Origin of the sequence: Pseudomonas sp. KK4, assembly GCF_001984065.1 — a bacterium.
GTDB lineage: Bacteria > Pseudomonadota > Gammaproteobacteria > Pseudomonadales > Pseudomonadaceae > Aquipseudomonas.
Window position 1 is genome coordinate 57,229 of the sequence record NZ_LYVP01000010.1, and the last position, 41,051, is coordinate 98,279.

The 41,051-nt window shown below is 59.8% G+C and carries 33 protein-coding genes and 1 pseudogene (1 of these 34 running past the window's edge); 20 read left to right on the forward strand and 14 right to left on the reverse strand.

What is annotated here, in order from left to right:
- The 8 genes from B0W55_RS06210 to B0W55_RS06245 form a co-directional block, all read left to right on the forward strand.
- Window positions 1-791 carry the 3' portion of a nucleotidyltransferase family protein gene (locus B0W55_RS06210; RefSeq protein WP_077045131.1) on the forward strand. Its footprint begins 40 nt before the window's first position, so only the last 791 of its 831 coding nucleotides appear in the window; its start codon lies off the left edge, out of view; it ends in the stop codon at window positions 789-791.
- Window positions 792-863: 72 nt separating this feature from the next.
- The gene (gene lptF / locus B0W55_RS06215) at window positions 864-1,934 is read left to right on the forward strand and encodes an LPS export ABC transporter permease LptF (protein ID WP_077045132.1); all 1,071 of its coding nucleotides are present in this window, start codon (window positions 864-866) and stop codon (window positions 1,932-1,934) included.
- The gene (gene lptG / locus B0W55_RS06220; protein ID WP_077045133.1) at window positions 1,934-3,016 is read left to right on the forward strand and encodes an LPS export ABC transporter permease LptG; all 1,083 of its coding nucleotides are present in this window, start codon (window positions 1,934-1,936) and stop codon (window positions 3,014-3,016) included. The genes lptF and lptG overlap by 1 nt, the downstream gene beginning before the upstream one ends.
- Window positions 3,017-3,092: 76 nt before the next feature.
- Complete coding sequence (locus tag B0W55_RS06225; RefSeq protein ID WP_077045134.1) at window positions 3,093-4,277, forward strand: CDP-alcohol phosphatidyltransferase family protein; 1,185 nt, start codon at window positions 3,093-3,095, stop codon at window positions 4,275-4,277.
- Between the two features lie 31 nt (window positions 4,278-4,308).
- A complete protein-coding gene (locus B0W55_RS06230) occupies window positions 4,309-5,238 on the forward strand; it encodes a diacylglycerol kinase family protein (protein ID WP_256576207.1) in 930 nt (309 codons plus the stop codon).
- A gap of 87 nt (window positions 5,239-5,325) precedes the next feature.
- Window positions 5,326-6,219, forward strand: coding sequence for a hypothetical protein (locus tag B0W55_RS06235; protein ID WP_256576208.1), 894 nt, complete (start codon window positions 5,326-5,328; stop codon window positions 6,217-6,219).
- 38 nt (window positions 6,220-6,257) lie between these two features.
- Window positions 6,258-7,019: an aspartyl/asparaginyl beta-hydroxylase domain-containing protein gene (locus tag B0W55_RS06240; protein WP_077045137.1), complete on the forward strand. Its 762-nt coding sequence runs from the start codon at window positions 6,258-6,260 to the stop codon at window positions 7,017-7,019.
- A 63-nt stretch (window positions 7,020-7,082) separates the two neighbouring features.
- Window positions 7,083-7,916 (forward strand): metallophosphoesterase, encoded by an 834-nt coding sequence (locus tag B0W55_RS06245; protein ID WP_077045138.1) that lies wholly within the window; start codon window positions 7,083-7,085, stop codon window positions 7,914-7,916.
- Window positions 7,917-7,934: 18 nt separating this feature from the next.
- On the opposite strand, the gene B0W55_RS06250 is transcribed toward B0W55_RS06245, so the two are convergent.
- Window positions 7,935-8,744, reverse strand: coding sequence for an NTP transferase domain-containing protein (locus tag B0W55_RS06250; RefSeq protein WP_175645473.1), 810 nt, complete (start codon window positions 8,742-8,744; stop codon window positions 7,935-7,937).
- A 211-nt stretch (window positions 8,745-8,955) separates the two neighbouring features.
- Here B0W55_RS06250 and B0W55_RS06255 point away from each other — a divergent pair, with 211 nt between their 5' ends.
- Window positions 8,956-11,310, forward strand: coding sequence for an ELM1/GtrOC1 family putative glycosyltransferase (locus B0W55_RS06255; protein ID WP_077045139.1), 2,355 nt, complete (start codon window positions 8,956-8,958; stop codon window positions 11,308-11,310).
- 91 nt (window positions 11,311-11,401) lie between these two features.
- Here B0W55_RS06255 and B0W55_RS06260 read toward each other — a convergent pair whose 3' ends face one another.
- The 5 genes from B0W55_RS06260 to B0W55_RS06280 all read right to left on the reverse strand — a co-directional run bounded on the left by B0W55_RS06260 (window position 11,402) and on the right by B0W55_RS06280 (window position 18,374).
- Window positions 11,402-13,339 carry an LTA synthase family protein gene (locus tag B0W55_RS06260; RefSeq protein WP_077045140.1) on the reverse strand — a complete coding sequence of 646 codons (1,938 nt, stop codon included), beginning with the start codon at window positions 13,337-13,339 and terminating at the stop codon, window positions 11,402-11,404.
- Window positions 13,340-13,525: 186 nt separating this feature from the next.
- Entirely contained in the window at window positions 13,526-13,831 is a 306-nt protein-coding gene (locus B0W55_RS06265) for a hypothetical protein (RefSeq protein ID WP_077045141.1), read from the reverse strand.
- A gap of 323 nt (window positions 13,832-14,154) precedes the next feature.
- Complete coding sequence (locus B0W55_RS06270) at window positions 14,155-16,260, reverse strand: bifunctional diguanylate cyclase/phosphodiesterase (protein WP_077045142.1); 2,106 nt, start codon at window positions 16,258-16,260, stop codon at window positions 14,155-14,157.
- A gap of 9 nt (window positions 16,261-16,269) precedes the next feature.
- Complete coding sequence (locus tag B0W55_RS06275; protein WP_077045143.1) at window positions 16,270-16,659, reverse strand: response regulator; 390 nt, start codon at window positions 16,657-16,659, stop codon at window positions 16,270-16,272.
- Window positions 16,644-18,374, reverse strand: coding sequence for a PAS domain-containing sensor histidine kinase (locus B0W55_RS06280; protein WP_077045144.1), 1,731 nt, complete (start codon window positions 18,372-18,374; stop codon window positions 16,644-16,646). Before B0W55_RS06280 ends, B0W55_RS06275 begins: the two co-directional genes overlap by 16 nt.
- A 220-nt stretch (window positions 18,375-18,594) precedes the next feature.
- Between B0W55_RS06280 and B0W55_RS06285 the strand changes: the two genes are divergently transcribed.
- The 4 genes from B0W55_RS06285 (at window position 18,595) to B0W55_RS06300 (ending at window position 23,462) form a co-directional block, all read left to right on the forward strand.
- Window positions 18,595-19,413, forward strand: coding sequence for a DUF1206 domain-containing protein (locus tag B0W55_RS06285; RefSeq protein WP_077045145.1), 819 nt, complete (start codon window positions 18,595-18,597; stop codon window positions 19,411-19,413).
- 115 nt (window positions 19,414-19,528) lie between these two features.
- On the forward strand, window positions 19,529-21,703 hold the full coding sequence (gene glgX, locus B0W55_RS06290; RefSeq protein WP_077045146.1) for a glycogen debranching protein GlgX: 2,175 nt from the start codon (window positions 19,529-19,531) through the stop codon (window positions 21,701-21,703).
- A gap of 75 nt (window positions 21,704-21,778) precedes the next feature.
- On the forward strand, window positions 21,779-21,916 hold the full coding sequence (locus B0W55_RS30730) for a hypothetical protein (protein ID WP_175645474.1): 138 nt from the start codon (window positions 21,779-21,781) through the stop codon (window positions 21,914-21,916).
- Between the two features lie 529 nt (window positions 21,917-22,445).
- Window positions 22,446-23,462 (forward strand): GlxA family transcriptional regulator, encoded by a 1,017-nt coding sequence (locus B0W55_RS06300; protein ID WP_077045148.1) that lies wholly within the window; start codon window positions 22,446-22,448, stop codon window positions 23,460-23,462.
- Between the two features lie 178 nt (window positions 23,463-23,640).
- On the opposite strand, the gene B0W55_RS06305 is transcribed toward B0W55_RS06300, so the two are convergent.
- Together B0W55_RS06305 and B0W55_RS06310 are read right to left on the reverse strand one after the other, a co-directional pair.
- Entirely contained in the window at window positions 23,641-24,981 is a 1,341-nt protein-coding gene (locus B0W55_RS06305) for an MFS transporter (protein WP_077045149.1), read from the reverse strand.
- Window positions 24,982-25,173: 192 nt separating this feature from the next.
- On the reverse strand, window positions 25,174-26,385 hold the full coding sequence (locus B0W55_RS06310; RefSeq protein WP_077045150.1) for a M24 family metallopeptidase: 1,212 nt from the start codon (window positions 26,383-26,385) through the stop codon (window positions 25,174-25,176).
- A gap of 559 nt (window positions 26,386-26,944) precedes the next feature.
- Between B0W55_RS06310 and B0W55_RS06315 the strand changes: the two genes are divergently transcribed.
- The 6 genes from B0W55_RS06315 (at window position 26,945) to B0W55_RS06340 (ending at window position 33,608) form a co-directional block, all read left to right on the forward strand.
- On the forward strand, window positions 26,945-27,355 hold the full coding sequence (locus B0W55_RS06315) for a cupin domain-containing protein (protein ID WP_077045151.1): 411 nt from the start codon (window positions 26,945-26,947) through the stop codon (window positions 27,353-27,355).
- Window positions 27,356-27,458: 103 nt separating this feature from the next.
- Complete coding sequence (gene pcaQ, locus B0W55_RS06320; RefSeq protein WP_077045152.1) at window positions 27,459-28,388, forward strand: pca operon transcription factor PcaQ; 930 nt, start codon at window positions 27,459-27,461, stop codon at window positions 28,386-28,388.
- Window positions 28,389-28,514: 126 nt separating this feature from the next.
- Window positions 28,515-29,234, forward strand: coding sequence for a protocatechuate 3,4-dioxygenase subunit beta (gene pcaH, locus B0W55_RS06325; protein WP_077045153.1), 720 nt, complete (start codon window positions 28,515-28,517; stop codon window positions 29,232-29,234).
- Window positions 29,235-29,246: 12 nt separating this feature from the next.
- Window positions 29,247-29,849: a protocatechuate 3,4-dioxygenase subunit alpha gene (pcaG, locus tag B0W55_RS06330; protein WP_077045154.1), complete on the forward strand. Its 603-nt coding sequence runs from the start codon at window positions 29,247-29,249 to the stop codon at window positions 29,847-29,849.
- A 185-nt stretch (window positions 29,850-30,034) separates the two neighbouring features.
- A complete protein-coding gene (locus B0W55_RS06335; protein WP_083743163.1) occupies window positions 30,035-31,318 on the forward strand; it encodes an OprD family porin in 1,284 nt (427 codons plus the stop codon).
- Window positions 31,319-31,445: 127 nt separating this feature from the next.
- A complete protein-coding gene (locus tag B0W55_RS06340; RefSeq protein WP_077045156.1) occupies window positions 31,446-33,608 on the forward strand; it encodes a hybrid sensor histidine kinase/response regulator in 2,163 nt (720 codons plus the stop codon).
- 75 nt (window positions 33,609-33,683) lie between these two features.
- On the opposite strand, the gene B0W55_RS31510 is transcribed toward B0W55_RS06340, so the two are convergent.
- Together B0W55_RS31510 and B0W55_RS31070 are read right to left on the reverse strand one after the other, a co-directional pair.
- On the reverse strand, window positions 33,684-33,932 hold the full coding sequence (locus tag B0W55_RS31510; protein ID WP_371807260.1) for a KGG domain-containing protein: 249 nt from the start codon (window positions 33,930-33,932) through the stop codon (window positions 33,684-33,686).
- A 24-nt stretch (window positions 33,933-33,956) separates the two neighbouring features.
- Window positions 33,957-34,118, reverse strand: a pseudogene (locus B0W55_RS31070) (general stress protein); the annotation flags it as partial.
- A gap of 262 nt (window positions 34,119-34,380) precedes the next feature.
- On the opposite strand from B0W55_RS31070, the gene B0W55_RS06350 reads away from it, so the two are divergent.
- Window positions 34,381-34,938, forward strand: coding sequence for an ATP-dependent Clp protease proteolytic subunit (locus tag B0W55_RS06350; RefSeq protein WP_077045158.1), 558 nt, complete (start codon window positions 34,381-34,383; stop codon window positions 34,936-34,938).
- Here B0W55_RS06350 and B0W55_RS06355 read toward each other — a convergent pair whose 3' ends face one another.
- The 4 genes from B0W55_RS06355 to B0W55_RS06370 form a co-directional block, all read right to left on the reverse strand.
- On the reverse strand, window positions 34,939-35,475 hold the full coding sequence (locus B0W55_RS06355) for a hypothetical protein (protein WP_077045159.1): 537 nt from the start codon (window positions 35,473-35,475) through the stop codon (window positions 34,939-34,941).
- A 207-nt stretch (window positions 35,476-35,682) separates the two neighbouring features.
- On the reverse strand, window positions 35,683-38,577 hold the full coding sequence (locus tag B0W55_RS06360; RefSeq protein WP_077045160.1) for an EAL domain-containing protein: 2,895 nt from the start codon (window positions 38,575-38,577) through the stop codon (window positions 35,683-35,685).
- A gap of 374 nt (window positions 38,578-38,951) precedes the next feature.
- Window positions 38,952-39,191, reverse strand: coding sequence for a DUF2790 domain-containing protein (locus B0W55_RS06365; protein ID WP_077045161.1), 240 nt, complete (start codon window positions 39,189-39,191; stop codon window positions 38,952-38,954).
- Window positions 39,192-39,458: 267 nt separating this feature from the next.
- Window positions 39,459-40,904 (reverse strand): mechanosensitive ion channel family protein, encoded by a 1,446-nt coding sequence (locus B0W55_RS06370; protein WP_077045162.1) that lies wholly within the window; start codon window positions 40,902-40,904, stop codon window positions 39,459-39,461.
- Window positions 40,905-41,051: the final 147 nt, after the last annotated feature.

The following is a 41,051-nucleotide window of genomic DNA, read 5'->3' on the forward strand; positions in this document are numbered from 1 at the left end:
TGCTGGCTGCAGACCGGGCCACGGACGATCCCGTTGCCGCGCTTGCCGGGACAGGCTGCAAGGCCCTGGTGCCGGTGGCCGGGGTTGCGATGGTCCGTCGCGTGGTCGAGGCGCTGGAGGCCAGTGAGCGGATCGAGCGAATCGTACTGGTGGGCCCTGCACGGCATTTACTGGAGCAGGATGCCTCGATGTCGCCATTGCTCGACACCGGCAGAATCAGTTGGCTGCCACCGGCCAACTCCCCCAGCGCCAGCGCGGCCCAGGCATTGGCGCATCAACCCGCCGACAGACCCGTGCTGGTCACCACGGCGGACCATGCGCTGCTGTGCCCGGAGATGGTCGACTATTTTCTTGAGCAAGCGACATCGGGCGGCCATGACTTCGTGGTGGCGGTGACACCACTGGAGACGGTGCTGGCCCGTTTTCCGGGGACCCGCCGCACCGGTATCCGGCTTCGCGGCGGCCCTTATTGCGGCAGCAATCTGTTCGCCTTCATGAACGAGGATGCGCGACGCCTGGCCAGCTTCTGGCAACGGGTCGAACAGGATCGCAAGCATCCCCGGCGAGTGATTGCCGGTGCGCTGGGCATCCCGGGAATACTGCGATACCTGTTGGGTCGATTAACCCTGGAACAGGCACTGCAACAGCTTTCCGCCAGGCTGCACGTGAGGATCGGCGCGGTGATCATGCCTTTCGCACAGGCCGCTATCGATGTCGATTCACCGCTGGATTATGAGATGGTGGAGAGGTTCCATGCCCAGAAAAATCAATCGATACCGAGCGATGCCTGATGGCGTTGGGGGGGGTCACTGCGCACGTCCAGGGGGCTTGTGCGGATGCGTGCGACGGTCAGGGGCCAGTACATGTTTCTGATCGAACGCTATGTGATTGCAGAAATCCGGCGCCCCGTGGTGGTCATGGTCAGCATCCTGGTCTTCATCTTTGCCAGCTACTCCGCCGAGCGCTACCTCGCTGACGCGGTCGAGGGCACGCTTGCTTTGCAGGCAGTGCTGGAAATGGTGTTCTACAAGGTTCTGATCGCGCTGGAAATGCTGGTGCCTGTGGCGCTGTATGCCTCGGTGACCCTGGCGGTCGGACGCCTGTGCCACGACTCCGAAATCATCGCGATCTCGGCTTCGGGTGCAAGCCCGCTGCGCCTCTATCGGGCTGTCCTGCTGCTGGCGATACCCATCTCGCTGGCGGTGGCCCTGCTCTCACTCTACGGGCGCCCCTGGGCTTATACCCAGGCCTATGTACTGGAGCAGCAATCGCGCACGGACCTGGACGTCAATCATCTTCAGGCGCAACGGTTCAACCTGAACAATGAAAACGGCAGGATGATCCTGGCCGATCGGATCGACCGCACTGATGGCCGGCTCCACGATGTACTGATCTATGATCCGGGCGACTCGAAAACCCGCGTGTTTCGCTCCGAGCAAGCCCGCATCCTGGATCCTGATCCAGACGATCCGATCGTGGAGTTGACCCAGGGCCGTTCGTATCTACTCAAGCACAGCTCATCAAAGGATATTTCGGAGCAGTTCGTGCACATGAGGTTGCATTTGCCCCCCGTCGAAAGGGCCGCCGAAGGTAAGCGCAAGGCGGCTCCCAACGACGTGTTGCAGGCCTCCGGCGCACCGTTGGACAAGGCCGAGCTGCAGTGGCGCCAGACGCGGGGTGTGAGTGCCACAGTCCTGGCATTGCTCGCCATCCCGTTGAGTCGCAGCCGGCCCAGGCAGGGACGGTTCGCCACCCTGCTGCCGGTGACCGCAGCCTTCGCCTTGATCTATTACGCAGCGGACATCTGCAAGACGATGGTGGGCAACGGCACCCTGCCCTTGTATCCGGGGCTGTGGACCGTGCCGCTGCTGATGAGCCTGGCGCTGCTGGTTCTGCTGGCGCGGGACCTGGCACTCTTTCGGTTCGGCAACTGATGAAAATCCTCGACCGCTACATTGTCCGTCATGTGTTCTTCGGTTTCGTGGCAGCCGCAGCGCTGCTGCTGCCGCTATTCACCACGCTCGACCTGGTGGGTGAACTGGATGATGTGACGCCTGGCGGGTACCGCTTGAGTCAGGCCATCGAGGTCGTATTCATGACGCTGCCACGCCGTGTCGTCGAGCTCGGCCCCTTTATCGCCCTGCTCGGTGGCATTGCCGCGCTGGGCCAGTTGGCGGCCACCCGGGAACTGACGGTCATGCGCGCTACCGGGCTGTCGATTGCCCGCATCGGGTTTACGGCGACGCTGGCCGGGCTGGCGCTGGCGCTGGCATGGGCGGCGCTGGATGAGTGGGTGGCCTCCCCCCTGCAGCAAGATGGCCTGGAGCTGCGCAACGAAGCCATGGCTGCCGGTGCGCAGGCCAGCAACGATCAAGGCAGCGTATGGGCCAGGCAGGACGATCAAATCGTGCGCGTTGGCAATCTTCAGCACAAACGGCTGCCGGTTAATATCGAGATTTTCAGGTTCGACAAGGACCGCTCACTGGTTTCCTACATCTTTGCCGAATCGGCAGACATACAGGACGCAGGCCAATGGCGCTTGAACAACGTCCAGGTCAAACAGTGGGACCAGGGCAAGGAAGCTACGCAGCAACTGGACCATATGCCCTGGCAATCGATTTTTGGCGGCGCGCGACTGGGCGACATTACCTTGCCGACCGACAGCCTGTCCGCTCGCCAACTCTATCGGTACATCGCCTACCTCAAAGGCTCGGGCCAGCCCTCGGCGCAATACGAAATGGCGATGTGGCAAAAAGTCGGGCGACCGATCCTGACCCTGGCAATGATCCTGTTCGCCATCCCGTTTGCCTTTGCCCAACCGCGTTCGCCCAATCTGGGTGCGCGGCTGGCTTTGGGTGCGCTCGTCGGGTTAATGGTCTATGTAAGTAATCAAATCATCGTAAATCTCGGTCTTCTGCTAAAGATGAACACACTGATCACGACGCTGGGGCCGGCACTGATCCTGCTCGCAGTGGCCATTGTGACGGTGGGTTACATGGACCGGGGCAATCGTTGAAACAGCCCAGGCTTTTCATTGGATGGGGTTGCGCCCCGTGTTCCTTCAATCAACCCGAATCGGTGCAGGCGGAACAATGAAGACTCCCGTATACCTGATCAGCAGCAGCCCGGTACGTCTGTGGGGCCTCACTTCCAGAGAGCGACTGGGTCGCATGCTCGCGAAGTTACCCGACGCCCAACTCTGCGATGCCGGCGATCCATTGCCGGCACAAGGCGAGGTCGTCCTGCTGCGCGAAGACTACCTCTACGATGAACGCGTACTGCGGGGGCTGTTGAAAACGCCTGAAGTCGCACTGCAGGACCCGCGAACCGGCGCCGTCGTCGCCGCCCATGCCAGTGTCGAGCGGCTCGCCCACTTGCCCAGCCTGGACACTGTCGCCGTAGCCGGATTGCGCCAAGTGGTTCCCGATACCGTGGCCACCGCCATGCAGACTCAACTGCGCAAATTCGATCCTCCGTGGGTCGCTCAAATCACTGACACCAATCAGGCGCATCTTGAAAAGTCATTGTTCAACGGCTCCTACAAAGGTGTCACCGACTTCATTACGCGAGCGATCTGGCCTGTCCCGGCTCGATGGGCCACCGTCTGGTGCGTGCGGCTGGGGCTGAGCCCCAATCAGGTAACGGCAGCCAGCTATGTCCTGGCCATCCTGGCGGGCGTTCTGTTCTGGCATGGGCATTTTGGCGCAGGGCTGATCGCCGGCTGGCTGATGACGTTTCTGGACACGGTCGATGGCAAACTGGCCCGTGTGACCGTGACTTCCACCCGCTTCGGCAACATTTTCGACCATGGCCTGGACCTGATTCACCCGCCGCTCTGGTATATCGCCTGGGGCATGGGCTATGAGGCGACGTGGGACTCTGACATACCGCTCACTCCGGTACTGTGGGCCATTTGCCTGGGCTACGTCGCGGGTCGGCTGTGCGAAGGCGCGTTCAAGTTCGCCGCGCCCTTTTCAATGTTTCTGTGGCGTCCGTTCGACTCTCTCAACAGACTGATTACCGCGCGGCGCAACCCCAACCTGCTCATACTGACTTGCCTGTGGGCATTGGATGCCCATGACACGGGATTGATCTGGGTGGCCGTCTGGACCTGCGTGTCGACACTGGTCCTGGGGGTTCGCACCGTATCGGCCCTTGTCTTGAAGCACCGAGGCCGCCCGCCACAGCCCTGGCTCAGCCGGATCGACATGGCCGCCGAACGTGATCGATTGATCGTGCGAATGTTTGCGCCCCGCTCGGGCCTCAACGATGCATGACGTTTGCCCGCGCCCACAAAAAGTCGGGGTCGTGCTCAACCCTTGCAGTGGCACGGTGCGACGCGCCCTGCCCAGGTTCCGTCGGCTTGCAGGCGACGTCCCCGGCGCCTCGGTGCTCGAAGCGACCACGGCCCGGGAGATCGCCCATGCCGTGCATGACTTGCAGCTCAACGAAAGCGACCTGCTGGTCGTTCTGGGCGGTGACGGGACCCTGCAGGCCGTGATTTCCATCCTGCTCAGCCATGAGCCTTGCAGGCTGCCTGCCGTGATGGTGATTCCGGGCGGCACCACCAATATGAGCGCTGTTGACCTGGGCGCACGGCTGAGCGTCGAAAAGGCGCTCACGCGCTTGTCCGCCTGGCTGTCCGGGAAGGCCGTCGCGCCAAAAGTGGTGTCCCGTGCGGCGCTTCGGGTAGACAGCCCGCTGCACCACGTGCCTCGATTTGGAATGTTCTTCGGCATCGGTGCCGTGGTCAACGGCGTGCGCTACTACCATCAGACGCTGCGGCCCAAGCGCGTACCCGGGGCGCTGGGGCCCGTGCTGGCGTTGGGCCGAATGCTGTTTGGCGCGCTGCATGACTTGCCACACGACCTGTTCCGCGCATTACCCGCTCGCCTGGGGACCCATCGTGGTGTCTGGGAACGTGACTGGCTGGTGGTGTATGCCACGACGCTGGACCGGTTGCTGGCTGGCAGCAGGCCCTATTGGGGCACCGAACAGCAGCCCATTCACCTCACCGCCATCGCGCACCGTCCCAGGCGGCTGGCCTTCATCCTGCCGCTTTTGCTTTGGGGGCGGGCTGTCTCGATGCTCAAGGAGCAGGACGGCTACTTCAGCCACAACTTCACCCGGATGGACCTGGGTGGCGCCGATGAATATGTGCTGGACGGGGAAATTTATGCGGCACAGGGCACCCTCACGCTCGCTGCCACAGACCCGATCCGCTTCATGACTTTCTAGGACCTGTGAGAGCCGATGCAAGCCGCAGACTCCATACCGCCTCCCTCGGACTTGCTTGAACGGGTCAGGGAGCAATGTACGCAGCCGATGTCCGGCGACCTAGACGGGATTGTCCGTGCAGTGCATGCGCGCCTGGGTGATGCACTGGTAGCGTTGCTGGTCTACGGCTCCTGCCTGCGCAATGGCGATCTGAGTGATGGCATGGTCGATCTCTATGCACTGGTCGATAGCTACGCGCACGCTCATCGCACGCGCGTGCAGCAGCTCGCCAACGCATGGCTTCCGCCCACCGTGATCGTCATCAGCGCTGCGACGCCCGATGGGCGCACACTCCACGCAAAATGCGCCATCCTCTCACTGCAGGACTTCGAGACGGGTACCCGTTCCTGGTTCCAAAGCTACCTCTGGGCCCGTTTTGCCCAACCGTGCCGGCTGGTCTATTCCAAGGACGAGCAGACGCAAGGGCGCGTCCATTTGGCGCTGGCTCAAGCGGTGATGACCCTGATGGGGCGCTGTATCGCCAGCCTGCCGGACCGATTCGACAGTTTTACGCTCTGGGAACAATCACTGTCGCTGACCTACCGGACGGAGCTGCGCCCGGAGGCAACCGATCGGCCCAGGCAATTGGCCAGGCATGACCTGGCCTATTATTCGCGCATCACTCAAGCCGCGGCGCCGTCATTCAAGCAAATGGCAGCCTGTGCAGGCGAAACCGACAGCTATCGCAACCTGTGCCCGCCGGCAACGCGCCGAGGCAATGAACGGCTGTGGAAACTGAGGCGGGTCCAGGGAAGGACCTTGAACGTGGCACGTCTGGTCAAATCGTTCTTCACCTTCGAAAACGGTGTCGACTACGTTATCTGGAAGCTGGAGCGCCACCTGGGTGAACCCATCGTCGTGACTCACCGGTTGCGTCGCTTTCCGCTGGTATTCGGCTGGCCCCTGCTCTGGCGCCTGCTGAAAAACCGCCGACTACGCTGAAGGGGCTCCCTGTCATCGCGAACAACAGAGGCAAACCCATGGATAGCGACGAACAACGCGTCTGCACCGCACCCATCAAGCGTAAGCATCGCCCCAGCGTGGCGCTCGGTTTGTGGGTCATCAAGCGCCTGGAAAAGATCATCCGGCGAAACTCCACGGTGGGCGACAGCCCTTTCTTCGAGCCTCGACAATTTGCGTGGGCTGCGGAGCTGGAAGCGAACTGGCGCAGCATTCTCAAGGAGCTTGAGGTCGTGCTCAACGACCGCGACCGACTGCCCAACTTTCAAGACATCTCCAAAGATCAGCGCAACATCACCCAGGACGACAAGTGGAAGACTTTTTTCCTCTACGGCTACGGTTACAAAATGGACAAGAACTGTGCCCGCTGCCCGGACACCACGAGAATCGTGGAAGCCATACCGGGCATGTTCACCGCATTCTTTTCGATCCTGGCCCCAGGCAAGCATATTCCCCTGCACCGAGGTCCCTACAACGGGCTGCTGCGCGTGCACCTGGGGCTTGTGGTGCCCGAGCCCCGGGAGAAGTGTCGCATCCAGGTCGCCGATCAAATCCGCCATTGGGAACGCGGCCAATGCCTGATATTCGACGACACCTACCGGCATCAAGTGTGGAACGATACGAGCGGCACCCGCGTGGTTCTGTTCCTTGATGTCGAACGACCGCTCAATGCGCGGGGCACGCTGCTCAATCGCCTGGTGCTGCGCCTGATTCGCTGGTCGCCGTTCATTCAGGACGCGCGCCGCAACCATCGTGCCTGGGAGCGTGGTCTTGAACCCTAGCGCCATCCACGGGCACGCCAGCAAGCACCGGGCACAGTCAGGCAACGAGGATTTCCAGCAACGATGACCAATCTTCTGCATATCTCCGATACGCATTTCGGCACCGAACAACCCCTTGTTCTGCAAGCCTTTGAAGCGCACGTCAAACGTCACGGCGCCGACCTGGTGATTTTTTCAGGGGACATCACGCAACGCGCCAGGCGAGCGCAGTTCGCTTCGGCCCAGGCGTTCATCCAGCGCATCAGGGACTACGGGGTAGCGCAGGTTCTGACGATACCGGGCAACCACGATATCCCCCTCTACAACCTGCTTGCGCGCCTGTTTTCGCCCTATGGGAATTATCACCGGTACATCGACAGCGACCTGGCCCCCATTTTCGAAAACGACGATGCCTTGATCATCGGCTTGAACACCACGCACCCTGCACGTCGCAAGGCAGGCAGGGTCACGGCTCGACAGGTCGAGGAAGTGGCCAAGCGGTTACAGCAATGCGATCCGCAAAAACTGCGCATCGTCGTCGCGCATCAACCGTTCGGCGCCATCGTCGCGTCCGACCGACGCAATCTTCAGATCGGTGCAGGGGCTGCGCTGCAGCGTTGGGCCGCAGCAGGGCTCGACCTGGTGATGGGGGGCCACATACATTTGCCCTACGTGCTGGCACTGAGCACGCAATATGCCGGGCTGGCCAAGGAAATCTGGGGCGTGCAGGCGGGAACAACTTTCTCGTCGCGGGTGCGTGGCAATGCCCCCAACTCATTCAATCGAATCTACCTGGACAAACGAGCAAGGCAGGTCAGCGTCGAGCGCTGGGAATACTCCCACGCGCGCAGCACGTTCGAGAGCAGCGTCGACATTCTCTGTGACTGCCTGTCATCAGCGGTGGCAAACCCGAGTTGAAGGGTTTGCCCCACCGGGTCACGAGCTCTCTTTCTCATCCTCGGCAAAGGCGATGGCCGTGCCGTTTTTGCGGCATGCCCAAAACTTGACCAGTGCCTGCGCTGCCTTGAGGTCGGCAGGAAAGTCCAGCTCATTCCAGTCCAGCCCTTCAATCGACTGTGCGAACACCTGCCCGGTTGTCGATGCCAGGTGATTGATTATGCTCAAGTACCAATTTTGCAGGGCTTCGGGACGGCGCATGCTGTCCTCCAGCGCACTGCGAAACAGCGGTCCGCCGCCTGCCTGAAAGTGCATCATGCCGATGGATTCACCGTCGACGCTATCCAGCGCAATCTGCTTGCTGACGGCGCTGATCCGATCACCGACGAGGCTGACTTTCATGTCGTCGCTGTCGTAAGCCGGTTTCTTGTCGATCGCCAGTGTGATGGCCCTGGCAGGCGCGTCCAGCAGCCTCTCCAATACCGGCGGTTCGAACAGCGTATCGCCATTGAGCAGGATGAAATCGTCATGCATGACATGGCGGGCCATCCAGCAACTGGCCAGGTTGTCGGCCACCTCGAAGAACGGGTTGTAGATTGTCGAGATCACGCCCGGCCCATAGCGATCGTGCAAAACTTTTTCAACCTGGTCTGCGCCGTAGCCGATCACTGCTGTGATCCGGGTTATTCCGGCAGCCATCAACGCATCGATCTGCCATTCAATAACCCGCAGCCCGCCGACATCGATCAGGCATTTGGGAGAGTTGGCCGTATAGGGAAGTAGCCGTCGACCTTGCCCGGCGCTCAATATGATTGCGGTAGTTCGGGTGCGTTGTTCAAAAAACCCCATATTTCCCGGCTCCCAAGTCAAGGATCTGAACCAGCGGCGCCCTGCATGAAGTGAGGGCGTAGTTGGTAGACTAGATCAATCACTACACTCGGCTAATATTTCGACGCCCGCCCATCGCCTCGATTGATTCGATATCGCGGGCAAATTTTATTCTCGACGCCTCGCATATTCGCTCTATGCTTTTGAAAATCATTTTCTGGAGGAAATGCTCATGCGCTTGGAGGACTCAATACAGTCATCCTCAAGCATTGATACCCGTGGCCCCGTCGCCGAAGCGAGCGTCGGGGAACAGGTAGCGATTCCCCGCATCGAGCCGATAGTCCTGCCAGCGCGGGCCGGTGCACCCCAGGCACCTGCGGTGCGCATATTCCTGGGTACCGAGCCTGCGCAGTATCGAGCCGAACGAATTTTTGTCTTTGCGCTGGAGCAAGTGCGAAACCCGGATCGCCGGTACGAGATTTACCGGATGACAGGCTTGCCCGGATTCGACCAGACCGGCTGGCGTACCGGTTTCACCAATTATCGCTTCGCTATCCCGGACCTCGCCGGGCGCCACGGTCGCGCGCTGTATAACGACGTCGATCAACTCTACACAGCCGACCCGGCCGAGCTGTTCGACCAACCGATGGGAGAGCATGGCTATCTGGCCCTTGCGCCCAGAGAAACGGCCGTCATGCTCATCGACTGCGAGCGGATGCAGCGCTGCTGGAACATGAAAGCCGCGACCACGACCAGTAAGAAAAAACTGCATGCGCTGGCGGCAGACATCCCGGGCAACTTCGGAATACTCGATGCCATCTGGCACGCCCGAGACCTGGAATACAAACACGGCGAGTCCCGGTTGCTGCACTACACGACACTGCATCTGCAGCCCTGGAGACCGTTGCCGGCCCAGTACAGCTATCAGATCCATCCCTTCGCGGAAATTTTTCTCAGCCTTGAGCAAGCGGCAGACGCCAGCGGATATGAGCTCTACACGGCCGCCCGGCCCAGCCCGGGGTTTGCCCACTGCAAAAGTGAAGTCAGCCCGCCGCCGGCGCTGATCCCGCAGGACGTCATGTTGCGCAGCCGTGACCTGCAATGTGCGCAGTTCGGCTTGATCGGGCCATGGCAGCAAACCCAGGCACTTGGCCCCACCGTCAGGCAGTTGGATGTCGAACAACTGCGCCAGGTGGATTTACCGCCGCAGGATGCCATTGCAGCCCATGGCCTGGAAAAGCTGCCTCTGGAAGATTTGCCCTGGGTCATCGATCGGCTGTTCAGTCTGGCGACCCGATTGCTTTACATCAAGGCAAGGCTCAGTGCCGATGGTTCAATGATCAGCACTGTTACGGGATGGCGCCGGCTGCTGCGACGCATCGCACGGCGTTATCCGGACCGTTGCTGGCAACTCGATTGCGTGGATGAAAAGGGTCGGACCCAGCGCTTCGTCGCGGACTATGCGCTGCGGCTCAAGTCAGCCCAAACCCCCAAAGTATGGGTGCTGTTGAGCAAGCATGCAGGTGACAACGCGCAGTTGATCGCCATGGCTGATGCGTTGGGCTGGCCTTACGAGTGCAAACGCATCACCACCCCGCCACGTCCTTATTTGCTCGACGCCTTGCTCGGAACTCTATGGCCCAGACGACCAATACCTGGCCTGGAGGCACCCTGGCCAGACCTGGTGTTCAGTTCGGGACGACGCAGCGCCCAGATCGCCCACTGGATCAAGCATCGCTCCAGAGGCGCGACACAACTGGTCCACGTAGGGCGTGCCCAACTCCCCCTGAGGCGATTCGACCTGGTCTTGTCCACGCCGCAATACGGGCTTGCCCTGGCGGACAATGTTGTGGACCTCCCTGCCCCGTACATGGCCCCGCGCACGCTGGATCAGGCGCAACTGGAACAATGGCGGCAGCGCTTCGCGTCACTGCCGCGGCCCTGGATCGCCGTGCTGGTGGGGGCAAGCGCCTCACCCTATTGCATGGACGCCGATGCACAGGCTCGGCTCGGCCGTGAAGCGAATGCCGCGGTAAAAGCCCTGGGTGGCTCGATTCTGTTATCGACCAGTCCGCGCTCATCTGCGACGACCACCGATACGTTACTGGCTGGCGTAGACATTCCATGCTGGTCATATCGATTCGGTGAGACGCAGGACAATCCTTATCCTGCATTTCTCGCCCTGGCCGATGGTTTTATCGTCACCGGCGACAGCCTTTCAATGCTCACAGAGGCCTGCATGACCGGACGACCGGTGGCAGTGTTTACGCTGCCCATCCAGCGCAACGGCAAAGCCCGACTGCGCCATGCACTGGAACAGCGGCTGGGGGTCATCGATCGGACAACGGGGGTGCGTGGCACGCCCAAGCAGCAGGAGGGTTTCAGCCGGTTCTATTTCAAACTCGTGTCTGGGGGGTTGATAAGGCGCGAACGGCAATTCGAGCAGGCGCATATCGCACTGGGCGTGATGCCCTTGGCAGAGGGCCCCCTGCAGCCGCCGATGCTGTCTCCAGCCATGCTGCAAAGCGCCCGCGAACGCGCCATCAACGCCATTCGCGACTTGATAATCGGTGAGCGCCCGGCATGATTCTGATTGAGCGTGATCGAGTGTACTGAGAAGTCTGCGCATCAACCCCCGCGCCCATTGATGGGGCGGCGGGGGTGATCGGTGCCCCGAGCTATTGGCCGGTAACGCCTTTACTTGCAGGCCAATTCAACAGGTGGTGGGTGAAACCATAACTCGCTGCCTGATAGTAGGTAATGGCTCGTGTAACCAGCGGGTCGTCAAGCTTGACTGTCACCTCATGGCTGGCCCCCAGCGCATCATCATGACGTCGCAACATCCCTCGGGGGCTGAGAATCGCCAGGTCCTTGCCATCGAACAGGCCCAGGTGCTGGTAATTGCCGACCACCACCCGCGGCGGCAGGCCGGACGGCTCAAGCATATTGCGACCGAAGAACGTCGATTCATAATTGAGATTCAACAACCCAAGCAGGGTTGGAGCCAGGTCGATCTGGCTCGCAAGCTGGCCGTCCTCGCGCGCAGGAATGAGCTTGGGCGCATAGATGAACAAAGGGATCTGATAGTTACGAATCGGAAGATCTTCTTTACCCGCGCTGCCGGCGGTGTGATCAGCGACAAAGACGAAAATGGTGTCGTCGAACCATGCTTTCTTGCGGGCGGCTTCAAGAAATTTGCCGATGGCATAGTCCGTGTACTTCACGGCACCGTCGCGTCCGTCACCGGATGCAATGTCGATCCTGCCTTCAGGATAGGTGTAGGGGCGATGATTGGAGGTCGTCATCAGTTGCAGCAGGAAGGGTTTTTGATTGGCAAAGTTCGCGTCTGCCAGCTTCAGCGTTTGCTGGTAGAGGTCTTCATCAGCCATGCCCCAGGCATTTTTGAAGTGGATCTCGGCTTCGTCGACACTGCTCTGATCCACGACCCGATAACCGTTGCCGCTGAAGAATGCATTCATGTTGTCAAAGTAGCCACGGCCGCCGTACACAAACACGCTGTCGTAACCGACGTGGCTCAGCTGTTGGCCCAGGCTGGCGAAACCACTTTCACGGCCAATCCGTTTGACAATGGAGCGTCCCGGCGTCGGCGGGATAGACAGCGTAATGGCTTCCAGGCCACGGTCCGTGCGGGTACCGGTGGCATAGAAATTGTTGAAATACAGACTCTCCTTGCGCAACTGATCGAGGTTGGGCGTCAGGTTGTCGGGGTTGCCATTGCTGCCCATGTACTTGGCGCTGAAGCTTTCGATAGTCACCAGAATAATGTTGTGACGCCGGGTCTGGTCACGCTGGGTCACGGTGCGGCGGACATCGAGCGAATCCTTTTGGATAAATTGCACGTCCCTTTCTGCCAGCTCCTGGTGGATGTGCCGGGCAACCACATCATTGGGCAACGTGCCGTAGAACTGGTCGTAGTCCAGCTCGTTATTGCGAAAGGCGGCGAAGAACTGATAGGGACCATTACTGGCCAGCTCATGTTGATAGGTATTGCCGCCCTTGCCCCGCGGAGTGTCCTGGTCAACAACCAACAGAACACCCAGGCTCAGCCCAACAATCACCCCGATACTCAGCAAGCGCTGGCGCCAGGACGGTAACGGGGCGCCGATCACCCGCTGCAGCGGTTTGTGCAGAGCGATGCACATGACAATGGCGATCGCCGCCAGTGCCCCCAGCAATTTACCGATGGGGTATGACTCCAGGATGTTGTTCAACACCTCGTCGGAATACACCAGGTAGTCCACGGCAATGAAGTTGAAGCGCACGCCGAATTCGTCCCAGAACAGCCATTCGGCAACGGCTGTGAACAACATGACGAAAACGCTGAGCGTCAGGAGCCCCTGCAAAAACCAGCGGTGCCCACGCGAACGCCATAGCGCCGGGGGGCACAACAGCACATACAGGCTCATCGGCAATGCGGCGTACAGCAAAAAGCTCAGGTCGTATAAGAGGCCCACCCCAAAGATCGACGCAAAAGCAGTACCCGACTCTGAAAGATGAGTGACCAGCAACACCAGGCGGGTGAGGAAAAAAATCACCAGCCACAGGCCTGTGATCATCAATAGGAAACGCAGAGGGGCTGAAGCGGGCAAACGCATTGATAACTCCTTGTTGTGCTCCCCTTCCGATTGGGAATTGCAGTGCCGATCAGGGCGACGAGTCATCAGCATTCGGACATTCCTGTCTTCAAATGCACGGCGTTATGACTCTCTTTGGAGGGGACGGTAAATCTACCGGATGATTTGGCAAAATTTCGTCAAAACGATAGGACGCGCGGGTGATCGTCAGGATCGGTCGTCGACGTAACGCTGAACCAGTTGCATGCCGGCAATCGGCAACCCTATCCCCGTGACGCACAGGGTCAGGATCAGGCTGTCAATGCCAAACGCAATCAACGCTCCACCCACGAATGTGACAGGCAGCAGGGGGAAAAACACAATGCAGATGACCAGCGCGTGGGCACCCAGGATACGTTTCAATCGGCCCTTGGCGTTGAAAATGCAGACCATCCAAAACAACGCCCAGAATGCAATGGTCATCAAGTAAAGGGCCAAGTGGAACAGATCCCCTATCATTCCATAACCGTGCATGTGCATAAATCCTTGTTGTTTCTATTATTTTTGCTCTCACCCACTAGCGTAGCGGATTATGCGCAGTGTCGCTTCGCCAGCTATCGCAACCGCTGAAAAGCCCCCGGCAATCGTTCCAATGTCGGTGCGCTGGGCGATGACGACATCGCCAGCGCCAATGCGTACCTTGGGCCGAAGTTGTCGTTTTGAATGGATTGCCTCTGTCACGCGTACTGATGACCTTATTGCCCAGACGTCCCGACAACAGGTTTCGCCCGTCAAACATGTTCCTGGCAAAGGGTGTCCCGCGGCAGCCGGCGTCGTCAGCTTCGTGGTACTGACCGCTAACGTCGCTGGCGCAGAAACTCCTCCAGCTCTCTGATGGGCAGCGGCCGACTGAACAGGTAGCCCTGCGCTTGATCGCAGCCGTTTGCCGTGAGGAATGCCAGTTGTTCAGGTGTCTCCACGCCTTCGGCTATCACCTGCAGGTTGAGGCTGTGTGCCAATTCAATGATGGTTTTGGCGATGGCCGCGTCCTGAGGGTTGCTGGTCACTTCGCGAATGAAGGCGATATCAATTTTGAGCTTGTCGATCGCAAATCGTCGCAGGTACGCAAGGCTCGAATAACCGGTGCCGAAGTCGTCGATGGACACCTTGACCCCCATTTGTCGCAGGGTTTTCAAGCTGGCAATGGTGTGCGCAGTGTTCTCCATCAGCGAGCCTTCGGTCAGTTCAATCTCCAGCCAGTGCGGATCGATCTGATGCTCGATCAGCGCCTGCTGCATCGTGGCAATCAGATCGCCCTCGATGATCTGCTCTCCAGCGACGTTGACCGCTACCTGGCAGAGTTGCTGCCCTGAGCGCTGCCATTCGGCGATTTGCCGGCACACTTGGGTGATCACCCATTCGCCGACAAGAGTGATCAGCCCCAGGCTTTCCAGCATTGGGACGAAGACAGTGGGAGAGACGTTGGCCTGACCGGGCCGAGGCCAGCGCAACAGGGCTTCGAGTCCACACACTCGACCGTCCGCCAGGCTGATCTTGGGCTGGTAGAACAACTCGAATGCCTGCTGTTTCACGGCATCGCGCAAGGCGGTTTCCATGGCTTGACGCGCCGACACCTCCTCATTCATTTGCGCCGTGTAAAAACAATAGGTATCCCGGCCTTTCTTTTTCGCCCGGTGCATGGCGGTGTTCGCGTGTTTGATCAATGCGTGTGCATCGCTGCCGTCACTGGGGTACAGAGCAATGCCGATACTGGCGGTCATCGCGGTTGAGTGAGCACCCAGTTCAAAAGGCTCGCGCAGCTTTTCACGTATGCGCTCCACGGTTTGCAGAGGATTGGCCTGCCCCTGGCGAATCATCAGGATCAGTGCAAATTCATCACCGTCCATGCGCCCCAATGTGTCACTGACGTTGAGGCAGCCAGCCAATCGCAGGCCCAGTTCGGTCAGCATCTGATCGCCCATCAGATGCCCCCATGTCTCATTGACGTTATTGAAACCATCCAGATCAACGGTCACCACCGCCAGTTGCCAGTGACTGAGCAATGCCTGGGTCAGCCCCATTTGCAGTGTCGTGAAAAACAGATTGCGATTGGGCAGGCCGGTCAACGTGTCGTAATGGGCCATCTTCAGCAGGCGCTGATCGGTTTCCTTGCGAAGGGAAATGTCCCGCGCGATGCCGACGATAATCCACTCGTCACCGGCCTTGTACGCCTCGCGGTGCACTTCGACCGGGATGTAACTGCCATCCTTGCAATGGATGCGTGTTTCCGTCGGGTCGCTTGGGCCGCTGCCGGCGATGATCTGGTCATACATGAGTTCCAACTGCTCGATGGACTCGTCGCTGAGCTCGGCGGGGGATTTGTTCATCAGTTCTTCGGCGGTATAGCCCATCACCTGGCTGGCGCGCCGGTTGAACTCGATCAGTCGCATGCTTTTGCGGTTTACCAGAAATATCGCATCGCTGGAGGCATCCATGGCCAAGCGAAATCGCTCGAGGTCAATGGTGCGTTGTTGCAGTTGCTCTTCCAGCACCAGGCTGTGGCTTTTCAGATAATCGCCAAAGGCCTTGAGCCTCAGCAGATTGCGCACGCGCAACCACAATTCGGCGCTTTCCACCGGTTTGTTGAGGAAATCCTCGGCACCCGCCTCCAGCCCCGAAATGCGGGCGCTGTGCTCACCCAGGGCGGAAAGCATGATGATCGGGATGTTCGCCAGGCTTTTGTCGGACTTGAGCAGACGGGCAACTTCATACCCGTCCATGCCGGGCATCATGATGTCGAGCAGAATCAAGTCTGGCGGTTGTTGCTCGACGATTTCGAGCGCCTCCTCTCCCGAACTCGCAGTCAACGTGCGATACCCCTGATCTTCCAGGAGCACTGTCAACAGTTTGCGCACGAGGGGATCGTCGTCGACTATCAGCAGCATTGCGGGGGTGATGGACATACGCAGAACTCAAGTAGAGGGCTGTTGAGGCAGATCGTTTTGCAGCAATGTGTCGATGACCCGATAGAGTTCCTTGTAGCGCAGCGGTTTGATGATGTAGGCGTTGCAGCCGGCCAGACGTGTTTTCTCTTCGTCTTCCTTCATGGCCATGGCAGTGAGCGCAATCACCGGAATCGTCGCGGTCAGCGCATCACTCTTGAGCAACGAGGTGGCCTTCAGACCATCCATTCCCGGCAACTGGATATCCATCAGGATCAACGCAGGCTGAAGCTCGCGAGCAAGCTTCAGGCCAGTTTCTGCATCAGCCGCGCAAATGACGCTGTGACCGACACTGGTGAGCAACAGCCGGGCCAGACGCATATTGGCAGCGTTATCTTCGACGATCAGGATTTCAGCCACGGCGCCTCCACAAGGGTCGAATGACGGATGGGCAACCACGCCACGAATCGAGCGCCCGCGCCCTCAAGGCTGGCCACCGCGACGCTGCCGCCATGGAGTTCGGTCAACTGCTTGACCATCGCCAGGCCCAGGCCGGTGCCCTCGAATTTGCGTGCCAGGCTGCTGTCGATCTGACTGAATGCCTTGAACAACTTGTCCATGCTGTTTTCGGCAATGCCGATGCCCGTGTCACTGACACTCAACTCCAGAAACTGCTCGAAGTCGCTCTGCGGCACCGGGAAACCCTGCACCGGCCAGTCCCCCGCCAGCGTCCCGACTTCGTCACGCGACACCTGACGCACCGCAAGCGTCACCACGCCGCCCGGTGCGCTGAACTTCACGGCGTTGGCGAGCAGGTTGTAGACGATCTGTTTAGTCTTGCGCAGATCGAGCTCAAAGCTGCCCAGATCAGCCTCTGCGTCGAGTTTCAACTGAATGTGTTGCAGTGCGGCTTTCTCACGCACGATCAACAAACTGTTGCTCAGCAAGCTTTGCAGTTCGACGGGCTCCAGCTCCAGCTCCATCATCCCCGCCTCGACTTTTGACAGATCGAGGATGTCGTTGATGAGTGAGAGCAAATGTTGGCCACTGTTGAAAATATCGCTGATGTACTCGCGTTGGGTGTCGGTCATGTCACCCACCATGCCGTCCTTGAGCGCTTCGGAAAAACCGATCACCGCATTGAGCGGCGTGCGCAATTCATGGGACATGGTGGCGAGAAACTCGGACTTCATGTGGCTGGCATGTTCGAGCTCGATATTCTTCTCTTCCAGGGTCCGCTCGAAGCGCTTGCGCTCGGTCACATCCCGAGCGGCGGCGAACACACCTTGCAGCTTGCGATCACGGTCGTGAAAGGTTGCCGCGTTATAGGACACGACGGTTTCGGTGCCGTTGTAGGCGCGCACGGTGAGTTCGTAATCGCTGACTTTGTTTTCACTGAGCACACGCTTGATGGCCGCGTCGGCGCGGGCCGGGTCGGTGAAGAAATTCTTGCACGGCGCACCGATCAACTCGTCCCGCGTGCGCCCGGTGAGCGCCATCATCTGTTTGTTGACGTCGGAAATGATCCCCTGCGGATCCGTCATCATCAGCGCGTCGATGTTCGACTCGATCAATGAGCGGGTATAGAACTGCTGATCGCGCAGGCGCTGATCCAGCAAGGCCTGCGCCGCTTCTTCCTGCTTGCGGGCGGTGTTGTCCGTGCCGATCAGCAGATAGCCGATGATGGTTTCGCTGCTGTCGCGCAACGAGGTCACCGAGACCATCGCCGACAGCCGGCTGCCATCCTTGCGGATGTAGGTCAGTTCATAGATATCTTCAATACCCCGGGAGGCTTTGAATACCAGGGCCTCGAAACCCGGCGTGATCGGCGTCTTGAGCTCCTGGCTCAGTGCGGCTGCGCGGGTGATCAATTCAGCGGAGTCGGAAATGTCCGCCGGGGTGATTTTGTTGATCACGTCTTCAGACAGGTACCCGAGCATGCGCTCTGCACCGACATTGAAGATCTGGATAACGCCTTTTTCGTCGGTAGCGATACTGGAAAAGTACGCACTGTTGAAAATTGCATCCTGGAGGGCACCGGTCTTGAGCATCGATTGCTGCCGGCGAAACTCGACAAGCTTCTCGGCACGAGACTGGGGCTTGCTGAACGGAGGGCCTGTAGACGGAGTATCCATATATTCGTTTCCCGTTAACTCGCGAACCTGACCGTGATGACGGTGCCGTAAAGCGTGCTTACGGAAATCGCCCGAATGGGCGACTAGAGGTAGTTACACCATAGCAGAGTGCTTTGCATTGAAGGGGATTGCGAGGCATCCCCGCTTCTTCACCCCCTTGATCGAACCCCTCCCCAAGCTACAGGTCTGCTCCTTTATAGCTTCTGAGGGGATACACCCAATGTCCACGCAACACACGCTTGTCGTTCTCGCCCGCTGCGGCTATGCCGCTCGGGGTGTTCTGTACCTGATCATCGGGATCTTCGCCCTGCTGGCCGCCCAAGACTCGACCAAACCCAAGGACAGTCACAAAAGCCTTGAGGCGCTGTTGAGCCAGCCTTTCGGTCATGTCCTGGTCGGGCTGGTGGTGGCGGGCCTGCTCGCCTTCGCCGGATGGCGAATATTGCAAGCGACTCGGGATGTCGACCATCACGGCACGACACTCAAGGGGGTGGTGATTCGTGCCGGTTTGCTGGCAGGCGGGTTGGTCAATGGCGCTCTGGCGTTCTTCGCTTTGGGCCTGCTCATCAGTGGCGTCAGAAGCTCGGGTCATTCCTCAGGCGGGCAAACGAAGGATCTGCTGGCGGATCTTTTATCCTGGGAGCACTCGAACTTGTTGATCTATCTGATGGCGCTGGTCCCGTTCGGCGTGGGTCTGGCTCACATCATCAAGGGCTGGCGGGCCTCGTTCGAGAAGTACCTGGAGGCTGACGAAGAAGTGATGCGCTGCATACGCCCGGTGTCACGGTTTGGCCTGATCGCCCGTGGCGTGGTGTTTATCGAGATCGCGATATTGCTGACGTTGAGTGGTTCGCGCTACCAGGCCGCCGATCCGCCCGGCATGAAAGAAGCCCTCGATGCGCTGCAGAACCTGCCCGCCGGCGCCTTGATCCTGATGGTCATGGCCCTGGGGTTGATCGCCTTTGCAACTTACAGCTTTTGCGAAGCGGCCTGGCGCAAGATCAACATGGATGTGCCGGGCGTAGCGAGTTCGTATTAACGCCCACTCGCCTGCAAATTTCCTGAACTGTTGCACGCCGACAGCTTCTACCGTGTGACCGATTTGGTCCGCCACGGGGTGAACACATCCCTCATCTTCTCCGGAGTGCCTGATCATGATCGATCAACCAACGAGCGATACCGCATCGAGCCAGGATCGTCCCGCCAGCCGCCTCAACGAAGGCCTGCCTTATCCATTGGGCGCCACATGGGATGGCTCGGGGGTCAATTTCGCGATTTTTTCTGCCAACGCCACCAAAGTGGAGTTGTGCCTGTTCGACGCCGACGGCAAGGAAGAAATCGAGCGCATTGCCCTGCCCGAATTCACCAATGAAATCTGGCACGGTTACCTGCCCGATGCACGGCCTGGCACCCTGTACGGTTACAGGGTGCACGGCCCGTACGATCCGGCCAACGGCCATCGCTTCAATCCCAACAAGTTGCTCATCGACCCCTACGCCAAGCAGATTTCCGGTGAGTTGCAATGGGACGACGCGCTGTTTGGCTATACCGTCGGCCATGAGGACGGCGACCTCTCGTTCGATGAACGCGACAGTGCGCCGTTCATGCCGCGCTGCCGGGTCATCGACCCGGCGTTCACCTGGGGCGACACGGCCAAGCCGAACGTGCCCTGGGAAAACACGGTGTTCTACGAGACCCATGTGCGCGGTTTCACCATGCGCCATCCCTCGGTACGAGAGTCTGAACGCGGCACCTACGCCGCTTTCCATCAGAACGACGTGGTCGAATACATCCGCTCGCTGGGGGTGACGTCCGTCGAGTTCATGCCGGTGCATTACTTCCTCGATGACAACCATCTGCTGGAAAAAGGGCTGCGCAACTACTGGGGCTACAACACCCTGGGGTTTTTCGCGCCGCATGCGCGCTACATGGCCGGGCAGTCCATCGGCGAGTTCAAGATCATGGTCTCGCGCTTTCACAAGGCCGGGCTCGAGGTGATCCTGGACGTGGTGTACAACCACACCGCCGAAGGCAACGAGATGGGCCCTACCCTGTCGCTCAAAGGCATCGACAACGCCAGTTATTACCGCCTGATGCCGGACAATGCGCGCTATTACATCAATGATACGGGTACGGGCAACACGCTCAACATGAGCCATCCGTGCGTCTTGCAAATGGTGACCGACTCCCTGCGTTACTGGAGTTCGGAGATGGGCGTGGACGGCTTCCGGTTCGACCTGGCGACCATCCTGGGCCGCGAGCCTGAGGGGTTCAGCGAGGGCGGCGGTTTCCTCGATGCCTGTCGTCAAGACCCGGTGCTGGCCAAGGTCAAGCTCATCGCCGAACCATGGGACTGCGGCCCCGGCGGTTATCAGGTCGGCAATTTCCCGCCGGGCTGGATGGAATGGAACGACAAGTTCAGGGACATTTCCCGTGCCTTCTGGAAAGGTGATGACGAGATGCTCGGCGACTTCGCCAAGATATTCTTGGGGTCCGGTGAGCAGTTCAATCGCCGGGGCCGCAAACCGGCGTCATCGGTCAACTTCATCACCGCCCATGATGGCTTCACCCTGAACGACCTGGTGTCCTACAACGAGAAACACAACGAGGCCAATGGCGAAGACAATCGGGACGGCCACTCTGACAATCGGTCCTGGAACTGCGGTGTCGAAGGGCCCACCGAGGACCCGGCGATCATCGACCTGCGCTATCGGCAGATGCGCAATCTGTTGGCCACGCTGTTCCTGTCCCAAGGCACGCCCATGCTGCTGGCGGGCGACGAGTTCGCCCGCACCCAGGGCGGCAGCAACAATGCCTACTGCCAGGACAGTGAGATCGGCTGGGTCGACTGGAACATCAGTGAGAAAAGCGCTGAGCTGCAGGAGTTTGTCCGCTACCTGATCGAAGTGCGCAACCGCCACCCGCTGCTTCGTCGCAACCGTTTCTTCACCGGAGAGTACGACGAATCCCTGGGCGCCAAGGACGTCAGCTGGCTTCAGCCTGGCGGCGGCGAAATGTCCACCGAACAGTGGCAGGACGGCAACAGTCGCTGCATGGGCATCCTGCTGGACGGCCGAACCCAGACCAGCGGCATCCGCCGCGAAGGGGTCGATCATTCACTGCTCATCATCGTCAACGCCCACCACGACGTCGTCGGCTTCAAACTGCCCGAAGTACCGCAGGGCCGACACTGGATACTGCAGCTGGACACCAACCAAACCGACATCGAACCCGGCGAGACCTTCGCCTTCGGTGACGAGTACCAGGTCACCGGCCGTTCGATGCTGATGTTCGAGTTGAAAAAGCCGTCTGATAAAAAGCGTAAGTGAGGGGTGTCGGCACCGCAGGCAATCTGCGGTGCTGCCAGCATCGGCCTTCGACACAGATCCCCTGTAGGAGCGAGCATGCTCGCGATGGACGTCAACGATAACGCGGGCAACCTGATTGAACGCGTTGCCCCGGCATTCATCGCGAGCAGAGCTCGCTCCTACAGGGGATTTGTGGTGTACACCGCATCGGCGTTCGACCCAGATCAACTGTAGGAGCGAGCTTGCTCGCGATGGAGGTCAACGATAACGCGGGCTGCCTGATTGAACGCGTTGTCTGGGCATTCATCGCGAGCAAGCTCGCTCCTACAGGGGATGTGTGGTGTACACAGCATCGCGTTCGACCCAGATCAACTGTAGGAGCGAGCTTGCTCGCGATGGACGTCAACGATAACGCTGGCTGCTTGAATAAACGCGTCGCTCGGGCATTCATCGCGAGCATGCTCGCTCCTACAGGGGATGTGTGGTGTACACAGCATCGGCGTTCGACCCAGATCAATTGTAGGAGCGAGCTTGCTCGCGATGGAGGCCAACGATAACGCGGGCGGCCTGAATAAACGCGTCGCTCGGACCAGGCCGATCGCATATTCCGTTGGGAGATATCGCGATTGAAGGTACTCGAGGGGTTCGGTGTAAGATCCAATGGCCCGCAAACCGGGGCGACTACCCGATAACAAGAGGACTGGCCCGGTGCACAGGCTTGCTGCCGAGCACGTCACATGAATGCAGTCGAGGAGCGGTGACGATGGCGAAACTCCAGGGGGCGAAAGCCGCTGCGGGACGTTCGGTGAAAGAGCAGCGGCCGGTGAAGACCGTCGGCTTTCTGGTCATCCCCAACTTTACGACCATCGGTTTCGCCTCGGCGGTGGAAACCCTGCGCATGGCCAATATGGCGGCGCGCGAGCCAATGTTCCGCACAGTGATCATCGGCACCAGCCTGGACCCGGTCACCGCCAGCAATGGCATGCGCATTCTGCCGGATCACACCATCGACGATGCGCCCCGGCTCGACATGCTGTTCGTCGTCGGCTCCAACCCGATCGTCTCCAATCACGGCAGCCGTCCGCTGCTCAACTGGTTGCGCAAGTTGGCCCACGACCAGTTGCCGCTGGGTGGTATCTGCACCGGCAGCCACCTGTTGGCCCGTGCCGATTTGCTCAAGGGTTACCGCTGTACGATTCACTGGGAGGACATCGAGGCGTTGAAGGAGCGTTTCCCCGGTATCATCATTTCCAACCAACTGTTCGAACTCGACCGCGATCGCTACACCTGCTCCGGTGGCGTGGCATCGATGGACATGACCCTGCAACTGATCGCCCGCGAGCCCGGTGGACGGGACATCGCTGCCCATGCGGCCGAGTTGTTGCTGTGTGATCGTGCCCGGGGTGCTCAGGAGCAACAGCGGGTGCCCTTGCGGCAAAAGCTGGGCACTTCGCAGCCCAAACTCAGCCAGATGGTGGCAATCATGGAAGCCAACCTCGAGGAGCCCATAGGACTGGAAGAACTCGCCCGATTGAACGAGGTGTCGGTGCGCCACCTTGAACGGCTGTTCCATAAACACCTGCAACGCACACCGAGCCAGTACTACCTGGAACTGCGCCTGTCCCGGGCGCGGCAACTGTTGTTGAGCAGCGAATCGCAAGTACGCGACGTCGCCCTCGCCTGCGGCTTTGTCTCCGCGGCGCACTTCTCCAAATGCTACAGCCGGTTTTTCGGTGTATCGCCCATTGGCGAGCGCAGGCAGGTGGCGGCTGCGCATTGAGCGGGTGGGAACGGGTGATGGTGAGTGGCATTCAGTATTGAGAGTGGCTGTGATGGCCTCTTCGCGAGCAAGCCCGCTCCCACATTGGGTGCAGGTGAACACGAAATGGGTGTCCACCGAAGACCCAGTGTGGGAGCGGGCTTGCTCGCGAAGGCGTCCTCAAGTACGCCTTGATCCGTCAGTCCTGCAACGCCTTATGCGCCGTTTCCCGACTCGCCAGCATGGCAACCAGTGCCACCGCCGCTGCCGCCAACAGATACCAGGCCGGGGCCATCTTGTTGCCCGTCAGTTGAATCAGCCAGGTGGCGATAAAGGGCGCCGTACCGCCGAACACCGCGTTGGCGATGTTGAAACTGAAGGCAAAGCCACTGAAGCGCACGCGGGTGGGGAATATCTCGGCGAGGAAACACGGCAATGTCCCGTCGTTCATCGCCAGGATGGCGCCGAAGGCGATCTGGATCATCAGAATCACGATCAGCGGCTGGTTCTCCAACCACCCGAACAACGGGAAGGTCAGCGCGAGAAACAGCAGTGACGCGGTCAGCAGCATCGTCTTGCGCCCGAACCGGTCCGACAGCGTGCCCATCAGGAAAATCAGGCCGATGTAGGTGGCCAGCGACACCGTCGACGCCAGGAACGAATCGCTCTCGCTCATGCCCATCTCGGTGGACAGGTAGGTCGGCATGTAGCTGAGCAACAGGTAGAACGCCACCGCATTCAGGCACGTGGCACCGATCCCGATCATCACACTGCGCCGGTGTACCGTCAGCAATTCGCGAACCGGGGCATGAGTGGCGCATTCCTTGGCTTCGAGGCGTTTTTCCATCTCCAGGAATTTGGGGGTGTCCTGAAGACTCATGCGGATATAGCGCCCCACCAGCCCGAACGGCGCTGCGAGCAGAAATGGCAGGCGCCAGCCCCAACTGTGCAGGTCCTCGACGCTCATCCACGCATGCAGACCGGCGACAAATACCGCACCGAACAGCAAACCGGCAGCGGTGCTCGCCGGCACGATGCTGGTGTACAGGCCGCGTTTGCCCTCAGGGGCATACTCGGCGAGAAAAGCCGATGCCCCGGCGTACTCACCTGATGCAGAAAACCCCTGGAACAAGCGGATCATCAACAACAGCGCCGGTGCCCAGAGACCGATATGGTTGTAGGTCGGCAGGATGCCGATGCAGAAGGTCGAGATCGACATGATCAGGATCGACCAGGACAACGCACTGCGCCGCCCGTATTTATCGCCGAAATGCCCCCAGACCAATCCTCCCAGCGGGCGGACGATGAAGGACAGCGCGAACACCGCGAAGGTCGCCAGCAACGCGGTGGCCTTGTCGGTCTGCGGAAAAAACGTCAGGGCGATCACCGTGGCCAGATAGCCGTAGGCGGCATAGTCGAACCACTCGACGAAGTTACCCATGAAACTGGCACTGGCCGCGCGGCGCAAGGCCTTGCGTTCGGCGCTCTGTTCAAGGGGTTGCGCCTGGGTCGGTGTCAGGCTTGCGCTTTGGGTGCTCATTGGGCACCTCCGTTGTGAGAGGTGCGGTTATCGAGGTAAAGAGACGGGACGTGGCACATGACAAAACCCTCTATTGTTGTACTTGGCAGGGTTAAGGTTCAGTAGAGGCTGCGCGCTTTTTAGCGTGCATGCGTTGTTTTTTTGCAACGGGTGGAACAAGCGCCGCACAGGCTGGCTGCACGGCGCGGGCGCTTACTTTTTGATGATGTTGTGTTCCGGGCCGTACGGGAATCGGGTGATGTTTTCACCGCCCTGCTCGTTGACGATCAGAATGTCGTGCTCACGGTAACCGCCAGCGCCGGGGAGCCCCTCGGGCAGCATGATCATCGGTTCGATGGACACCACCATCCCCGGCTCGAGCACTGTGTCGATGTCCTCACGCAACTCCAGGCCGGCTTCACGACCGTAGTAATGACTGAGCGTACCGAAGGAGTGACCGTAGCCGAAGGTGCGGTATTGCAGCAGGTCGTGCTCCAGGAAAATCTCGTTCAATTGCAGCGCGATGTCGCAGCAGCGCACGCCCGGCTTGATCAGCTTCAGGCCAGCCTCGTGCACTTTGACGTTCACCTCCCACAGGCGCAGATGCTCATCGGAGCAGTGGTCCAGGAACAGGGTCCGTTCCAGCGCCGTGTAATAGCCGGCGATCATCGGGAAGCAGTTGAGGCTCAGAATGTCGCCCTTGTTGACCTTGCGCGACGTCACCGGGTTATGGGCCCCATCGGTGTTGATGCCGGACTGGAACCAGGTCCAGGTGTCCATCAGTTCGGAGTCGGGAAAGGTGCGGGCAATTTCTCGCACCATCGCCTGCGTGGCGTGCAGGGCCACTTCGTACTCAGGCACTTGGTCACGCAGCGCTTCAACGATGGCCGCCCCACCGATGTCGGCGATACGCGCACCCTGACGAATGATCGCGTGCTCTTCAGCGGACTTGATCATGCGCATGCGCATGCACGGTGCGCCGATATCCACCAGCTCAGCCTGCGGATAGCGGCTGGCGAGTTTGTCGCGATTGAGCAAGTTCAGGTGATCGAACTCGACACCGATGCGGCCGGCCTTGGGCAAGGCTTGCTGGATCGCGACGAAATAGTTGTCGCGCTGCCAGTCGGTGTAGACGATGTTTTCCGTGCCGACCGTGCGGCGCCATGGCTGGCCGCCATCGATGTTGGCGCTGATGGTGACGGCGCTGTCCTGGGTCACCACCAGTGCGTATTGACGACCGAAGGAACAGTACAGAAAGTCACTGTAGTAATTGATGTTGTGATAGGAGGTGAAGACGGCCGCGTCGATATTGTTTTGCGCCAGATAAGCCCGCAGTCTGGCCTGACGGTTGGCGTATTCCTGGGCCGAGAACGTCGGGCCTGCTTTTTCGCCGTTCTTGATCCGGATGGTTTTCGGCATTTGCATGTCATTTACCCCTGTCATTGTTTGAGCTGCAGATGAACCCGATGTGGCGGGCCGCTGGAGATCATTCGAACAGATGCAAACCAGGGTTTTTTGTGCAAATCCGACCTGTAGTTGACCAGATCCGCTGTTTGCGGTCCGGTCTTGATCTGACAGAAAGACGTTCATTCACGAAAAAGCGCATTTTCTCGACAAAAAAAAGGCCCACATGAATGCGGGCCAAAAAAAACCAAACCAAAGCAAGCGGGAGCAAGCCAAACACCGGAATATGCGCACCGACATTCAGCCTTCGCTTGCCGTCATTCTACCCGAGCGTCGGTTCATGAATAATCACCACGACCGATAATGACTATTGAAATCAATGGCCTGGACACCGGTTATGGCTGATTGAAACAGTCGGCTGTCGGTGAGACAGACAGACTGAAGTTGGATCCCTTCTGCGCGCCGGAACAGGCGGCTTTTATTTTTGTTCGAATGCGTATTTAATTGCACTCACGGACGGTCATGCACCGAACGCGGGCGCAGGCCCTTCTCACTTTCTGTTGATAGGTCAGGAGTCATCATGATTCTCAAGCGCGTAGGCTCACAGCCATCGATCAAGGCCCCCGAAGCGTATTTCACCGGCACCGTGCGTATGGACCCGCTCAACAATCCGCCTGAGCCCGCCCGGGTGTCGGTCGTCAGCGTGACGTTCGAGCCTGGTGCACGCAGTGCCTGGCATACCCATCCGTTGGGTCAGACGCTGATCGTCACCGCGGGCTGCGGCTGGACCCAGTGCGAAGGCGAGCCCATCGTGGAGATCCGCGCCGGCGACGTCATCTGGTGCCCGCCCGGCCACAAGCATTGGCACGGTGCGTCGGCGACCACGTCCATGACCCACATCGGGGTTCAGGAGGCGCTGGACGGGGTCAGTGTGGTGTGGATGGAAAAGGTCACCGACGAGCAGTACAACGTCGGGCCCACGGCGCAGTAGGCCGGTGGAGATAGCTCAACAGGCGCAGCGCCTTCGATAGTACGATTGCGGGCATTGTTGCACCGAAAGGTCGAACCCCATCACGCGAAGGCAGCGAACCCGATTGAACATCGATACCCGCATCAAATTCCGTCATCTGCTGTGTTTTCTGGAAGTGGCGCGCCAGGGCAGCCTGGCCCAGGCCTGCGACAAGTTGGCCATCAGCCAGCCTGCCCTGTCCAAGACCCTCAAGGAACTGGAAACTTTGCTCGATGCCAAGCTGTTCGAGCGCAGCAAGAAGGGCTCGACGCTGACGGAAGCCGGCGTGGCCTTTCTGCGCTATGCGGGGCCGAGCGTGCAATCGCTGCGTGATGGGGTCAACAGCTTGCGCTCCGGCGAACATGAACCGGTCGCCGTGCGGTTGGGCGTGCTGTCTACCGTCGAAGGCCTGCTGATTCCGGAGGTGGTCTGCCGCCTGCACGAGCGGCATCCTGCGCTGGCGGTCAGTGTGGTGACCGGGCCCAGTGCCTTTTTGCTGTCGCAACTGCGTGTCGGTGAACTGGACCTGGTGGTCGGCCGAATGACCGACAGTCCATTGATACAAGGGCTGGCGTTCGAACACCTGTACAGCGAATCCATGACGCTGGTGGTCCGCGAAGGCCATCCGCTGCTGGCTGATCCGATGAGAAACAGCCACTTCCAGGACTATCCGGTGGTGCTGCCGCTGGCGGGCACGACCATCCGCAAATTCGCCGATGGCCTGTTTGTGCAGCACGGCATCACCCCTTCGCGGCAATCCCTGGAAACCCTGTCCATCGCCCTGAGTCGGCGTTACGTTCAATGCAGCCAGGCCGTTTGGGTGGCGCCCCTGGACGCGGTCCGCCAGGACTTGAAGCGCGGTGAGCTGGTGGAACTGGAGCTGGGCATGCGTGAACCCGGCGGCTCCGTGGGGCTGTGCACCAACCCGGTGTTGCCGCTGACACCCGGCGCGCAGTGGTGTGTGCAGGCGTTGCGTGAGATCGGGCAAGAGTATCGCGAAGGCAACTATCCATAACCATTTGGATATGCATCAGGCACGTTTTTTCATTTTTTACCTGGCTCGAACAAGAGGACACTGCGTTGCAAGTAGTAGCCTACGCGGCGCTTGTCTCTGACCCACCATAAAAACAGGAAAATCGACATGCCTGATGCGCACAACAGCCGCTTCGTCATTCGTGACCGTAATTGGCATCCAAAAGCCCTGACACCTGACTACAAGACCTCCATCCTGCGCTCCCCGCGCCAGGCGCTGGTGAGTATTCCTCAGTCCGTGTCGGAAACCAGCGGCCCGGATTTTTCCCATCTGAGAATGGGCCAGTACGACAACGACCTGCTGCTGAACTACAACAACGGTGGCTTGCCGATCGGCGAGCGCATCATTCTGGCCGGTCGCGTGTGCGATCAGTACGGCAAGCCGATCCCCAACACCCTGGTGGAAATGTGGCAGGCCAATGCCGGCGGCCGCTACCGGCACAAGAAGGACAGCTACCTGGCCCCGCTCGACCCGAATTTCGGCGGCGTCGGCCGGACCTTGACCGACAGCGACGGCAACTACAGTTTCCGCACCGTCAAGCCAGGCCCGTACCCATGGCGCAACGGCCCCAACGACTGGCGCCCGGCCCACATTCACGTGTCCATCAGCGGCCCGTCGATTGCCACCCGATTGATTACCCAGCTGTATTTCGAAGGTGACCCGTTGATCCCGATGTGCCCGATCGTCAAGTCGATCGCCAATCAGGACGCGGTGCAGAGCCTGATCGCCCGGCTCGACATGAGCATGGCCAATCCGATGGATTGCCTGGCTTATCGCTTTGATATCGTCCTGCGCGGCCAGCGCAAGACTCACTTCGAAAACTGCTGAGGAGGCTTGCACATGCCCGTTCAACTTCTGCCTGAAACCCCGTCGCAAACCGCCGGCCCTTATGTGCACATCGGCCTGGCGCTGGAAGCGGCCGGCAATGAGCCGCGCGAAGAAGAAATCTGGAACCTGATGGCCAGGCCCGGCGCACCGGGCGAGCACATTGTGTTGAAGGGTCAGGTCTATGACGGCAATGGCCAACTGATTCGCGATGCGTTCCTGGAGCTGTGGCAGGCCAATCACCAAGGCGTCTACGACAGCGATTACGACCTGCAAAAGCCTTTCAACAGCTTTGGCCGCACGGCCACCACCGATGGCGGTGAATGGACGGTCAACACGGTCAAGCCAGGCGTGGTGAAAAACGCTGGCGGCGTGCCCATGGCGGCCCACATCAACGTGTCGTTGTTTGCCCGTGGCATCAACATCCACTTGCAGACCCGGTTGTATTTCGACGACGAGCAGGAAGCGAACGCGATTGACCCCGTGTTGAACCTGATCGAACAACCCCATCGCCGCGAGTCGCTGATTGCCAAGCGCTGCACGATTGACGGCAAGCCAGGCTACCGGTTCGACATCCACCTGCAGGGCGCAGCCGAGACCGTGTTCTTCGATTTCTGACACTTGCGCCGAGCCACGATTGCGCGGTGCACCGTCACCGCAAAATCCAGCACATTCATGCAATCGCGGCGTGGAACAATGCGCGACCATGCCCTCGATTTCGAGGGGGTCAATCCATGGTCGCGTCTGATGCGCTTACTGCCGTTCAAAAACAGCGAACAGTCACTGGCTGTCTGCTTGTGTTGATGTGCGCGCCCGGCGCACCCGCCCTGGCGGCCGACGCCGAACAAGCCGTGCAAGGGTTGCGTGACGGGGCGAGCCTTGAGTTGCTGAGCCGCAATTTTTTCCTCAGCAATGACTTTCGCTCCCCCTCGCCTTCGGGCAAGCACTACACCCAGGAATGGGCGCAAGGCTTCATCACACACCTTGAGTCGGGCTTTACCCCCGGCACCCTTGGTGTCGGCTTTGATGCCCATGGTTTTCTGGGTTTGAAGCTGGACGGTGGCAAAGGGCATTCCGGCACGGGATTGTTGCCCCTGGATCAGGACGGGCGCAGCCAGAGCAATTATTCCAGCGCTGGCGGCGCCCTGAAATTGAGAACATCGCGCACGACCCTGGCCTTTGGCGAGATGATGGTGCAAACGCCGGTATTCGACACCGCGGACAAACGCCTGCAACCGGAGTACGCCACCGGCCTGCTGCTCGATAGCCGCGAGATCGAAGATGTGCAGGTACTGGCCGGCCACTTCACGGCATTCAAGAACCAGAATGGCTCGACCGGCAAAGGCGACTTCGACGGCTACGGCGTCAGCACCCGAACCGGTGGTATCGATTTCATTGGCGCCAACCTGTTTGAAAATCGCCCCGTCGGCGGCGCCCTTTATGCCTCGCAACTGAGCGACACCTGGCATCAGTACTACGCCAACCTGCACCTGCAGCAGTCCGGGGTGTCGCTGGACAGCAATGCCTATCACACCCGCGATTATGGCAGCGCAGTGGCGGGCGCCATCGATAACACCGCCTACAGCCTGGCGGGCAAGTACACCGCCGGCGCGCACGGCTTGACCCTCGCCTATCAGAAGATCAACGGCGACACGCCTTTCGACTTTGTCGGCGGCGACTCCATCTACCTGGCCAACTCCATCAAATACGCCGACTTCAACGGTCCTCACGAACGTTCCTGGCAGGCGCGCTATGACCTTGACCTGGCCGCCTTCGGCGTTCCGGGGTTGAAGTTCATGACCCGCTACGTCACCGGGCGGGGTATCAATGGCACCCACGCCCCGCAGGGCGGTGGCTACAACCCTTTCGATCCCTCGGTCGGCGAGTACGTGCCCCAACAAGGCGATGGCGGGCGGCATTGGGAGCGCGACATCGATCTGCGCTATGTCGTGCAGTCAGGACCGGCCAGAAACTTGTCGGTGCAAGTGTCACAGGTGACCCATCGGGCCAATGCCGCGCAAGGCGGCAGTGACATCGACAGGCTCTATATCGTGGTCGAATACCCGATCACGTTTGGCAAGCTTTAGCACGCAACCCGTTCGCGACATGTGCCTGGTCACCTGAACAATCAAATCGGTGCCTGCATTCGGTCATTCCGGTTGAACCTGCGCAGTATCGGCAAACTCGGATGCTGAAACGTCCACAGGTGATCACATGGCAATCGAGGAAACGCTGTTTCGCCAGCGTAAGGTGCTTGCCGAGTTTGGCGAGCTGGCACTGGCGTCAGATGACATCGAGTACATCCTTGACGAGGCGTGTCGCCTGGTGGGCGACGCCCTGCAGACTCACATGGCCAAGTTCATGTTGCTGCTCGAAGACGACATCACCTTTGTGGTCAGAAATGGCGTGGGCTGGGCACCGGGCGTGGTCGGCAAGGTGCAGGTCCAGGCCCGCCAAGGCACCCCGGAGTGGCACTCCCTGGACACTAACGGCCCGGTCATTTCCGTGGACATCGCTTCGGAAACACGCTTTCGCTACCACGATTTCCAGATCGAAAACGGCGTCAAAGCCTTCGTCAACGTCCTGGTCCTTGGTGCAGAAGGCGAACGTCCGTTCGGGATTTTCGAGGTCGATAGCCGGGTTCCGCGCCAGTTCACCGAAAACGACATCGACTTTCTTCGCGTCTACAGCAACCTGTTGGGCGCTGTTCTGACCCGCGCCAACACCCTGCAAGCGATGCGCCTGACGGAAAACAGACTGCGCGACAGCGAGCGCCACTACCGCATAGCCGCCGAGCTGAATCTGTTGTGGCCCTGGACCGCCGACGTCAAGGGTGAACTGCTGTCCATCGATCAGCGCTGGTATGACTACACCGGCCTGTCGCCCGAACAGACGTTGGGACGCGAATGGGCCCAGGCGGTTCATCCTGAAGATCAGGAAACGTTGAGTTTGCTCTGGGAGCGCTCCCTGGCCACGCTGCAGCCTTTCGACTCGCAGATCCGTCTGGGCACTCGCTCCGGTCAGCACCACTGGTTCCGCATCCGTGCGCTGTGCAGCCTCGACGTCGACGGGCACTGCGAGCAATGGTACGGCACCCTTGAGGACATCGACGATCGCGTGCAACTCGAGAGCGCGTTGCGTGACTGGAATGATCTGCTGGAGGATCGCATCGTCGAGCGTACCCGGCAGCTTGAAAGCGAACAGCAAGAGCGGGCGACGGCGGAGTTCAAATTACGCCAAAGTCAGAAGATGGAAGCGGTCGGTCAGTTGACCGGGGGCATCGCCCATGACTTCAACAACCTGCTGGCCGGCATTCTCGGCAATCTGGAGTTGATGCAAAGGCGCATCGATGCCGGGCGCTACGAGGAACTGGCGCGCTACAACGCCATCGCCATGACCTCGGCCTCTCGCGCGGCCGCATTGACCCAGCGCCTGCTGACGTTTTCCCGGCAGCAATCGCTGGAACCCGAACTGCTCGAGCCGCGCAAAGTGGTGGCCGGGCTTGAAGACATGATCCGCCGCTCCGTGGGGCCGAGCATCGCCGTGGAGTGTTCATTCAAGGCGAACGACCGGATCAAGTGCGATCTCAATCAACTGGAAAACGCCCTGCTGAACCTTGCCATCAACGCCCGGGATGCGATGCCCAATGGCGGCAGGCTCAGCCTGATGGTGGATCGCCGCGAGATCGATCAGGCGGCCTCGTCCGAGAAAATGTTGCCAACGGGGCAGTACGTGAGCATCTCGGTCACCGATACCGGCACCGGCATCAGCCCGGACATTCTGTCGCGGATATTCGACCCGTTCTTCACCACCAAGAAAATCGGCGAGGGCACCGGTCTGGGCCTGTCGATGATCTACGGCTTTACCCAGCAATCCGGCGGGCAGGTGCGGGTGCATAGCACCCTGGGCATCGGCACCACCGTGACCTTGTATTTTCCCGTCGATCATTCGCAACCCGGTGAGGTCCGGGCACCCGCGGACGCGGCGGCGGCTGCGCACGCCACCGGGCACAACGAAATCATTCTGCTGGTGGATGATGAAGCGGCGGTACGCCAGATGGCTTCGGAGCTGTTGACCGAAACCGGCTATCGGGTGGTGGAAGCGGTGGACGCCGTGTCGGCGATCAAACAGGCGCAGAAGCTGGAACACCTGGATTTGTTGCTGACCGACATCGGCCTTCCCGGCATGACCAACGGCATCAGCCTGGCCGCTGAACTCAAGCAACGATTCCCGACACTCAAGGTGCTGTTCATCACCGGGTTTGCCGGTGGTACCAGCCTGGTAACAGTCGATGCCACAACCCGGATACTGACCAAGCCCTTCAGCCTGGATGAGCTCAGCGGCAGGGTGCATTCGCTGCTGCGTACAGATGCCTGAGTCAACACCCTCCTTGACCTGCACATAAACCAAGCCCCGAAGGATTCGGGGCTTGGTCATCAGGCTTGCACATCATCAGGATTTGCGCCCTCCGCCGCCGCTGTGTTCACCTCCCTTGCGCCCCGCTTGCGAGGCTTTGTCGCGGTCATCGGCAAAGTTGCCACTGCCCGTGCGGCCCATGCCCTGCTTGTCGCTGTCCCATTGGTCAGCGTCGGCAGACTGACGTCCACCGGATGCCTGCCCGCCTTTCTGGCCAGGTTGGGTCATGGTGCTGTCATCGTCGGCAAATTCGCCGCCGCGATTACCCTGCCCGCCGCCGGCCATACGGTCGGCATCCCGGGATTTCTGCCCGCCGGACGCCTGGCCACCTTTCTGGCCGGCTTCAGAGGCACGTTGTGGGTCGTTGGCAAAATTGCCACCCGAGGCTTGTCCGCCTTTCTTGCTGGCTTCGGAAGCCTTGTCCCGGTCATTATCGAAATTGCCGGGATTGTTCTTACCTGTATTAGCCATTTCAGTTCACCTCTTGAATCGTCACGAGCATTGGCTCGTTTAATTCGGAGGACGCCAAAAATGGAAAGTTTGAACCAAAGCAGCCGGCTTGCGACGAGCGGATCGGGTCGGTTGGTTCCATTGAATACAGGGGATTTCGACTGGCGGTCGGGGTCTGCACAGAGGCCTGGCAGGCGCCTTTTTTGCTCGCGTACGGCCAGCTTTCACTAGACTGTATAGCCTGAGCTCAGCCCTTTAGGTATCGAACGCGGAAGGACAGTCGATGACCCAACACATCGTGCATTTTCACTGTCAGATCGATCAGGCGACCACCGAACGCTTCAGGGATTGCTGCCTGGAAGCCGTCGACCAGGGCGCCACCTCGCTGCTGCTCAACCTGTCCACCAGCGGTGGCAGTACCAACTTCGGCTTTACCCTGTATACCTTCCTCAAGTCCTTGCCGGTCCCGCTGTGCGCGATCAACGCCGGCAACATCGAATCGATGGGCATCATCATGTTCCTGGCGGCAGGAAAGCGCATCACATCGCCCCATTCGCGCTTTTTGATCCACCCGATGAACTGGTATTTCAGCCAGAAATCCGTCGACCACCAACGCCTGCGCGAATACCTGTCGAGCCTGGACAATGACTTGGCGCGTTATGTACAGATCTTCTCCCTGGAAACCGCCGATGCGGCGACCAAACTGGATATTTTCCACTGCCTGTCCGCCGAGGAAAAAGTGATCGCCGCCAATGAATCCCTGGCCTACGGCATTGCCCACGAGATACAGCAGATGGTGTTCCCCGAGGATGTCAAACACTGGAAAGTCAGTGGCAGCTGATCAGGCCCCGGGGTTGGTGACCTGAATGAAAATGGCCCAGGCGCCGAGCACGATCCAGAACGTGGCGAAGATCCATGGCGTGCGCACCGAGAACAGCAGCGCCTTTCGATAGCCTTTGTGGGTGGACTCACGCTCGCAGAACAACGGCGATTCGTCGTAGGCCAGGCCCATCAGAGGTTCGCTGCGCAACAGCTCGCTCTGTTTGAAATACCAGTGATCGATGATGTCGTACGCCGCGCGAATGCCCGGCCAGGCATTGAGCGAACTCAGCATTCCCAGCAGCGCCAGGAACGGCGGCACAACGAGCGTAAACAGCTTGCCCCACTCCGGATTGAGATTGGCCATGCACGAAGCGAACGCGATCACCAGGAAAGACTGCGCGGCCAGATAGGCATCGGTGCGATTGGACAGAATGCTGGTCTCGTACTGAATCTCGCGTCGATAAAAGTCCAGGCGCTCCTTGGGCGAGCCAAACATCTTGGCATTGTGCTCGGTGAGCTCGGTGTCGCTGATGTGGGACGTCAGAATTCTGGGCAAAACCTGGGGTTCCTGATCAAAGAGTGCGTGGGCAATGACCGGGTTTGCGCGGGGGTGTTCAAAGTATCTCTGAGCTGATGGATGAAAGGTGGGTGGTTTGGGTGCAGCGTCCGCGAACGATGAAGGACCTGTGGAAGCAGGCTTGCTCGCGAAGGCGTCGTGTCAGTCGACAGTGATGCTGGGGGCCGTTCAGGGGGGGGATGGCGACTACGGCCCGATCAGCGAACTGGCCAACAACGCCGCCAACCCCATCGGCTTGGCAAAGTAATAACCCTGGGCCTGTCCCGCACCCATTTCCCGCAGCAGGTCCAGTGTGGCCTGATCCTCGACGCCTTCGGCCACCACACTCAGGTCCAGGGATTCGGCCATGCGCACGATGGCCCGGACGATGGCGCGGCTGCGGGGGCTGCTGGTGAGTTCGAGAATGAACGACTTGTCGATCTTCAAACCGCTGAAGCGGTATTGGTGCACATAGCTCAAGGACGAGAACCCGGCGCCGAAGTCATCGAGCACCACCGACATACCGTTGTCGGCCAATTGCTGCATGGTCCGCCGGGCGATGGCCGGTTCTGCCACCAGCGCCCCTTCGGTCAATTCCAGGCAGATCCGCGACGGTTCAACCCCGTGCCGGTCCAACAGGGCGAGCACGTCACTGGCGAAATCCGGCCGGGCCATGCTGTAGCTGGAACAGTTGACGTGCACCGGGGGCCAGTTGGCGTGCTCGGGCCGGGCAAGGATCATGGCGATGCTGGTGAGCATGTACAGGTCCAGTCGCCCGATCAGGCGCAAGCCCTCGACGTCCGGCAGAAACTCACCCGGCGCTATCACCCGCCCGCCCGGTTGGTGCCAGCGGATCAGCGCTTCGAGGGCCAGCAATTCGCCGGTCTCGACACTGACGATCGGCTGGAAATACGGCAGCAGTTCGTCGGTGCGTTTGAGCGCATTGCGCAAGGCCCCTTCCCGCTCGACCTGATCGGAGACTTCCCGGCGCACTTCCTGGTTGAACACCGCGTAGCTGTCACGCCCGGCACTCTTGACCCGGTACATCGCCGCGTCGGCATCTCGCAGCAGGTCAGCCGGCTCCTGGTGGAACTGACTGTCGGCGCTGACGATGCCGATGCTGCAGGACGAAAACACTTCATGGCCATTGATGAAGAACGGCAGGTCGAACGCCGCCAGGATCCGCTCGGCAATCTCGACCAGTGCCTCCAGGGTTGCCTCGGGGGCCAGTACGGAAAACTCATCGCCCCCCAAACGCGCGAGCATGTCGGTTTCCCGCAGGCAGCTGCGCAACCGGTGGGCAGCGTGCATCAACAGCAGGTCGCCGAAATGATGGCCGAAGCTGTCGTTGACCATCTTGAACCGGTCAAGGTCGATGAACATCACCGCCAGTTGCCCGTCATCGTTGTCGAAACGCGACCAGGCCGTATTGAGCCGCTGTTGCAGGTAAGTGCGATTGGGCAGCCCGGTCAGCGCATCGTGGGAGTTTTCGTGCTGCAGTTTGGCGTTGGCGTGGTCGAGCTCGCGAGTACGGTCCTGCACCCGCGCTTCGAGCTTGAGGTTGGCGGCGTGGATCGCTTCGGCGGCGCTGCGACGCGACAACGCGGTGTCGATATGCCGCGACACGAAGGTCAGCAGTTCCTGATCTCGCAAGGTGTAGCCCACCAGCGAGGTGTAGCTTTGAACCGCAAGCACGCCGCGAACCACGTCGCCGTCGAACAACGGAATGCCCAGCCATGAATAGGAGCGCACCGATTCGTCGATTTCGATTTCACCCTGGTCCGACAGGCGATCGGCTTCGTGGGTGTCGATCAGGCAGGGCCGACGCTGGCGAATCACGTATTCGGTCAAGCCACGACGCCCGCGCCGGGCCACCGGGCGGTTGCGCTGTCGTTCATCGACGTAATAGGGAAAGGTCACTTCACCGTTGGTATCGTCGAACATGGCGATATAGAAGTTACGGGCGAACAGCAGATCACCGACGATGCCGTGCAGGGTTTGAAACAGTTCGGCCATATCACCCGGTCGGCTCGACAGTTCGGCGATCTGAAACAGCGCGCTCTGCAAATGTTCGGCACGTTCGCGTTCCGAGACTTCCTGGCGCAGGGCGTCGTTGAGCGCCGAGAGTTCCAGGGTGCGGCGCATCACTGTCTGTTCCAGGTCCTCGCGGTGCAGAATGCGGTCCAGCGCCATGGCCACGTGACGGGCCACCACCAGGAACAGCGCGCGATCCTCGGCGCTGTAGGTGCGGGAAACCTCGTAGACCTGCATGGCCAGCATGCCGAACACCTCGTCCGAGGCGTTTTTCAAGGGCGCGCCCATCCAGAACTCGGGACGATCGCCCACGCAATAGAAGCGCCCTTCTGCCTGGGCGGCGAGGATGCCGGCGGAGTCAATTAGCAACGGCTGGCCGGACGTCAGCACCTGGCCGGTCAACGACAGCCGTTTCGGGTCAAGGTATTCGTAGTTTTCCGACTCCAGGGCATCGACGTCGATGATGTCGACGTAATACGGGTAGTCGATTTTCCCGCTGTGGGGGTCATACAGCGCCAGGTAGAAGTTTTCGGCATCGATCAGGCTGGCCAACAACCGGTGAACGCCAACAAGAAACACCGCGCGGTCCCGGGTCGAACTGGCCAGGTAGGTGATTTCATACAACACCCGCTGAGTGATCTGTGCCCGGGCCAGGGTATTGGCCTGAACTTCGATGCCCAGGCGCTGGGCGAAATCGGCGAGTGCCGGTTCGCCGGCCTCTTTGGCAGGTGCCAGCAACCAGCCCAGGACGCTCTCGCCACGACCGGTGGGCCAGCGGTGCAGCCCCCGGGCCTGGCAAAAGGCGTCGAATTGGTCATGGGCAATGCTCGACGGCCATTGCATCCGCGGATCGCCCTGCCCGACCAGGTACAGCTGCTCACCGGCGCGATAAACCACCCACGCGGTGCTATGGCCCCAGTGTCGACCTGAGTCCAGCAGTTGTTCGATGGTGTCGTGATTGCCAGCGTAGGCCACAGCGGCGGTATCCGAATTCCCTATCAGTTCAGAGGCGACCAGGTCGCAGTCGTTCGATTGCCGCGGGGCGTCGGTCAATGGACGAAAACTCATCAGTGCTCCATGAGCCATTAACTGGCGATTCTCAACGACGGATTACTGGCGATTTGCCGGTGAGCTTCTCGTTTAAAGCTTATGGCGTTTTTTTTCAATGGTTTTATTTGCGTTGTTTGGAGTGGTTCCGCGTTTGGCCCCTGCCAAAGGGGGTGTGGAACGTTACCTCGAACACAGGTGTCAGCTGTATAAGGCGCCAACGCGTCGACCGTTTTCCAAAACAGAGGTGAATGTCATGAACAACATTATCTATCTCGTCGGCGCAGTGGTGATCGTGCTGTTTATTCTGTCGTTTGTCGGCATCGTCTGACCCTTTTCATGCACACATGAAAACGCCGCATCAAATGCGGCGTTTTTATTGCGGGTCCTGACAATCAACCATTTTGCTGACCATAACCCTGGATGGTGTAGTTAAGCGTGTGGGTCACGCCAGCGCTGTCGAGATAAACCATTTTCGAGTCGATCAGGCCGCTGACTTTTTCCGGGTCTTGAGCCGACTTGATGCTGATCACCTTGGCGACATCCAGGCCGTCGTGCCGGTCATATTGGGCGGAGTCTTGAGCGGCGGCAAACGCGCTGGCTAACGAGAGGGCTGCGAAGAGTGCGTATTTCATGATGGATCTCCAAAGTCAGGTAAGTTAAGTGAGCAAGTGGGTTGGTGTGTTTGCTCTCTTGAAACCAAGTATCCCGTCAGGAGCCCGTCAGTGACAGTTGGCGAAACTAATACCTGAGATTAAGAAAATCGATCGCATGAGATTAATTGTAGGAGCGAGGTTCACTCGCGATTGCCGTTAACGATAACGCTGGCTACCTGAGACCCCGCGTCGCTCTCAGGTTCATCGCGAGCAAGCTCGCTCCTGCAGTAGAGCGGCATCGGTCTATCAAACTCGGCTACGCAACCATTGCAGCAAGCCCCTTTTCTCGATGACCTTCGGTTCTTCCTGGGTCATCGTGTGGGCGATCTGCAAGCGGAAATCCAGCAGCGCCTTCATCGCCTGGCACATTTCGTGTCGAGCCTCGACACAGGGGCTCAGGTACTCCCTGTCGATTCGGTACAGGTTGCAGAAGGTAAACGCCGAGAATTCCGCCGGCAGCGCCGTACCCGAGACGATCCCGCCTTCGCCGATCACCTCGCCCGGCCCCATGCGCCCGGCTTCGAACTTGGTGCCTGCGCGGAACAAGGACACCGTCACCACGCCTGACTCGATGATGTACAAACTGGTGCTGACCTGCCCTCCGGCCAGAATCATCTCGCCGGGAGGAAAGGACTGCAATTTCATGTTCAGGCTGACGTGGTCCTTGTCTTCCTCGCTCAGGTTGGTGGCGAAAATACTCGTGTTGTCCAGCAGCGCCCGGGCCCGTGACTGAGCCGGCGCCCCTTCCTCTTCAATCGTCGACAGCCAACTGATCCCGGCGGCCAGCAAATGTCGATAGGCCAGGTCGTACATCTGGTTTCGCACCGAACGCTTCTGATCCATCGACACTACAAACACGGTGACTTCGTATTCCACCCCAGTGCTGCTGGTACTTTTGATCGTCACTTTGGGGGCTGGCTTGGTCAGCAGGATGCGGCAGCCCTGCGCGGCCCGTTCCAGGGCCTCGAACACCCTGTTGGGACGTACATGGGGGCTGATCAGCAAACTGATCGACACCCCGAACATGTCGCTGGGCCGGCTGAAATTGGTGATCTTGGCCTTGGCCGCCATCGAGTTGGGAATCACGATCATGCTGCCCTGGGAGGTCTGCAGGAAGGTGGCACGCCAGTCAATCTCGGTGACCCGGCCTTCGGTGCCGTCAATGGCGATCCAGTCATCGATCTGATAGGGCTTGGTGGTATTGAGGACGATCCCGGAAAACACATCGCTGAGGGTGCTTTGCAGGGCCAGACCGACAATGATCGCCAGGGCCCCGGACGTCGCCAGCACGCCCTTGACCGGCAGATTGAGCACGTAAGCCAGGGCGGCAATCACCGCGATCAGGAAAATCAGCGCCCCCAGCAAGTCCTGGAGCAAGCGCCCGGTATGACCGACCCGTTGCATCATGACCGTGCCGATCAACACCGTCAGGGTTCGCGCCGCGAACAGCCACCAGCCGATCTGCAACGCCGTGGCCGCCATGTGCAGCGGTACGTCTTCGCCCCAGGGCGCCGGCTCCAGCGGGCTCAGGCCTTCATTGAACAGCAGCACGCTGTACAGCGAAAAAATCACCAGCCGCACCAGCACCCTCAGGTGATGCTTGCGGGTACCGATCGTACGCCACAGCACCGCATCGATAAGGAACAGGACCAGGGCGCAGATCAACGGTCGCTCAGCGAACAAGGACAGCATCGGACACCCCCCCGGCAATTACGGACCATTGATGCAAAAGTATGGCTGCCAATCGGCAAAGCGACAGGCTGATGCAGCGGCGGGACGACAGGCGTGATTCGACGCGCTACTCGCTTCCTCAAGCGCCTGCGCGAATCCTGTGGGAGC

Coding starts and splice junctions, on each gene's coding strand:
- lptF (WP_077045132.1), top strand. CDS start 864: ATGTTTCTGATCGAACGCTATGTGATTGCAGAAATCCGGCGCCCCGTG.
- lptG (WP_077045133.1), top strand. CDS start 1,934: ATGAAAATCCTCGACCGCTACATTGTCCGTCATGTGTTCTTCGGTTTC.
- B0W55_RS06225 (WP_077045134.1), top strand. CDS start 3,093: ATGAAGACTCCCGTATACCTGATCAGCAGCAGCCCGGTACGTCTGTGG.
- B0W55_RS06235 (WP_256576208.1), top strand. CDS start 5,326: ATGTCCGGCGACCTAGACGGGATTGTCCGTGCAGTGCATGCGCGCCTG.
- B0W55_RS06240 (WP_077045137.1), top strand. CDS start 6,258: ATGGATAGCGACGAACAACGCGTCTGCACCGCACCCATCAAGCGTAAG.
- B0W55_RS06245 (WP_077045138.1), top strand. CDS start 7,083: ATGACCAATCTTCTGCATATCTCCGATACGCATTTCGGCACCGAACAA.
- B0W55_RS06250 (WP_175645473.1), bottom strand. CDS start 8,744: ATGGGGTTTTTTGAACAACGCACCCGAACTACCGCAATCATATTGAGC.
- B0W55_RS06255 (WP_077045139.1), top strand. CDS start 8,956: ATGCGCTTGGAGGACTCAATACAGTCATCCTCAAGCATTGATACCCGT.
- B0W55_RS06260 (WP_077045140.1), bottom strand. CDS start 13,339: ATGCGTTTGCCCGCTTCAGCCCCTCTGCGTTTCCTATTGATGATCACA.
- B0W55_RS06265 (WP_077045141.1), bottom strand. CDS start 13,831: ATGCACGGTTATGGAATGATAGGGGATCTGTTCCACTTGGCCCTTTAC.
- B0W55_RS06270 (WP_077045142.1), bottom strand. CDS start 16,260: ATGTCCATCACCCCCGCAATGCTGCTGATAGTCGACGACGATCCCCTC.
- B0W55_RS06280 (WP_077045144.1), bottom strand. CDS start 18,374: ATGGATACTCCGTCTACAGGCCCTCCGTTCAGCAAGCCCCAGTCTCGT.
- B0W55_RS06285 (WP_077045145.1), top strand. CDS start 18,595: ATGTCCACGCAACACACGCTTGTCGTTCTCGCCCGCTGCGGCTATGCC.
- glgX (WP_077045146.1), top strand. CDS start 19,529: ATGATCGATCAACCAACGAGCGATACCGCATCGAGCCAGGATCGTCCC.
- B0W55_RS30730 (WP_175645474.1), top strand. CDS start 21,779: ATGCTCGCGATGGACGTCAACGATAACGCGGGCAACCTGATTGAACGC.
- B0W55_RS06300 (WP_077045148.1), top strand. CDS start 22,446: ATGGCGAAACTCCAGGGGGCGAAAGCCGCTGCGGGACGTTCGGTGAAA.
- B0W55_RS06305 (WP_077045149.1), bottom strand. CDS start 24,981: ATGAGCACCCAAAGCGCAAGCCTGACACCGACCCAGGCGCAACCCCTT.
- B0W55_RS06310 (WP_077045150.1), bottom strand. CDS start 26,385: ATGCAAATGCCGAAAACCATCCGGATCAAGAACGGCGAAAAAGCAGGC.
- B0W55_RS06315 (WP_077045151.1), top strand. CDS start 26,945: ATGATTCTCAAGCGCGTAGGCTCACAGCCATCGATCAAGGCCCCCGAA.
- pcaH (WP_077045153.1), top strand. CDS start 28,515: ATGCCTGATGCGCACAACAGCCGCTTCGTCATTCGTGACCGTAATTGG.
- pcaG (WP_077045154.1), top strand. CDS start 29,247: ATGCCCGTTCAACTTCTGCCTGAAACCCCGTCGCAAACCGCCGGCCCT.
- B0W55_RS06335 (WP_083743163.1), top strand. CDS start 30,035: ATGTGCGCGCCCGGCGCACCCGCCCTGGCGGCCGACGCCGAACAAGCC.
- B0W55_RS06340 (WP_077045156.1), top strand. CDS start 31,446: ATGGCAATCGAGGAAACGCTGTTTCGCCAGCGTAAGGTGCTTGCCGAG.
- B0W55_RS31510 (WP_371807260.1), bottom strand. CDS start 33,932: ATGGCCGGCGGCGGGCAGGGTAATCGCGGCGGCGAATTTGCCGACGAT.
- B0W55_RS06350 (WP_077045158.1), top strand. CDS start 34,381: ATGACCCAACACATCGTGCATTTTCACTGTCAGATCGATCAGGCGACC.
- B0W55_RS06360 (WP_077045160.1), bottom strand. CDS start 38,577: ATGAGTTTTCGTCCATTGACCGACGCCCCGCGGCAATCGAACGACTGC.
- B0W55_RS06365 (WP_077045161.1), bottom strand. CDS start 39,191: ATGAAATACGCACTCTTCGCAGCCCTCTCGTTAGCCAGCGCGTTTGCC.
- B0W55_RS06370 (WP_077045162.1), bottom strand. CDS start 40,904: ATGCTGTCCTTGTTCGCTGAGCGACCGTTGATCTGCGCCCTGGTCCTG.